The organism is Vibrio sp. JZG120 (assembly GCF_053890955.1).
Window position 1 is genome coordinate 346029 of the sequence record NZ_JBSRRK010000002.1, and the last position, 56413, is coordinate 402441.

Here is a 56413-nt window from a genome sequence, read left to right on the forward strand (position 1 = left end):
CGGCTCCTTTCACATTTAAGGGCTGGCTAACAGCGGAAAACTCACACATCGCTAAAGGAGCGTCCCTTAAACTAGCCTAAGGCGCATCTACACCAACTTTTGAGTATTTTCGAAACAGTAAAGCGAGAACATTTGCTATTGAATGAAGGTTAAATTAACACTCGATCATTACGGAGGATGAAGAGAACAATAATAAGAGGCGATATGAATCATTTAATATCTGTAGGTGCACTGGAGTCCTTCTTGGTCGCAATCAGTGTGCTTTTCCTGGGGCATTTTATTAATGCTAAGCTACCGATTTTAAAGAAGTTCAACATACCTGAGCCGATTGTAGGTGGCCTTATTGTGGCCTGCATGATTACTGCTCTTCATTTCAACGGCATCGACTTGGAGTTCGATTTGCCGTTACAAAATACGTTTATGTTAATGTTTTTTGCGACGGTTGGTTTGGCCGCAAATTACACTCAGTTGATGAAAGGAGGTGCGAAGGTTTTTATCTTCTTAGCTGTCGCATCGTTTTACATCATCATACAAAACGGCGTTGGCGTTTCACTCGCGGCGGCGCTCGGTTTAGATCCTTTGATGGGGTTAATTGCTGGCTCGATTACTCTGTCTGGTGGCCATGGTACAGGTGCTGCGTGGTCACAAACCTTCCAAGACGTGTATGGATTGGATAACGTTTTGGAAATAGCGATGGCATCAGCCACTTTTGGTTTGATCATCGGCGGTATCATTGGTAGCCCAGTGGCACAGCGCCTCGTAGAAAAAAACAGCATTGAATCGGAGTATGGTCGTGGTGGTCGGGATGCCAAAACTCACGAAAAATTCCCTGAGTTGGTGACCTACAACGAATACGAAGAAGATAAAGTAACGGCGAAAAAAGTGGTGGAGAAACTCTTCTTCCTACTGATCTGTGTTACTGGGGCGAAGTATGTTGAGCAATGGGTCAGCACGTATGAAATCTCATGGTTGATGATTCCAGACTTTGTATATGCGCTGTTCATTGGTGTGATCATCACGAACTTCTTAGAGGTGACCAAGCTTCGTAAGTTAGATGCAGAAACCGTCGATATGCTCGGTACCGTTTCTTTGTCATTGTTCTTGGCGATGGCATTAATGAGCTTGAAGTTATGGAATATCTTTGACTTAGCGATTCCATTCTTGGTCATTTTGGCTGTGCAGTCTGTGGTCTTAGCTATCTTCACTTACTACGTTACGTTCAAAGTGATGGGACGCAATTACGACGCTGCGGTTATTGCGGGTGGTCACTGTGGTTTTGGCTTGGGGGCAACCCCAACAGCCGTGATGAACATGGGCTCTATCGTTAACCGATTTGGCCCGTCGCCGCAGGCATTTATGGTGGTGCCAATTGTGGGGGCTTTCTTTATCGACATCGTTAACTTAATCATTTTACAAGGTTACATTTCATTCCTTGGTTAAATTTAAGTTCATGATCTCCTAAGGTCGAAATAAAAACGGTCACAACACAGGTTGTGACCGTTTTTTTATGGCTCGATTTTGGCCGTTTATCGAACGACGGATTATTGAATGGTTCGGCTGAACTTGAGACTAGCTGTCCAACCAAGAACGCCGATGAAAGCGTAAATGCCAACGTTTAACCAGCCCGCCTGAGGAATTGCATTAAATGGGCTTGGTGCAACAATGGCGTGCAGTGGAAGGTAAAGCACTTCGGAGAAGAACTGATCTAGGCCGTAATAGCCAAATAGTGCGATTGGCATCCAGCGCAGCGCATAAATGGCGATAAACAAAATGACCAGTGGTGAGTTCACTTTCTGAGAAATAGCCATTGCGGTTAATGCCAGCGGTAACAGTAGAATACCGGCGAATAACATTCTGATTAAAAACTCTCCCCAATGCAGCAGCACGTAACCTAACGAGGCTTGGCGGTACAATAAAGCCAATTGGTGATCGGTAGAGATGTTCAGCAACCACAGCATCAAATCTGCTGCGAGCACAAGCGCCGAGCAAACGAGCGGAATCACCAATAAGCCAAACCCTAGCTTCACTAAGTGAGTTTTTATATCGCTGACCGGCATACTACGCCAAAACATAATACTGCCCTCCGCACGCTCTTTGCGTAGCGTTCTTGGGAAGTATTGAACGGCTAACAAGATAGACAGCAGTCCTGCTCCTCCGGTAATCAACATATTGACGTCATCACCAAGCTCTTTATGAATGTCACTGACATCGCCACCAAAGCTCATTTGGAAAAACATATTGTGTTGTAGAGTGTCGTTACTCATTAAACTGACAAAGAGAATAACTCCACACGCCAACACAAACAGTGGAATACGTAAAACAAGAGGGTTTTCTAACCACTCTTTTTGCAACATCGCGACAACTGAACGCATTACGCTGCCTCCTTCTGCAATGCTAAAAATAGATCCGCTAACTTCACCCCATGGATGGCCCCCATTGTTTCTGCTTGTTGGGCATACTGGGCAGTGAGTAACCATTTCGTTGAACCGAGCCCTTTTTGTGACGACAGTGGGTTCATCGCTTCAATTTGTGTGCGGTATTCGTCGCTGGCCTCAAGGATAAAGTAGTCTTCACTGATACTGTCCATCGAGGTTTGTAGTACAGGGCGGCCATGCTTGAGAATCAGCACATCAGTCAGTAAGTGCTCAATCTCTGATACTTCATGACTGGCGATGATCAACACGCGCTCGCCGTCGTGAAACCATTCCAATAAGTGACGATAAAACGTATCACGATACACGAGATCTAACCCGAGTGTCGGTTCATCCAATATGAGGATTTGGGTGTTAGTCGCGATTACAATCGCGAGGTGCAATTGCACCTTCATCCCTTTGGATAAAGATTTGATGCGTGCACGAGGTTTGATGTCCGTTTGACGAAGCAGCGTATCTGCTTGAGCGCGATTGAACCCTGGATGCACGCCTTCGGTATAGTTAAGCAGTTGAGCGACAGTCATCCAATCTGGCAGAACGTTCACATCCGAGATGTAGGACAAGCTCTGCATTATTTTGTCGCGTTGCATAATGGGTTCAAATCCGTTGATACGAACAGTGCCTTGATATTCATGTGCGCCGAGTAGGGCATTAATAAGCGTTGATTTACCTGCGCCATTATGGCCGAGTAAGCCTAGTACTTGTCCTGCATGTAGGTCGAAACTCACTTCATGCAGTGCTTCTCCTTGTTGCTGATATTGCTTGGAGACGTTTTTTACACTGACTAATGCGCTCATTGGTCACCTTTCAAGTGTGGTTTTAGTTGTTGAATGAATTCGTCGAGTGACATATCCAGACGCTGTATTGTGCCGGCTATCTGCGGAATTTGTTGTTGAAGAAAACGTGCCTTCTCGTCTGCAAGCAATTTGAGTTTTGCCCCTGAAGCGACAAACATACCTTGACCGCGTTTTTTCTCCACTAATCCCTCATCAACAAGCAATTGATAGCCTTTCATGACGGTGAGGTGGTTAATTTTCATATCCGCAGAGATGCTACGAACAGAGGGTAGAGCATCGCCTTCTTGCCAGATACCTTGCAGTATTTGTTGAGTGATCTGGTCAGCCAACTGTCGAAAAATCGGTTGGCGATCATGCCAATTGGTCATGAGTGAATCTCTTGGCTGAAATGGTGTTATATATAGGTATAACACCTAGTGTGCCGGAGAGAAAGTAATAATTTAAAATAAAGCGTATGTACTAGCCTTCGCTTTCCCTAACTATCTACCTATGTGATAGCTATTTTGAAGACTTTCTTATGAACATAAATTAAACACTTCTCATAAGTTGAGAAGTGTTATTTTTCTAATCCAATCAAGGCATTTACCACCAGCTTGGTATTGGTATTCTCATATAATGATAATCAGTGGGATTTTGGGTAAATCAATTTCTTACTTGATGAGAATTTGTGGCAAATACACCCTAGAAAACAAAAGGTTCGAGAGGCAATCTGATTGACTTAGGCACCTATCTCACGTTGAGCGCTTGCTCAATGAATGAGAAAGAGGAGAGTAAAGAGGTCTCATGAATCAGGTAATATCTATCGGCCCACAAGAGTCGTTTCTCGTCGCAATTTGCGTGTTATTTTTAGGGCAGTTCATTAACACCAAATTACCAACCTTAAAGAAATTCAATATCCCAGAGCCAATTGTTGGTGGTCTAGTGGTGGCTTGCGTGATCACGACCATGCACTTAAATGGTGTGGATGTATCATTTGATTTGCCACTGCAAAACACCTTTATGCTGATGTTTTTTGCGACGGTTGGCTTAGCCGCGAATTACACCCAACTGATTAAAGGCGGTGCGAAGGTTTTCATCTTCCTTGTTGTGGCATCGGTCTACATTCTTATCCAAAATGCGGTCGGCGTATCCTTAGCAACCGCATTGGGGTTAGATCCACTCATGGGGTTGATCGCCGGCTCTATTACGCTTTCTGGCGGACATGGAACTGGTGCGGCGTGGTCGCAAACTTTTCAAGAAATGTATGGTTTGCACAATGTCCTAGAAGTGGCGATGGCTTCTGCTACGTTTGGCTTGGTCATGGGCGGGATTATTGGCAGCCCTGTCGCGCAAAAGTTACTCAACAAGCACAACTTAGAATCGGAATACGGACGCACCAACCAAAGCCATCAGAGTTTCCCTGAATTGGTGACCTATAACGAACATGAAGAAGATCGTGTCACGGCGAAAAGAGTTGTAGAAAGCTTATCCATTATTTTGCTTTGCGTGACAGGCGCGAGCTATCTGGAGAGTTGGGTGAGCAGTTTTGGCATCAAGTGGTTGATGATCCCAGATTTTGTTTATGCGCTGTTTATTGGTGTTGTCATCACCAACATCATGGAAGTGACCAAGGTGCGCAAGGTTGATTTAGAAACCGTTGATATTCTTGGTACGGTTTCGCTATCGCTGTTCCTTGCCATGGCTCTGATGAGCTTGAAATTGTGGAATATCTTTGATCTTGCGATCCCATTCCTTATTATTCTTGCTATTCAGTCTGCCGTACTCGCGGTGTTCACTTATTACGTAACATTTCGCATGATGGGCGGTAATTACGATGCCGCGGTGATCGCCAGTGGACATTGTGGTTTCGGTTTAGGTGCCACACCGACTGCGGTCATGAATATGGGCTCTATCGTGAGTCGTTATGGTCCATCACCACAAGCATTTATGGTGGTACCAATTGTCGGTGCATTCTTCATCGACATTGTGAACTTAGTGATTTTGCAAGGCTGTATTGCTTTTATTAAATAGCCCCCGCTTCTTTCAACTTAACATAACAAAGCCAGTCCCTTGAGATTGGCTTTGTTATTTGTAACACGAAATCTTGTTTCTCTGACTTCAAGCCGTGAAATCAATACGTTACTATGATGACATAGTGTTCAGTTTTACAGCAGCATGAGGTACCCACATGTCTGAAAAAATATCGACGTCGGCATTAGCGAAAATGCGTAAGGTTGAAGCCAAGCTGTTGTTTGCCGATCTCAAACGTGCTGGCTACATTGTTCGCCAAGACGAAAAATGGATTCTGACGGAAGAAGGCGCCAAGTTTGGCGGCGAGTATGTGGATCACCCTAAATTTGGCCAGTTCATCGTCTGGCCGACCAATTTACATATTGAGCTGACTTCCAGCTCAGGGAAAACATTAAGCGCCACGCAGCTGGGTGAAAAGCTGAAACTGAATGCGAAGCGCATGAACCAACTGTTGAGTGAGTTGGGGTGGATCGCCAAATCTGAAGAAGGTTGGAGTGTCACTGAAGCTGGTATACGCGCTGGTGGCCAGCAAAGAACCGATAAAGAGACAAAAAATACCTTTGTCGTATGGCACGATGTGGTGCTGCGTAATAAGCGTCTTAAGCAGTCTGTCATTGAATTTTTAGGGCAAGATGCGGAGTCACACTCCACGGATAAATCGTACTCAAGCTTTCGCCAAAAGTTTGAAGCCAAACACCGAACATTAGATGGGCATTACGTGCGCTCTAAGGGAGAGTTGCTCATCGACAACTGGCTGTACTTGGCTGGTGTGGTGCACGCTTATGAACGTCAGCTGCCGATTGACCAAGATGTCACCAGTGATTTTTATTTGCCAGGCGGTAAAGTCTATTTACAGTTTTGGGGAAGTGATACTGGGGAGATGGCTGAGGCTGACCGTGAGACCATTCGTACTGTTTATGAGCAGCATCATTTTAACCTTATCGAAGTCGAACCGAGTGAACTAGACAAGTTAGATGAAGTGCTGCCTAAGCGTCTTCGTCAGTTTGGTATTAAAGCTTATTAACGACTTAAGCCCGCTGTTCAGATAAGAAAAAACCCGTGATTGATCACGGGTTTCGTATTTTAGTGTGCATCTAGGCTGTCATCCTATGGATTAAAAACCTTTGATGTTTTCCGCTTCTAGCTCCGAGAAGTACTTCACTGTCTTCACTTTCAGTTCTTGTTGAGCTGGCTCGTCACATACAATCACTGCTTTAGGGTGAAGTTGAAGTGCAGAAACCGTCCATAGGTGGTTTACACAACCCTCTACTGCTGCTTCAAGTGCTTGAGCTTTGTTATGACCTGTTACCAGAATCATCACTTCTTCTGCGTCTAGCAGTGTACCCACACCGATAGTCAGTGCGTATTTAGGCACTTGGTTGATATCGCCGTCAAAGAAGCGAGAGTTCGCAATGCGAGTGTCTTCAGTCAGTGTCTTGATGCGAGTACGAGAAGAAAGAGATGACGCTGGCTCGTTGAACGCGATGTGACCGTCGTTACCCACGCCGCCCATGAACAGGTTGATCTTGCCGTAAGACTTAATTTTGTCTTCGTAACGCTTACATTCTGCGTCGTGATCGTCAGTGTTACCGTTCAGTAGGTTGATGTTTTCTTCTTGGATATCAATGTGATTAAAGAAGTTGTTGTACATGAACGAGCGGTAAGACTCTGGGTGATCTGCAGGGATGCCAATGTACTCATCCATGTTGAAAGTCACGACGTTTTTGAAGCTCACTTCGCCGGCTTGGTAAAGCTCGATTAGGGCTTTGTAGGTTGCTAGAGGAGTGCCACCAGTTGGTAGACCCAGAACGAATGGACGCTCAGCAGTAGGTTTAAAGTCGTTGATACGCTTAGCGATATGCGCAGCTGCCCACTTACCTACTTGTGCTGCTCGAGTTAACGGGATAAGTCTCATTTTGTGCCCCTAGTTATTGGAATTTACGATGTACCGAAACATTAATTCGCATTATAAAATAAGTAATGACGAACTGCTATTGTTTTAGGTCAAAATTTTGCTTTTTCTTTAACCAGTGTTGATTTTATCGACTGTTTTTATATCTAAATGCTTTTATAAGCCGATTTTTTACAAAGAAATTGCATTATGAAACTGACGAATTGATAGATAAAATTTATGATCTAAATTAAGTTCTGTCTTCGCACTTAACCTTGTTTTTTAACAACCTACAGAGTGTGAAACCGCACACGAACTTCAAATATTATGGGATGGACATGGCACGACGCTCATTCCTTAACCATAATTGAAATGTGTAAACCAGTGAGGAATTCGGTATGAAAAATGAGTTAGATCCGAGCAAAGTACTACAGGCTTACGAATGTGTGATGAACAACGGTACACCAACCGAATTTGGCAAAATGTATGAAGGTGTAGAAGCGTTTTCCGATTACGACGGGTACAACGTTTTCTTACGAGGGAATGGTGTTGAGCTAAAGGTTGGCTTCCACAATACCTATCAATTGGAGTACGACCAAGAGCACTTGAAAGAGAGCTTTTTGAAAAAGATCGCGATGCTTGCAAAGTAGACTAGCACTAAATACTAAAAAAGCCCTTGGGAGAACGCGCCCTTGGGCTTTAGGAGAAGAAATGAGCTTGTTTTGCTCGCTCAGTCAAACCAAACGAGCTTTCGCCTACTGCCTACTGCTAGAAAAAGGCGAGAATTAGTTTATTTGGTTATTAATCGTCTTCGACCAAACTCTCTTCAATGTAATCTTCTGTCGCGTCAGGCTTATTACGACCATTTAGCGTGTGGAAGCGCTTGCGACCACGAGCAAGTTGGGTGTACTTTAGCCACGTACGCTCAAGTTTTGTTTTTGCTTTGCCTGGGTTTTCTAGCACCTTGATGAAGTGTTTCTCTTCGCTATTTTCAGGTGTTAATTCGCCTGACTCTAAGCCAAGCATAGTATCCCCATAAATTGTTAGGATTTCCTCTTCCGAGAGAGTAAAATCGCCAGACTTTGCAAAGCCGCGTGGGAATTTTACGTTGTCGTAAAAACGTTTTTTGCCATGACGGAATTCAGTGTCAGACATGTCAACAGCCTCTGTAACCGTTATTGATGAATGTAGTGAACTACGGCGAAAATTAGGCGTAAAGCTAACAAAAGAAAAACAAAACTTTTTTGTCGTCATGATTTTAATTAGTTGTTAATCTGGTTTTATATTAACCAGGAGATGGTTTATGGATGTAAAAGTCTTTCGAACATTTTTAGAGCTGGCAAGGGTTCGTCACTTCGGACGCGCCGCTGAGAATCTTTATATTACCCAAGCTGCAGTGAGCGCACGTATCAAACAATTGGAAAGTTACTTCGATACGCAATTGTTTATTCGTGATCGAAATAACATAAAGTTGACCTCTGCAGGTGAGCGCTTAATCAGTTATGCAGAGGTGATGGTCACCACATTGCAACAAGCGAAGCTAGAGTTATCGCTTGAAGATGGCAAAGCGCTGCAATTAACGTTAGGCGGTACGCCAAATATTTGGGACGCCTACTTGCAGAACTGTTTAAGTGTCGTCACAGATTCATTTGGTGGTTATGGTTTTATGGCAGAAGTGATGGGGCGGGAAATGCTCAGTCGCAGCTTGCTAGAGCGCACGTTAGATATGGCATTTGCGTTCGACCAAATCAAAGCTGATGAGCTTAACTGCAAAAAAGTGGCTGATGTTGTTCTCGTTCTGGTATCGACTGAGAAAGACTCTTTAGACACCGTTTTTGAAAACAAATACGTGTATGTGGATTGGGGAACGCGCTTCTCATCAGAACATTCTGAACGTCACCCTAAGATCCCGGCTCCGTATCTGCGCACGTCAACAGCGCGTATAGCATTGGACTTTATTTTAGAGAAGGGCGGTGCCGCTTACTTACCCATCTCTCTGGTAGAGCCCTTTATCGCCAATGGGCAGCTTCACAAGGTGTCTGGCGTAGAAGATTGGTGTCGCCCTATCTATTTGAGCTATCGTAAAGCTAGCTCGTCGGTAGACGCGATTAAGCAAGTGGAAGAAATTGTCAAAGAGATTGATCCACTGACGGCTTACAGTTTTCAGCAAATTGGTTCCGGAACTTCCGACGAATAGCGTTGAGTGAAAAGTCAGAGAAATTAAAAAGCCGCCTTGGAAAATCCAGGCGGCTTTCTTTTTATCTCGATGAATCGATAGTTATGGCAAGTCAAATAGCAGGGCGGTTGTGCTCTCGTTCGATGTATTGCGCAAAACAACCTTACTTTGCTGTTCGATCTTCGCGCCGTCGCCTGCCGTCAAGGTAGTATTGTCGATGCTAAGGCTCCCCGTTACTTGGTGAACGAATAGGCTTCTACCCGATTCTATCTCAAAGTTAAGTTCGCTATTTGGTTCAAGAATTAACTGATGTAATGTGGCATCTTGCTTAATAAGTAGCGTACCGTTTTCTCCTGTTGGAGTCGCGATAGTTGTTAATCCAGGCGTGCGACCAAAGTTTTTTTGCTGATAACCTGGTTTGGTTCCAAATGTATTTGGCTGAATCCAAATTTGTAGAAAGCGCAGCGTGTCGCGGTTCGACGCATTGTACTCACTGTGGTAAATCCCTTTCCCTGCCGACATGAGTTGGAATTCCCCAGCAGGTAATGTTTTCACGTTACCTTCGCTGTCTTTGTGCGCGATAACACCTTCCAGCACATAGCTGATGATCTCCATATCACGATGGCCATGTGTATCAAAACCTGCGCCAGGTTGGACTACATCGTCATTGATGACTCTCAGCTCAGAAAAGCCCATATGTTGTGGATCGTAATAGCTACCGAAAGAAAACGTATGTTTGCTATCAAGCCAGCCAAAGTTTGCTCGACCTCGGTCTGCTGCATGTCTTACCGTAATCATAAGGCCTCCCTAAGAGAGTTTTTTGTGCAAGAAGTTATCTAGCGCGGCCTTACCTGCGCCAGAAAACGCCAGTGAAACACTTGCTGCCAGTAAAGCTAAGCCAAACTCGTAACCGTTGTTTGCCATGAACAAACCGTTTTCAAAGTGGACGGAGAATATCGCTACCACCATCGTGAACGCTAAAGCAACGGCGGCTGGGCGAGTTAGCAGACCAAGTAAAATGAACAAGCCGCCAAAGAACTCTGCGCTGCCCGCAAGTAACGCCATGAGCACGCCAGGACCTAAACCGATAGATGCCATCCACTGACCAGTGCCTTCTAGCCCGTAGCCACCAAACCAGCCAAACAGCTTTTGTGCGCCGTGCGCCATAAAGATAATGCCGATTGGAACGCGAAGTGATAGTGCGCTGTAACCTGCGTTTGATGTGGTAATTTTCTGTAATAGTGCTTTCATGATTCTGTCCTCTGACTCTTTTCAATGAGTGGGAAGCGTGTGCTCCCGTGCTGTTGAGAACAGTTTAGGTGGCGGTGAGAATAAAAATAACGGGAGTATTTTGATAAACTCGTTCTAAAAAATTGAATAATGGATTTTTGTTATTTTTAATCAGTTGCTTGAGTGTTTTTTATGAGTTTTTTTATGCCAGTTTTGTCGTGTTTTAAATCAGGTTCCATCATTATTTTCGATAAACATTTTTGCTGTTAAACAAAAAAAAGAGCACAGGTTGCTGTGCTCTATTGCTTTCGCTATTAACAAGGGAGAAAGGTGTGTTAAAGAAAACCGTCAGAGGTTCATTAAGCTCTCTAGTGACTCCTCTACATTGTTGTAGTGATAGGTTCGAATATTACGCCCATCCGTGGCATTAATTTGAATTTCTGAGATCTCGTTATCTGAGTCTCGTTCGATAATTCCAATTGAATGATCTACGGATTTACTGGTAATAACCTTTTGGTTTCTTAGTACAATTACGCAAGTGTGTAAGTCCATGCCAATTCCCTTTAGCCGACGTTGTTGTGATGTTCTGAATCTAACTTTAGTGTACAAAAGCGCTAATGCCAATAAATCTCAATATTGAGTTCCGAAAATGGCTAATTGTAGACGCTTAAGCAAGCTACAATAACATTATATTGAACGATGCCTATGAACAATAAATGACAAAAGGCATGAGCAAGGAAAGCACTATGTTTATTCACCCCCATACCTCACTGACTTTCGAGCAGTGTCATAAGGCGCGAGTCGCGCGAGACAGCCGCTTTGATGGGCGATTTTATGTGGCTGTGAAAACAACGGGGATCTTTTGTCGCCCAATTTGTCCGGCTAATTTACCTAAAGAAGAAAATGTAGAGTACTTCACCGATAAAGCGCAAGCTCTCCAAGCGGGGTACCGTCCTTGTTTGCGTTGTCGACCTGATAGCGCGCCGGGTTCTTGGGCATGGAAAGGCGTAGAAACGACCTTTCAACGAGCGATTTCGTTAATTGATCGAGGGGAACTGCATCATCACTCGGTGTCTGAGCTAGCAGAGCGTGTTGGGATTTCGGATCGCTACTTACGTATGTTGTTTGAGCAGTATCTAGGCATGTCACCCAAGCAGTATGCGCAATATCAACAATTAATGTTCGCCAAACAGTTACTTCATTCCAGTTCTATGTCGGTCACGGAAGTAGGCTTCGCCGCCGGTTTTAATAGTACACGCCGCTTTAACGATGCTTTCCAAAAGTTTCTCAAACTGACGCCTTCTCAAGTCCGTCGCAAAGAGTTTGACGGTATGGGTAGCAATCGAATTGCCTTGCCTTATCGAGGTGAATTGAATTGGCAGCACATGTTGGACTTCTACCGTTTACGAGCGATTGAGGGGGTTGAGCTGGTGAGTGATGAGAGTTATCAGCGCAACGTTTGTCTGGATACCAGTAAAGCGTGGTTTAAAGCAACCAAAGGTGAAGGGTACCTAGAGCTAGCGTTTGAAATTGAAGACGTAACGAAGCTGCAAAACTTGGTGTCTGACATTCGTCGTATGTTCGATCTTGACGCCGATATTTGTACTGTTGAGCAGCATTTGGATTATGTTGCACCGGGGCTTGTGTCGAGTAAAGGTATTCGGATTCCTGGTGTATGGAATGCATGGGAGGCAGGGGTTAGAGCGATTTTAGGCCAGCAAGTGTCGGTTAAAGCGGCGATTGGTCAACTTAACTTATTGGTGACCACACTTAGTGGAGAGTCAGAAAAACGCTTTTTCCCGACACCAGATGCGATAGCGAATACTGACGTGAGCTTTTTGCGCATGCCGCAAAGCCGTAAAGAGACGCTAGTGCGCTTCGCCCAGTTCATGCAGGACAACTCAGAAGCCGCCCCCCAGCAGTGGCTAGCCTTGAAAGGCATTGGACCTTGGACAGTTAGTTATGCTCAACTGCGAGGGCAATCTCAACCCGATTGCTTTTTAGATAAAGACTTAGTGGTGAAAAAGGCGATGCAGCGTTACCCATCACTGAATACGCACACTGCGGCCCCTTGGGGAAGCTACGCGACGTTTCACTTATGGAATCAATCATGAAAACATTTTATACCGAAATGCCGAGCCTATTAGGAACGGTGACCATCCAATCTAACACTGAGGGCTTGCTTGGCATTTGGTTTGAAACATGCACCACTAAGCCGAGTGAACTGGGAGCGCGAGACGATCAACACCCAGTTTTGCGCCAAGCTGTTACCCAGTTGAATGAATACTTTTCTGGCCTACGTAATGAATTTGAGCTGCCTTTGGCGGCTACAGGCACGGATTTTCAAAATCAAGTTTGGCAGGCACTAACGACCATTCCATACGGCGAAACGTGGAGCTATCAAGATCTCGCCAACGCGATTGGCAACCCTAAAGCTGTGCGCGCTGTTGGGTTGGCAAACGGAAAAAATCCTATTTCTATCGTGGTGCCTTGTCATCGCGTTATTGGCAAAAGCGGTAAATTGACAGGGTATGCTGGTGGAGTAGAGCGCAAGCAACGTTTACTTGCGTTGGAGCAAGGTACACCGCTTTAAGTGAGGCGATTCTCATATTGTGACTAAGCGTGCTGCACAGGGGAAACGATAGTGTAGAGTTTCATATTCGTTATACGAATAGAAAAAGGATAATAAGGACATGCCTTTCAAAACGGATTTTGATGCATTCATGAGTGAGTGTTGGCAGCATCACGAAACACAGCCCGAACAAACTTATGCTCAATTGGAAACGGCTCTGAGTGAGGTGGAAAACGTTAGCCACATCGAGCGAATATTCGCATTGATGCTGCACACCGCGATTGGTCACCTCCAGTGCCCAGAACAGTTTCTTACCTGCTTAGAGCACTTTGATGAACGCAAGGTTGCCGAGAGTTCGGCATTGCAACGCAGTATTGCCGTTGCGCGCTTTTTCGTTGATGGCACTGACTGTGTGGGGTTGTTAGCAGAGCAAGACCAACGACGAGTTTACGCTTTGATTTCGAATGAACTTTCTGCGCTTGCTCAGCTTGAACTGGCGAGCCAATGGCTGGCGAAAGCCGCGCTAGGTATGACACCACAAGATGCTGAAGGGCCGCTAGCACGCTCTATTGCAATCACAGCAAACAACTTGGCGTGTCAGTATGAAGCGCTGGCTGAGCGCACGGATGTGGAAAAATCGAGGATGCTAGAAGCGGCCAAGCTCGCGTTGGATTACTGGAAAGTGGCGGGTGGTTGGATGCAAGAAGAACGTGCAGAGTATCGCTTAGCGATGAGTTTACTCAAAGCGGGTGAAGCCGGACAAGCCAAGCAGCATGCCGAGCGCTGCGAAGCCATTTGTCAGCAAAATGGTGGCGACGCGTTTGAGCTGTTCCATGCGCATGATTTGCTGATGCAAGTACACTTCCATCTTAGCCAGAAATATAAAGCTCAAGTGGATGTGGGGATGCAGCAATACTGCGCAACGAGTTCGTTGACATGATCTCAACGTTGAATAAAAAAGCCCCGAGCGAATGGCTCGGGGCTCATATTTTGTAAGTTCACTCATTACACGATGTTGATTAGGCTATTTGCGCTTTTGCCTGGTATCGTCCTGGTTTATGGTTCATCGCCAAAATCAAGTTTGTCGCCACGGCACCTAGGACGGATAGAGCGATAAGGTGCACATCCACAATGAACAGCGACATCACTACGATGGCACAATCGAGCGCCATCTGAACTTTACCAGCTCGAATCCCAAAACGTTCCTGAAGGTACAACGCTAAAATGTTAAAACCGCCTAAACTCATCTTGTGACGGAAAATCACCAACATACCTATTCCAATTAACCCACCACCTAGAAGTGCTGCATAGAAAGGTTCGATTCGTGAAATTTCAATCACATGGTGCAGATGATCGACCGCAAAAGAAACAATCGAGACCGCAATGAAAGTATTAATGGTGAAGCGCCATCCCATGCGCATTACAGACAAAATATAAAAAGGGAGGTTGAGAGCGAAAAATATCTGACCAAAGCTGAAGTCACTCACTTTGGTAAGGAAGATCGCCAAACCAGCCGTACCTCCGGTGAGCAATCCTACTTTGCTGAAAAATATTACCCCAAGCGACACTAACGCACTGCCGAGCGTCAGAGCCAAGAGGTTCTCTCTTAGGCTATGATCTTTATCCATAAAATTTTTTCCTTGGTTTAAAAACCGCGCCGGAGACAACACGTCCATCCAACGAGATAAACAGTTGCCAAAATAGCAACTAACAAATCGGCCAATAAAATGTCGCGAAAAGTGATGAATGTCGAGTTTTTGGACAAGATTGTGCTGATGCTAGCCTGTTTAACATAATGTACACAGGTAGAAAAACAACAAGGAAAAGTTATGATTAAGAAAGTCGGCACTACCCAAATCAACGCATTACATCGACTGAGTTGTCACTGCGGAAAAGTTGAGCTGGAACTTGCATTACCTAATGGTATTGAGAAGCCGAGACGATGTGATTGCTCCATGTGTCGACGTCGCGGCGCGATTGTGGCATCTGTGCCTCTGAATGGTATTCGTATCGTGCAAGGCGAAGACGTTTTGAAGCTGTATCAATTTAACACTCGCACAGCGAAGCACTTTTTCTGTGGCGAATGTGGTATTTATACGCACCATCAGCGTCGCTCTGACCCGAGTGAGTACGGCTATAATGTCGGCTGTTTAGAGGGCGTCAACCCATATGAATTGGGAACTATCGAAGTGATGGATGGCGTTAACCATCCATCCGACAGTTAGGTTATATCGCAAGTTAAGCGCCTGACTCACGGTGCTTTTAGGTAAATAAACCGCTATTCATCCACAAGTGTACCGCAATACTGGCGGCATAACCCAAGGCGATGACGGGAGCCCATTTTAGGTGGCCAAAGAAGGTATATTGACCACGCGCGGCTCCCATTAATGCGACACCTGCCGCAGAGCCAATTGAAAGCAAGCTGCCCCCCACACCCGCAGTCAATGTGACAAGTAACCAGTTCCCCATCGACATGCTTGGTTCCATAGTCAGTACAGCAAACATAACCGGAATGTTATCGACGATGGCAGATAGAACACCAACCATCACGTTGGCCCAGACAGGGTTCCATTGGTTGTACATGACGTTTGAAACCAGTTCGAGATAGCCAAGTAAGCTCAAACCGCCGACACACATCACTACGCCGTAGAAGAACAGCAAGGTGTCCCATTCTGCGCGAGATACACGGTGGAACACGTCAAACGGAACGACTGAACCTAAGCGTTTTAATGCGTGATCGTCGCCATTGGCAATTGCCATGGCCGCTTTTTTTGCCAAGGAATGTTTGAGTGTTTGGCGTAAGAAGTAGCCGAAAAATTGTAAGTAGGCCAAGCCCATCATCATGCCCATAACTGGTGGGAAGTGCAGCAAAGCGTGGAAAGAGACTGCGGTGGCAATCGTCAGAATGAATAGTGCGACAATACGTCTCGCGCCGCGTTTCAGTTCTACGTGTTGGTGAATCGTATTCGGTTTGGTGTTTGGAACAAAGAGTGACATCAAAAACGCAGGAACCAAATAGTTCACCAGTGACGGGACGAATAACGGGATGAATTCAGCAAAGCTGACATGCCCAGCTTGCCACACCATCAGGGTCGTAATGTCACCAAATGGGCTGAATGCACCGCCAGCGTTGGCAGCGATAACAATGTTGATACAGGCAAGATTCACGAATCTAGGATTATCACCGGAGACTTTCATCACCACAGCGCACATCAAGAGGGCTGTGGTTAAGTTATCGGCAATCGGTGAAATAATAAAGGCGAGAAACCCTGTCAGCCAAAACAGCTTTTTGAAGCCAAAGCCTTTGCCGACCATCCACGCCTGTAAGGCATCGAAGAGTTTGCGCTCTTCCATAGCATTGATGTAAGTCATCGCTACTAATAAAAACAGCAGCAGTTCCGCGTATTCCAACAAGTTGTGTTCTAGTGCGGATTTGGCGATTTCTGGCTGGTTGTGTTGAGCAAAGGTGTAGCCAATCAGAATCCAAATTAACCCTGCAGCGAGCAGCACAGGCTTGGATTTTCTCATTTTCAGATACTCTTCCAACATAACCAGTATGTAAGCAATCGAAAAGATAATGAGAGCCGCGTAACCAACACCAGAATTAACAAGGTTCAGTTCATTGGTGGGGGCAGCAAAGGTGGCGCTAGAGAACAACAAACAGCAGAAAGCTACAATTGGATAGATTGGCATAGACATTTCTCCTTTGTCTGGTTGGAGAAATATTAGCCACAAATTAATGAGTTAGTTGTGAGAGAGCTCGAATTAACAGTAGGAGTTAGGAAATGATAGTGTGCGCCACTATTTTCTGAGTGACGCAATGCTTGCTGCGCCAAATAAAACCACAGCGGCATACAAACCGTAAGTTAACCAATGGCTAATCTCTAAAAAAGGAACGAGTCCTTGACCTGCCCACATACAGCCTCCGTTTAATGAGCAATGTTGTAATAGTCGAGCCAATTTAAAGGAAATGAACAATGTTTTTTGTGAGTGACGGCAAATTCTGAAGGATTAGAAAGTCAAAAATTGGTCAGTGAGAGAGAAATCTCATTTTTAACTGGCTAGCTCTAACCCTTTTGAGCTAGAGCTAGCTATATCGAGCGCTGAATGGATTTAGCGCAGCAGCCATTTTCTCAACGGCGAAGCCTCAATTGCTTTCATAAGTATTATGGTTGCGACAATCGTTGCAGGATAAATAAATGCGTCTTTCGCGAGGTGTTGCAACCCGATAAATCCAGCGACATTCATCATTATAATTATCACAAGCAGATGGCTAACATAAATGCCTAACACGCTAGGAGATAGTTTGAATACCCAAGGCATATCGCCAAAATGTGGGTGGACTAAGAGCCACATAAAGACACCCAGGGCCCAGATAACAGTACCAAACAGGAAGTCGTGAGAATTAAAAGCGACCTCGTGTTGCATTAGCCAATAAGCTTCACCAAAGTGCAGCGCCATACCAAGAAGAATGCATCGAATCGTATTGTTTCGCGACCATCGCCACTGTTCTTCTCGTGCTAGATAACCCAGTGTTACCAGCAACGTACTGAAAAACGGCCCATTACGAGTAAAGAAAGGCGCTGGCAGGTCGGTAATGGTCGAATAACTGCCAGCAAACACGCCGTATATGTATAGCAATACGGCGGTTGGCAGTACCAATTGAGCCATATTGATATGCACGAGGAAGGCAATTAAGGCAACGGCAATAACCAGAGCTGGAATAAACCACAGGTGAACGAGCCCGCCTTCGACGAGTGAATTGAGCGGGGTCGACATTAAGTAGCCCCAGTAGCCCTGCCTTTCGGCGAGATACCCCGCCTCAGCGACAGTTTGCCACTGGAATGGCATCAATAAACTGATCACGCTCCAAATGAGCCAAACCTTCATCAGTGGTTTGGCGTAGTTTTTTAGTGTTTCGATAGGTGCGCGGCTTAGCTTGGGCTGGATAAGATAACCAGAAATGAGAAAAAACAGTGGCACAGCAAAACGAGCCAATTGGTTGAGTATATAGCCAACCCACGGTATTCCATCCCATTGCCAGTATGTCAGGGCCATCTGGCAGTGCAATCCTATAATTGCAAACATCGCAATAATACGCGCAAACTCTAAGCTGGCTATTTTTTGTTTCTTTGCCATTACATTACTTACCTAAATAAAAAAAACTTAGGTGAAAGTAGCAGGTTGTGGCTGAATTAATGCGTGAAAAAGTCAACAGACTCGCGCTTACACTGAAGCTGTGTTTAAATTTAAGACTTACTTCAAACTTCTTAATTATTAACCCATTAACCAACTCAATACGTGATTAGCGAGTCGAAAATGACACTAATGTATGGTTAGACCAGTTAACTCTAGATTGCAAAAAAGAACGATCGTGCTAAAAATAAGATTATGCAAAAAGGAAAAGTGACAAAAGAGTTTATTCTGCAACGGGCTTTTGAGATCGCCAGCGAAGACGGATTAGAAAGTCTTACGATTGGTGAGTTAGCCAAGCAATGCGGTATGTCGAAAAGTGGTCTGTTTGCCCACTTCAATTCGAAGTTGAATTTACAACTATCGGTATTGGAGCACGCCAATAAAGTGTTCGCCGCCCGAGTTATTGAGCCTGTTCGTGAAGCAGGGGATGGCAATATCGAACGTAAAATTCGAGGGTTGCTCGACTCTTGGATGACTTGGAACCACGCATTTCAAGGAAGTTGTATGTTTCTAGACGCTTGGAATGACACGGCAGATAAAGATTGCCCACTTCAGGCCGGACTGCGTAAATCCATAGACACTTGGCTGAGCTATTTGGAGATCCAAATAACGAAAGGCAAAGAGAAGCAAGAATTTGCAGCAGACTTAGATACACGCCAAGCAACGTTTGATTTATACGGTCTTTATTTGAGTGCGCATGTTTTTTACTCAATTAAAGGTGAGGAAGAAAGCTTGCGCCTGTTTTGGCAAGGGATCGACAACTTATTTTCTCGCTGGAAAGGCTGATACCAGTTATTCGCTTTCCAGATTTGTAGACATAAAATCATAAAGAGCGGCTGAGTTCGCTCTTTCTTATCAGCATAAAAAGCACGACCGTTCTATTTTTGTGCGTAGCTGATAGTTAAGGACATAATCATGAGTGAAAAAATTTACTTTAATACATCGCAACGTTTCAGTATTAAGCGCAGTTTGGTGAACATCAGTACGCGTTTACACCATACGCTGGCCCCTTCCCATGCAAAGAATACCGCGCGTAAGTTGCTCCTGACACCTGCTCGCACAGCACCTAAAAACACCGAACCTCAAGGACTTGCCAAAGGTGAAATTAAAGGGCATGCAGGCATTATCAAAACCTACACTTTGGGCTCTGGACCTATTTGGGTGTTAACTCATGGTTGGTCTGGCACCGCAAGTCAGTTTTATCCGTTGATGGAACATATTGCGTCGAAAGGTTTCACCGCTTTGGCATACGATCATCCAGCACATGGTGAGAGTGAAGGGCAGTATGGGCACATTCCGGGTTTTGTCAAAGGGTTAGAAGATGTGTTAGATACGGTAGACGATATTGTTGGTCTAGTTGGGCACAGCATGGGCACCGCTTCTGCTCTTGAGTGCCGACATAGCAAATTAGAAAACAAGCCTTTACTGCTTATTGCACCGGTATTGAATTACGTAGAGAACCTATTCGGTAGCATTGCGCGTTCAGGTTATTCGATGAAGCTTTTTAATGCCGTAGTTTCTGAAGTTGAAGATCAATTTGGTTACCCATTACAGTCAATTGATCCGCTGAAGCGTTTGGCTGAGCGCTCGTCTCCAGCCATCATTGTTCATGATGAGCAGGATAAGTTCACTAAGTACAGTATCTCTGCACAAGCCGCTGAAGAGATTGAAAATGTTGAGTTAGTGACAACGCAAGGTCAAGGCCATGGCCGAGTGATGAAGTGTGCACAAGTCTTCAGTAGTTTTGACCGTTTACTCGATCGTGCTTGGTAATCTTCATGCTTGCTAATTGGCTCGGTCCGTTTTGGGCTAATTCGATTTGAAAGCAATACCTCGGATTGTTTTTCGTCTATGGTATCGCCTTTCTCGTTATGAGATAAAAACAAAAAAGGACAGCCGAAGCTGTCCTTTGATCGTTAACTTTACAGAAAGTCTGCAAGGTTGGGCTTAGTTACAGTTAGCTACGCCAACTTCTTTCCAAACGCCCCATTCGCCAGATTGGCTAGGATCGTCACCCTGAGTCCACCATTTCGCTTCCCAAGTTTTACCTGCATGAGTGACTTGGTTGCCGCCTGTGTACACTGCGCTTGCATCCCATGCGTTGTCACAGGTGCCTGGGTTTGGATCGGTGGTATGCTGTGCAACAACAACAGTTGCGCTTGCCGTTGAAGACGCTTTGCCGTCGCTCACACTTACGGTAAAGCTTAGGCTAGTGTCTTGCGGGTATTCAGCAGCAGTGAAAGTTACTTTAGAACCTTCAACCGTTGCGTTCAAACCTTGAGGCAGCGTCCAGTTGAAAGTAAGAGTATCGTTGTCTGCATCGCTAGAGGCTGACGCATCTACAACCACAACGTCACCAGCGTTTGCTGTTGCTGGAGCAACAACTTGCGCTACTGGCGCATTGTTCGCTGGGTCAACCACACCTGCTGGCTTCACAGTTACTACAACAAGGTCAGATGCCGTTGCACCTTCGTTGTCAGTCACTGTCAGCTTGAAAGTTAATTGCTCCTCAACAGTAACCTCTGCTGCATCAAAGCTTGCTTTCGCTGTGTCTGCGCCTGCTAGTACCACTGCTGTACCAGATACTTGTTCCCACGCGTAACTCGCGATAGTACCGTCAGAGTCTTTCGATAGGCTACCATCTAGAACCACACTTGCTGGGCCAGTTACAGATTGATCTGCGCCAGCAGCTGCGGTTGGTTTACGGTTTGGTTGAGGAACTACACCGCCAGCCATACCTTCGTGCATTGCGTTGAGAATGTCGCCGTTATCCGCGTCGATTTCCCAAGAGAATAGACCCGCTAGACCTAGAGACTTAGCGTAGCTACCTTTTGCTAGCACTGAGCGATGGTCATCAAATGTGATCAACTCACCCGTTGTGCGGTTCCACACCCATGGTGCTTCTGCTTGTGCATCATAGCCGTACTCGAAGCCGTTAATGCCAGTGTTGTTTGCACCTAGCATGAATGACTTAATGCCTTTGTAGTCGATTACGCCATCTTCCCAAACACCTTGCGCTGTGCTGCCCTTCAGTTTACCTGTAGCAGTACCTGTCATTGGGTCGTTTGGATCAGTGAGCGTATCTGGAGTTACGCCTTCCCAGCCACGACCGTACATTGCTGTACCAAGTACTAGCTTGTTCGCAGGAACGCCTTGAGCAAGAAGAAGCTGGATGCCGTTATCTGCTGTGTAAGCAGGACCTTTGTACGGTTCGCCGTTCTCATCAACGCCACTACCGTCACACTGACCAGGGCGCATGAATGAACCACAGTAAAGCGCAGTTTGGTGACCAGGAACGTTGTTCCAACCGCCATAGAAGTCGTAAGTCATCGCGAAGATGTAGTCCATGTATTGAACCGCATCTGCATAGTCTACGTCTTCAATCTTGTCGTAACCGACACCGATAGCTGACGTTAGCTCGTAAGTACGGCCTGTCTCAGCTTCTAATTCATCAAGCATTACGCGCAATTCACGCATCAGTGCGATGTAAGCAGGGCCATCGTTTACAGGGTCGCCCTTATCCGCGGCTGCACCGCCGCCACCAGGGAATTCCCAGTCGATATCAACACCGTCGTAGAATTTCCAAGTTTTCAGGAACTTCTTAACCGATGCGACGAATGTGTCTCGGTTTTTCTTGTCTACGAAATCGAAGAATGGGTCAGACAGCGTCCAGCCACCGATAGATGGGATGATTTTTAGATCAGGGTTACGTTGTTTCAATGCCATTAGCATTGCGTAGTTACCCTTGATAGGTGTGCTGTATTCATGACCAGCTTGTGGGAAGCTCTTTTGATAAGCGGCCCAAGGGTCGTGGATCACGACTTCGTAGTCAGGCACGCCTGTACAAGCGGTTTGTAGTGCATTGAAGCTGTTGCCGCCAACAGACTTCACAGACTCATTTGGGCCACAAATTGGGATAAAACCGTAAAGGATGTGAGTCAAGTTGTCGACTGGCATGTTATCGACCGTGTAGTCACGACCATAGATGCCCCACTCAACAAAATACGTACCCATCACGACGCTTGGATCGGTATTGTACGTTTTGTTGTTTGGATCAACGTTCATCGTCAGTGGCTTCAAGTGAGAACCATCGGTATCTGCAATCGTGATTTCAGCTGGTGCGCTTTTCGCACAACCTGTCGCATCACACGCCTCGATTTCCATTTGGTATAGGCCGCCCTGACCATATTCAAATGTCGCTGTTGTTTGGCTACCAGTGATTGGGCCGGTTGCTACTTTTGCACCATCAAAATAGACGTTGTAAGTATCACCTGGCGTGCCACTCCACTGGTTAAACTTAACAGTGATCTTCGCTTGCTCATGGTATTTCACCATGTCGTAGTAGCCTGACGTGGTTTCCATCGCGAGTTCAATTTTAGAAAACTGAAGGTTGTTGGAACCGTACATATCGATACTTGGCGCGGTTGGAGCCGCAACTGCAGCACCTGATAGTGCTAAAGCAACGCCAGCTGCACATAGGTTAAATCGAATCATAACTTCTCTCTCAATCCTTGGATTCATGTTCTACCTAGAACATAGGCTGCTCTTGCACCAGATAAGATGATTGGATTTACTCCATGTGCAAAAGCATCACACTCAGCATTTCAGAGAGTTTTTTTTCGTCAAAAAAAATTAAGACGGTTTTCGAGGCACTTGAGAGAACTTAACTAAAACTCGCACTCTGTTACACAGAAAGTGTCAGACTGAGTCAATAATTTATAAAATCTCAGCAGAAACTAAAATTATTGTTTACTCAGTAGCGAGTGTGATAAATGCGATGAACACCTTATTTCATTGTTTATTAAGGTTTTGTTTCATCGAAGTAGAAAGAGAATTGAAAGGAGAAATAGCCGTGAAGACGTGCTAGTCACGGCTGAAATGTTCACTTAATGCAGCGCGACGTTTTGAAGCCGCTCCGGTTTCTGAGCCTTGAACGGTATGCTCAAATCCCTTACGGATGAATCGTTGATCTGGAATAAGAGGCTCAATACGGCGAATCTGAGGTGAAAGGTGAGAGCCCGAGATCTGGTACGCGGTTTTTCCTAATCCAGTGTTCAACGTGATGACCTTTCCATCGAATTCAAATTCTGTCGTGATGAGTCGATGGTTTCGATATACCCCATCCTCTGTGAAAGTCAGACGTTCTGTTTGGTAGGGTGGCGCGCCGATCTCAATCCACTCGCCGTAGACTTTTTCCGGGTCAATATGGTCTTGATAGGATAGGTGGATTTGATAGCTGAAAAACGTCAAAAGACCCACCCCAAAAACGGCAAATGTGCTTTTGAGGACTTTGGATTGGTGGCGAGCCCAAAATGAAAGTTTTGGTTCCTGTCTTGTTTTCCGCCTTCGGCGAGCTGAGTCCGTCATTGGTCTACTTTTCTTCCCTTTTTTAATATGGTGGAAACCTTCCTTCTCAAAAACAAACAATCCCGCCATTAAGACTAAGAAATTATGATCTAATGTCCACTTTTACATTCGGATACACTCTTATTGATGGTTTTATTGTTTGCTAGCGTTAACTAATTCACCGACTTTATCTCACTAATTACGTCGTCTGGTTAAGCCTAGAAAAAGGTGGCCTCGCTCAGTAGCAAAGGATGTGCTTTATAACGTTGAGCTTAATGGCTTTCAGAGCTTGAGTAACAGGAAGAAACAAGGTAAAAAAGAGCGGACTTTTGATAAGGAAACCAATAATGAGTATTAAGGAAAATAGCTATTTTGCAGGTAGTGTAAAATCACTAGGCTTTAACCAGAATGATCAGGACGTTAGCGTTGGTGTAATGCTTCCTGGTGAATACACGTTCGGCACTCAAGCGCCTGAGCGTATGACGGTTGTAAAAGGTGCACTTGTGGTCAAGCGTGTCGGCGAGAGTGATTGGACGACTTACCAAAGTGGTGAGTTTTTTGAAGTGGAAGGGAACTCCTCATTTGAACTTCAAGTGAAAGACGCGACTGCGTATTTATGTGAGTACTTCTAAAGCGTCCTTTTTGCCTGTAACAAAGCCACCTTCGGGTGGTTTTTTCGTCTATGTCCTTCACTTATAACGCATCTTTTGGTTATTTGGGTATATACTTAATAAAAATGTACCCATCGACCAGGGAGGAAGTGATGGCAGTACAACGCAAGCATTCTGATCTCCCTCCTCGTTACGAGGACAAAGATCTCACCAATGAGCAAAGACATCGTTTTACCGAGGTCGCCAATGCAGCCCATAAGAGACGTGAATTCTATCGACGTGCTCTAGGAAAAGGCTTAATGGGCAAAGTGAAGGACCGTGCGTTTAAAGGCCAATTCGGTCGCCAGCAAGATAAGCCGAGCAGAGTGCTGCAAGCTGTGTGGCTAATCGTATTTCTGGTGCTGGGGCTATGGGTGATGCATGTATTCGCTTAACCGTTAGCAAGCTTCTGACACAGCCGGCGTTTCAGAGGCTGACTTCTCTTCGGTATTGCAGTGTTCGTAATACGCGTATTGGTTTTTCCCTGTGTGTTTAGCCGCATACATTGCTTTATCTGCGCACCGAGTCAATTCAGATAAATCCTTCGCATCTTGTTTGTAGATAGCAGCGCCCACACTCATTGTTAACTCGTTAATCATATCGTAGCTTCGGTAGCCTTTTGGGAATAGATTCACAATACGCTTCAAAATGCTGTCGAGGTCATCTTTACTGTTTATGTCGTACAGCATGAGCACAAACTCGTCGCCCGCAAATCGAGCGATGGAGTAGTCGTGTTTGTCGGTTTTTCTGTCTTTATGGCGAACATTGTTTTTTAATCGAGTTGCAAAGGCTTGAAGCACTTGGTCACCAATATCGTGTCCGTAGGTGTCGTTAATATGTTTGAAGTTATCAATATCTAGGAAGACCAGAGCAGTGATGCTGTCATCAGATGAATGGTTGATCTCATCGAGCTTTGCTCGCGCCCAAGTTTCAAAGCTCCAGCGGTTGGCAAGCCCTGTGAGTTGGTCAAAATACGCCAACTCTTCAATCCCTTCACGATAAAGTGTTTGAATGTAGTTGAGGACTTTTGTGTAGTAATACGAGAATGTGTGACACACAAATGCAGTTGCTATCAGGGTCAGCATAAATCGTCGTTCTATGATGTCACTGGCTGTTGGTAGCCGATCTAAAAAAACGACGCCAAAAAAGATCAGTAAGATATAGGTGCCACTAAACAGCAGACCGACTTTAAACTCATTGATCAGCACCAGAGTGGCGACAATAGGGTATAGCCATAGTAGTTTGCCTGAGGGGGCATCGTTATACAGAAGTAGCAATAACCCTTCGAACATCAAAACTGCACTCAGCCATAGGTCGGCATATTGATGATGTCGTTGAACCTTTATCACATAACTGATACCTAAACAGGCTAAGGCACACAGAGCATGGAAAAAGCTTAATCCCCAATTATCCTCAAACAATTGAGCAATGGAGCCATAAGTTAAACATGCCGCGGCGATACTGGAGCATAAAAAGACAATTTTCTTTTTTCTTGTTGAGCGGATATCCGCCATTTCCTCTAAGCGTGCTCCAGCCAATGTCGACATTACGTATCCTTACTTAATTAACGTGTACGCTTATTCTAGGCGGTATTTTAGCGATAAATAGAACAACAAAGTTTCCAAATGTGATGTCAGTCATTTTTAGTATGGGCCTAGAAATGTGGTTTGGTGAGAGTGCTCAAAGCACAACACAAGCTTATAAATTTTTCCATGGCGGATCTTTATGGCTTCAGATAGTTCTATTTATAATTCAAAGTAATGCATTTCCACCGCCGTATTTGCAGGATCTATCCTGACTCAACTCTGTTGGGAGTAGCATGAACTGCGCCTTCTACCTATTGAGCTCATTGTTCGTCAATCGACGATCTCTAAGTTCCGGCAATGAGTTTTTCGTTGTGAAAAAGCATTAGAAATATTTTTCCGAAACAGAGCGAAATATTGTTGTCGTTGTGACCAATATGCGACTAGAATCCGCGCTAAATCACGACCTCATATCGAGCTTCGTTCGAGTCACTCTTTTTCCAAACTGCTTCACACATTTTGTGAGGCAGTTTTTAGTTGTAGGAAAGGTTACAAACATGCCTAAAAGCCAGAACATCAACCAGCGAATGTCTATTGTGGCGTTAGCTTGGCCGATTCTTGTCGAAATTTTGCTACGGACGGCTTTAGGAACCAGTGACGTGTTCATGCTGAGTGGCTACTCGGACAAAGCCGTATCCGCTGTTGGTGTGATCACGCAGATTACCTTTTTCTTAATCATCGTTTCGACGTTTGTCAGCAGCGGAACGGGGATTTTGATTGCCCAATACAATGGCGCAGGGCGCGAGCAAGAGTCTGTGAGCGTTGGTGTTGCGAGTATTGCGTTGTCTGTGCTCGTCGGTGTGCTATTGAGTGTGATTGCCGTGCTTGGTGCGATATTCCTGCTCCCGTATTACGGTTTGGAGGCGCAAGTCGAGCAATACGCACGTGAATATTTGCTGATCAGCGGAGCGATGACGTTCAACGTCACCATAGGCATAGTCTTTACGACCATTCTGCGTAGCCATGGCTATTCGCGCTCTCCAATGGTGGTGAACTTGATCTCGGGTGTGTTCAACATCATTGGTAACTATATTGCGCTTTACCAGCCATTCGGTTTACCTGTGTATGGTGTGCAAGGTGTAGCAATAGCAACCGTCGTCAGCCAAGTCATCGGTACGTTAATGTTATGGTTTATTCTCGCTCGCAGTAGCATTGAACTACCAATGTCGACTATGAAACAAGTACCGGCAGAGATTTACAAAAAAATCTTAAAAATCGGCGGTATGAACGCGGGTGAAGTGCTGTCTTACAATGTGGCGCAAATCTGCATTGTGTACTTTGTGGTGCAAATGGGGACGGCATCGTTAGCGGCTTTCACTTATGCGCAAAACATTGCCCGTTTCTCGTTTGCTTTCGCGCTGGCAATTGGTCAGGCTGCGCAAATTAAGACCGGTTACTACATCGGTAAAGGTTGGGTGAGTAGCATTTTAAAACGCGTACAAATCTACTTCTTAGTGGGATTTGTGGCATCAACGGCTGCAACCACACTGGTTTACCTGTTTAGAGAAGAGATTCTGCGCGTATTTACCGATCAACCGGAAATACTCGCATTGGCAAGCTCGTTAGTCATGGGCTCAATTTTGCTCGAAGCTGGACGTGTGTTTAACCTGATTTTTATCGCGGGGCTCAAAGGCGCGGGTGACATCAAGTTCCCAGTGCAAATGGGGATTTTGAGTATGTGGGGATTAGGCGTGCTTTTCTCTTACATCTTTGGCATCCACTTGGGTTATGGCGTTTTAGGGGCTTGGATGGCAATCGCACTCGATGAATGGGTACGTGGTATCATCATGGCAAGACGTTGGCGCTCTCAGGTGTGGACCAAGTTTAAGGTGAGCTAACGGTTTTCGGTATTGCGCATCACGCTTATTCTGTTGTTAGAAAACAAAAAAGGCACTGTTAGTCAGTGCCTTTTTGTTATTTAAAATCGGGAAGACGTTAGAATTCGCACTCAGCTTGGAACACCATACGCTCTTTGCTGTATGGATGATCCAGCTCTAGCATCTCAGCATGCAGGTGCAAGCGATTCGCTTTTTCGCCGTATAAACCATCACCAACCATTGGCATGTTTAATCCCATGTGATGAGCACTGTGTACACGTAGTTGGTGAGTTCGCCCGGTTTTCGGATACATGTATACCTTGCTGCGTCCATCTTTGACGTCAATCAGTTGCCAGTAGGTTTCTGCATGTTTCCCGTGTTCAAAACACACCAGTTGACGTGGGCGGTCGTCGGGGTCACCACGCATTGGCAGTGAGATTTCCCCTTCAGGCTCGTTTAATACGCCTTCGAGCAGTGCCATATAACGTTTTTGTACGTCGCGAGCCATAAACTGTTTTTGCAGACTTTTGTTCGCGCGCTTGGTTAAGGCAAACACCAAAATGCCAGAGGTCGCCATGTCGAGGCGATGAATCACAAACGGCCCTTCCACATCAGGGTACATCGCTTGTAGGCGCGTATAAGCAGAGTCCTTGATAGTTTTACCAGGCACTGAAAGTAAGCCCGAGGGCTTGTTGACGACGACCATAGCGTCGTCTTGGTAGATTATCTCCAGCTCTTTGTCTTCTGCCCAATTCTCCGCTAATGGGTTGGGTTCGACGTCCAGCCCTTGCATCATATGGCCTAAAATCGGCTGACATTTGCTGTTGCATGATGGGTAGAATTTTTTGTGTTGGCGAACTTCAGACTTTGGCGACACACCCCACCAAAATTCTGCCAACGCCAGCGGTTTGAATCCGTGTTTAAACGCGTATTGAAGCAGTTTTGGCGCAGCACATTCCCCCGCACCTGCTGGTGGGATTGGGTTTGTGGTGTCCGCAAAAATGTCCACCAAGTCGCGTGCTTCGCCATGGTTGTTTAGGAAGCGGTATTGTTTATGCAATTTGTGCTGCAAAGCGTTGGAGAGCGTTTTGCGCTGCTCTTTCAGATGAGCAAGTTGCTGCTCTAACTCGGCCAAGCGAGCTTCTTTGATTGCAAGCTTTTCATCCCACGCTTGCTTTAAGTATTTGAGAACGTTTTTCTCGGCGACACTTTGCTTACCCAACTCATCCAACAAGATTTTGAGGTCATCGGCATTGAGCGTTTGCTCGCCCTGTTGGCGCTGTTGTTTGCGTGCGGCGCGGCCGTCAATCATCACTTGGCGCTGTGTTTGCTCCTCTTGCTGATAAGCGGCTCGGTCGGCTTGGATTTGCGCTTTAAGCTCCGCCAATTCCGGATTCGCGGCACAGGTTTTGTACTCCGCATTGGCGGCGTTGATGGCATCCGTTTCTGCACGGAAGAAGCCTTCATCGGTCAGCATGTCGTACACAGGAGGGACAAATCCTGGAATCAAGTTTTGGTCAGCTATTTTGCCAGAAAACGCACTTAAAAAGCCGAGCTCGCCTTGAGAGCTTTCTACTAGTAATACGCCAAACATTTTGCCTCGTCCCGTTTCTTCATTAACCAAACCAAAATCGTGTTCGAAGTCGGTTTGCGCTAATAAGTGCTGTTGCAATTGCTTTGCAGCCATAACGCAAAGAGGATGCGGCGTGTAGTAGAACGGAAACGTAAACTGCGTTGGTAATTCATAGTCAGAAGTATCAGCAGTAAAACGAGTAAAACAATGTTCAGGCGAGTGCATGGTGGGTATCCGCGCGAGTAAAAAATCGAGCGAGGATTGTACCTGTTTGAGTCAGGATTGCCATGTCGGTGTTGGCACTCGCTCTTGGATTAAGAACAAGAGCGAGTGGGGAAGAGCTTATTGCAGTTTTTGTAATGCCAGCTTCCACTGTGCCGGTTTGTCGTAGTAGGCCGAGTGCGGCAAGGTCAGGTACTCGCCATTTACTTCTGCAATCAGGGTTGGATAACCACCAACGTGTAACTGGCGCATCAACTGTCGGCTAGAGCGAATTTTCTCATCTAGATCGGCTTCGCTTAACGTCATGTTTTGCTCCCACACATCGTTTGCTAAACCTAGCGATTCTGCAATGGCTTTGAGCGTCGATGCTTCATTCACTTTTAACCCGAGCTGATAATGCGCGGATTGGATGGCCTTTAGCATGTGCCATGGATTCCGCCCCATTTTCTCCGCACTCAAGATCGCTTGTGTTGGTAGATAAGAATCAAGAACAAACGCATCTTCGCTTTTCACGCGTTGTAAATAAGCCTCACCAAACGTTGCTCCCGTTTCGGTTGCGATACGAGTGTCACTGTTGATGATGTGCTGACGAAATTCAGGCTCAATCGCGCGTTTCTCGATCATGCCGCCGGGATGAAGCACTACCTTAAATTGAGAGTTGTCCATCAAGGCTTCGATGAGTGGTGATGCCCCGTAGCACCAACCACACATGGGATCGAAGAAGTAATGCACGGTTACCATGACATTTCACCAGTATGCACTTTTGCACCGATTTCTAGCGCGATTGGCAATTGAGCTTCTGGGTATTTCGCTGACATGGTGTCAATGAGTAGAGCGCTGTTATTGCTGTGTTTTTTCGCTTGCTGAAAATCCTGCAAGTATTGTTGCGAGTAGCGAATGGTGTCTGCGTTCAGCTTTGTGCCTGCTTTCATGTGACCAGGAATGACCACTTGAGGTTTAAGCGCAAGCATCTCGCTAAGCTGCTGCTCCCAAGCATTGATGGCGGTTTGGTCAGCGGCATCGGCCATCCATAAATGCACGTTTGAGTACACGGCTACGTTACCCAGAATCGCTTTGTTATCTGGAATCCATAGGTAAGGGCGGTGTGCTGATGTGCCATGGTTACCACGGATTTCAATCTTATGGCCTTCTAGCTCTAATGATGCTTTGTCGTACGCGACAGGGATCACTGGTTTTACCGGTGCGTTTGCGCCAAGTTTTGGTCCCCAGTACGCCAGCTTTCCAGCCAACTTCTCTTTAATAATTTTTTGAACCGCTGGCGTTGTGATGATCTGCGCATCAGGGAACTGTTGGTGTAAGGCCTCTGCGCCAAAGTAGTAATCTGGGTCGGCTTGGCTGATGAAAATGGTTTTAAGCGTTTTGCCTGAGTCCAACACTTTGGCGGCAATGCGCATCGCGTCAGCTTTGGTGAAGCCAGTGTCGATGACCATGGCATCAGTCTTACCGTATACCAAGGTTGAGTTAACGTGGAAGCTGTTACCGTCGGCGTTGTAAACCTCAAGAGTAAGGGGAGAGTGGTTTGCCGCTAGGACAGGGCTTGCCATTAAAATGGATGTAGCAATAAAAGTGAATTTTTTCATAATAAGCTCCTAAAGAATTTGGGGCCAAGCGACGATGGCTTGGGAACGGGAGCTATATTAGGAAATTGATACGCTCGGAAAAATACACAATAATGTGCATCACTATTTCTTATTTCGAGCAAATATATGGACAGAGTAACGGCAGCAAAAGTATTTGTGGATGTGGTGTATTCTGGCAGTTTTACCGCGACCGCCGAGCGGTTAGACATGTCTCGGCCAATGGTGACTCGTTATGTAGAGGCGATGGAGAACTGGCTACAAACTCGTTTGTTGCACCGCACCACGCGCAAGGTGTCCCTCACCACCGCAGGGGAACGCAGCTTGCCTCAGATTGAGCGCTGGTTAAAACAGGCCGATACGTTGACGTCAAACATTGCCGTTGATGGTGAGCTGTCCGGAAAAATCCGTCTCGCGTCTAGCACTTCATTTGGGTTCTCACAGTTGATCCCAGCAGTAAACAGTTTTATGCAAAAGCACCCCAAAGTGCATATCGACATTGATCTGCAAGATTCAGTGAGTGATCTAACCGAGCAACGCATCGATCTAGCGATCCGAATTGCGTCAGATCCCGATCCTTCTTTGATTGGTAAGCCGATTGCGGTGTGTGAATCGGTGTTGGTGGCATCACCGCAATACTTGCAAACTCATCGCGCGATCGCGCATCCGCGAGATTTATCTTCACACGACTGTTTGGGTTACAAAAACTTTGAGCGTCACGTGTGGCATTTGTCTCAGGGCGACCAGTTCGAATCGGTGGGAATTGAGTGTAGCCTAACCAGCAATGAGGCCACGGCGTTATTGCATGGCGCTTTGCAAGGCATGGGTATTTCGATGCTGCCAACCTATTTGAGCAATATCTATCTGCAATCGGGTCAGCTTGAGTCGGTGTTGCCGGATTGGAAGCCAAATGATCTCAACATTTACGCGCTGTATTCATCGCGTAAACACTTGTCTCCTGCGGTGAGAGCGTTCATCGATCACAGTGAAGATTACTTTAAACAGCACCCTTGGTAATCGCGAAAGGCCTCGTCATCCCGGCTTGAGATTCATACAAGATCCTGTACCTTACATGGATATATTTTTCGCAGCGTCATTTAGAGTTTTAGTTAATGTCACAAGTTCGCATAAAATTTATTGCTTCCGATATGGACGGCACTTTGCTTGACCAATACGGTCGTTTGGATCCAGAGTTTTTCGATCTGTTTTTGCAATTGGAAGAGCAAGGTATTTTGTTCTCCGCTGCGTCTGGTCGTCAGTATTACAGCCTGCGAGACACGTTCGCGCCAATCAAAGATCGAGTGTTGTATGTGGCCGAAAACGGCACCTTGGTGATGTACCAAGACAAAGAGCTCTACAGTTGCACCATTCCTAAAGCGGAAGTGGCGGAGATTGTGAAAGCGGCTCGTGAAATTGACGGGGCGAACATCGTATTATGTGGCAAGCGCTCGGCGTACATCGAAACGCATGATCAGCAATCACTGGAAGAGTTTCAAAAGTACTACCATCGCTGTGAAACGGTGACGGATTTGCTTGAGGTCGAAGACGAGTTCATCAAGGTAGCGATTTGTCACTTTGACGGTTCGGAAGAGCTCCTGTTCCCGACCATGAACGCGAAGTTTGGCGCAACGCATAAAGTTGTAGTGAGCGCAAAAATTTGGCTGGATGTTATGAATGCCGAGGCCTCTAAAGGCGCCGCCATTAAGCATCTTCAAGAGACGATGAATTTTACTCCGGCAGAAACCATGACGTTTGGTGATTACCTCAACGACCTCGAAATGCTGCAAGTCAGTGAGCATTCGTATGCGGTTGCTAACGCGCATGAAGAGATTAAGAAAATCGCTCGTTATTCTGCGCCAAGCAACCAAGAGGCTGGGGTACTCAAAGTGATTAAAGAGAAAGTGTTAGCGAAGTAACGCCCTCCTTTCGATGTTACTTTCTTCTTAACGTAAAAAGCCCCGCAGTACATGCGGGGCTTTGTTTTTTTTTGTGTGTGGTGGGATGGGGTAGTAATGTTCCCGTTTTTTAGCGTACGTACTTAGCGGTTGCGCTGACTAAAAAGTGCTGCAACTTTCCATCCGATTTTGGTACCCACAAATCGTTGTGGTATTGGTAGATACGGCCATTGACGGTCACAGACAAGGTATTATCACCCGTTTGTTCCATGCGAATAAACTGATCCGAAGTGACCAAAAACGGCTCTTGTTCTTCAATGCTCTGTCCCGTTGCCAATACGAAGTAGCCGAATCGGTTGCCAGCATCCGGATCGGTTGAGTAGATTCGATGCCCAACGAGGCTGTAGTCGTCGTTGAGTGCCTGCTCAAGCGTTTTTTGCCCGATGGTTTCGTGCGATGGGATAAATACCCAAGCCAACACACCTGCCGCAATGACTGCTAGTAGAAGCAGTACTTGCATGAACTTTCTCATCATAAATACCGTTTAACGTTGAAATTTCATTTTGTACATGCGCTTATCCGCTATGCTGATAAGAAAGTCAACATTGTTACTGTCTTTTGGGTATTGGGCTAAGCCCATGCTGGTTGATAGTGTTGCGACGTTGTCGGAATTTAGTATTGGCGCATCAAATACCGCATTGATATGCTCACGAACGCCTTCTTCATCAACATGCTCCCCTTCGAGGATGACGGCGAACTCATCGCCTCCCATGCGATAGACGGTAAAATCATTCAACGCCATAGATTTAAGCCGTCTAGCAATTTCACGTAGTACGGTGTCTCCCACTTGGTGACCGTGTGTATCGTTGACACTTTTAAAACCATTTAAATCTAAAATCCACAGAGAAAAAGGCCTTTTCTCTTGAGTGAGCTCATTCAGGTTGATAAATAGTGCATTGCGATTTCCAAGATGAGTCAGTGGGTCGCTGAGCGCCAGTTTTCTATGGAAATGGGATTCACGATAAAAGAAATAAGTCAGAGACAGGATCGACAAAACGAATGTAGCAAACAGCATATACTGCGCTTGCATTAACCGTTGCGTTTCTCCTTTCTGTGCCTCATAGACTTTGCTGCTTAGGCGAAAGTTCTGATTAACGAAATCGACCAAGCTTAAGTACAGTGTTTGAGTGGATCGATAAAATTGAGCCGCAGCTTGGCTATCGCCAGTTCTTGCTTCAACTAATTGCGCTTCCAGCCCCTGAAATTCCTCAAAAAGATCAATGAAATACTGATGCATATTATTTCGAGAGAAAAAAGTGTAGGCTTCATTACTACTAATTAATAAATCGAATCTACTCCAGGCCAATTCATATTGCAGCTCTGCACCTTCGATATTTAATACATTTTCATCGACTCGTCTCGCTTCTCCGACAAGTTCCGAAAGCTCTTTAGAGAGTTGGAATAAAAACCAGGTTGCTTGTTTTTGCTCATTATTAAAGTTTTGTGACAGTGCGCGTGTCTGCTGCAGAAGCAATACATTTGCGAGAAGCAAAGAAGTGGCAAACACCACAAGTAACATTTTACTAGTTGTAGAGTATTGTGGTGCTCTCTGCTTTTGATGGGTGGGTTCTGATAACTTCATTCTTATTATTTTGCTTTCATCTCATTTACTTGCCAGACCATTTGCGCGTGATATTTATTGTAGTTGAGCTCAGGATAGAGACTAAGAGAGTATATTACCCAAAATGGCCCCTTATTCCTGACTTTTATATAGTGTTGATCTTGTTGGTAAGCCAGTATTGGTTGGTATCTAAGAATGTCTTGTCGAGACAGTGTCGAGTGATAGTCATTCAAGCTACTGACATCAACTTGTTCTGGCACTTTGCCATAGACGTGGGTGAGGAGCGTGCTAAGTTTGACCCCAAGAAATTCAGAAGAAGCAGGGATCCAAGGCAGCGTGGTTGTGTAGCTGGTGGTTGGTAAAGATTGAATCTCTTCCAGTTTTAATGTGACACTAGGTTGTTGGCTACTGCTAAATACGATCGTACTTGCAGATAAGAATGGCGCAACAAAAAACAGACCTAGCGCGACTATCTTTTTCATCATATGCCCTTTGAGTTTTATTCTTTTTGCTGAGCTAGGACAAAGGTGCTAGCGGTACTTTATTTGTAATTGTAATAATAGAGCCAACCGGATGAGATTTTATAATATGTTATGTTTGAAAAGTAACTGTCGGTTTACTGTACGTCAAGGTTATTAAGTGACTTCTTAATTAAAAGGTCAGAAATATGCGTTATTATTTCGCTCTATAACGAATTCGTGTCAGTTCGCAGATTTTTAATGGAAATTAATCCTATTTTCAACCGATGAATTGTATTGTGAATGAGAATTAGAAGGGTTAATGATTGAGGTACAAGCAAATCCGATTTCATCCTTACATTGTTCTCTATCTTTATTCCAATGTTATTTAAGATTGGTATGTTAATACGCACCAAAAATAAAGCCACCTAGGTAGGTGACTTTATTTTTTAATTCATCAAGTTACTTCTATGAATTAGGCAAACAAATACTTCGCATGGAAGTTGAGATGATCGTCAATAAAGCTTGAAATGAAATAATAGCTATGGTCATAACCAGGTTGCATTCTTAAGTTCAGGTTTGAATCATGCACTTTTGCTGCAGCAACCAGCGCTTCTGGCCTAAGTTGCTCGTTGAGGAAGCCATCAGCATCACCTTGATCAACCAAAATAGGAAGTGGTGATGGTTTTTGCTTGAGAAGCTCACTTGCATCGTATTGCTTCCAGCTCTCAATATCTTTGCCCAAGTAAGCAGTAAAGGCTTTTTGTCCCCAAGGGCATTGGACTGGGTTACAGATAGGGCTAAACGCCGATATTGAGCGATATTGTTCTGCGTTTTTCAGACCAATGGTTAATGCTCCGTGACCTCCCATGCTGTGCCCAGAAATCGATTTTACTTCTGAGACAGGGAAATTGCTTTCAATGATCTCTGGTAACTCTTTAGTCACGTAATCGTACATGAAGTAATGCAGTGACCAAGGTGCTTGAGTCGCATTAAGGTAAAAGCCAGCTCCTTTACCCAGGTCATAGTTTTCATCGTCAGCGATACCTTCGCCTCTTGGACTCGTGTCCGGAGCAATGATCGCAATGCCAAGCTCGGCCGCCATACGAAATGCGCCCGCTTTCTGCATAAAGTTTTCATCGGTGCAGGTTAAACCAGATAGCCAATACAAAGCGGGTACGGGGTTCGATTTAGTGGCATTCGGTGGTAAGAAAATTGCGAAGCGCATCGTGCAGTTTAGGGCTTTGGATTCGTGTGTATATTGTTTGTGCCAACCGCCAAACACTTTGGCCTGGCTTACATTTTCAATGGTCATGAATAAACTCTCTAACAACAGAATGAATTCAGGCTCCCCTTACGGAGAGCCTGAGTCAGCATTACTTATCCATATGGATAACGGTACGGATGCTCTTACCTTCGTGCATCAGATCAAATGCTTTGTTTACGTCTTCCAAGCCCATCGTGTGAGTAATGAACTCTTGTAAGCCAAACTCACCCGCCATGTAGCGGTTTACGATTTCTGGAAGCTCAGAGCGACCTTTCACGCCACCGAACGCACTGCCGCGCCATACACGACCCGTAACCAGCTGGAATGGACGAGTTGAGATCTCTTGACCCGCACCCGCAACACCGATGATCACCGACTCACCCCAACCTTTGTGACAGCACTCAAGCGCTTGACGCATTACGTTGACGTTACCGATACATTCGAATGAGTAGTCCACACCGCCATCCGTCATTTCAACAATCACTTCTTGAATTGGCTTGTCGAATTTTTGTGGGTTGATGACGTCTGTAGCACCCAGTTGTTTCGCTAGGTCGAATTTGCTTTCGTTGATGTCGATACCGATGATGCGGCTTGCTCCTGCCATGCGCGCACCGATGATCGCTGAAAGACCGATGCCGCCCAGACCAAAGATCGCAACCGTGTCGCCTTTTTCAACTTTTGCAGTGTTCAGAACCGCGCCCATACCAGTCGTTACGCCACAACCTAGTAGACACACTTCTTCAAGAGGCGCTTGCTTGTTCACTTTGGCTAATGAAATTTCAGGCAGCACTGTGTACTCAGAGAACGTAGAACAACCCATGTAGTGGAAGATGGTTTCACCGTTGATAGAAAAACGGCTTGTACCATCTGGCATCAGACCTTTACCTTGTGTTTCACGAACGGCCTGACAAAGGTTGGTTTTGCCCGATTTACAGAACTTACACTCGCCACATTCTGCGGTGTAAAGAGGAATCACGTGGTCGCCAACCTCAACGCTGGTAACACCTTCGCCAACCATTTCAACAATACCGCCACCTTCGTGACCAAGAATCGAAGGGAAGATGCCTTCTGGATCGTCGCCTGACAGAGTGAACGCATCAGTATGACAAACACCTGTCGCGACGATGCGCACTAGCACTTCACCCGCTTTAGGAAGCTGTACATCCACTTCTTCCATTTTCAGTGGCTCGCCAGCCGCCCACGCAACCATTGCCTTGGATTTGATGTGAGTTTGACCAGGTTTGATTTCAAGAGTCATTGGATTTTCCTTTATATTCTCAGTATATGGAGTGACGTAATAAGCGTAGTTAAGGTTTGCTTCCTGCGCTGCGTCGTTTTGTTGGTGTCCATTCTAGGTGTTTCAATAAAAATGATAATCCGTCCATTTTGAAAATGATTTTTACATATACGTAATAATGTTAAGGTGAGTGGACAACAAGAGTGTGATGCCTCCTCAAAACAGAAGGGAAAACGGAAAAGGCGATTGACCTGAGGTTAGGTAGAGGGACTAGAGTAGAAAACAATCAACCCATCAGATAAGTAAGAGTGATTATGAATAAGACGGATCTGAACGCCTATTTAACCAAGCTCGGTTTGCCGAGTGAGTTACCCGCCGATTTGGAGTCATTGCACAAGATTCACGTAGCGCAGCACCGTTGCCTGCCGTTTGAGAACTTTGATATTTCGTTGCAGCGTGGCATCTCTGTTGAGATTGAAGACATCATTCAAAAAACCGTGTATCACTCCCGTGGTGGCTACTGCTTTGAACTGAATGGCTTAATGCTCGATGTGCTCAAGACCCTCGGGTTTGAAGCGCGCAGCTTACTTGGGCGTGTTCACGTGATGGGGACGCCGACAGGTCGCAGCCATCAAATCACGTTGGTGACGCTGGATGAACAAGCATGGATTGTCGATGTAGGCTTTGGCTCCAATACGCCGCGCGCGCCATTGCCGTTTATCCTCAACCAAGTGATTCAGACGGATTTACAAACCTTCCGCTTTGTTGAAGATGCCCAGTTTGGTTACTTCCTTCAAGTTTTGTCAACGGACGGAACGGACACATGGAACAACCTTTATAGCTTCGATTTAGAGTTTGTGTTTGCAGGTGACATCGCGTGTGGCAACTTTTTTACCTCCACTTCTCCCAACTCGCGTTTTACCAGCGCAAGAGTCGCGGCGAAAGCAACAGAAAGTGGGTTGGTGACATTGCTTAACTACACACTCAAATACACCAGCCAAGGTGAGCAGACAGAATTGGAGTTAGAGCCGGGCCAAGCCTATCTGGATGCATTGAAAGAATACTTCGGCATTGAGCTTGATGCACAGTACGGCGATCTTCGTCCGTTGCCTGACGCGTAAAATTCTCCCGTTTTCAAAGCGTAGCGCGACGAGAACATTTTCATCACTATTTGTCTAAAAGAGGTCGACAGGAATACAGCATGGCGAATTGGGAAGGGGTCAGCGAATTTGTTGCTGTGGCGGAAACCAACAGTTTTACCGGAGCAGCAGCTAAGCTGAAAACATCGGTGGCACAAATCAGTCGTCGGGTATCGGCACTTGAAGAACGACTTGCGGTGAAATTGCTGCATCGCACGACGCGAAAAGTCTCCCTGTCTGAAGCCGGACAACTCTATTACCAGCAGTGTAAACATTTGGTGGAAGGGTTAGAACTGGCCGAGCTTGCTGTCACGCAAATGCAGACCGAACCGCGCGGTTTGCTGCGCGTGACGGCTCCTGTGACGTATGGGGAAATGAATCTCGCGCCGCTTTTGCATCAGTTTTTGGAAAAGTACCCGCGTGTGGATCTTGATTTAGTGCTGACCAACCAAAAGCTGGATTTGATTGAGCAAGGTGTGGACGTGGCGATTCGTCTTGGCCGCTTGCAAGATTCCAGCATGATCGCCAAGCGTCTTTCCTCACGTCAAACCTACGTGTGTGCTAGTCCGATGTACTTGGAGCGTTTTGGTGAGCCACATACGTTGTCGGAATTGGGACGGCATCAGTGCTTGGTTGGCTCGGTCGACTATTGGCACTTTAAGGAAAATAAACGCGATAAATCTTTACGCGTGTCGGGACGGATTAAATGCAACAGCGGTTTTGCTTTGGTGGACGCAGCGAAACGCGGTCTTGGTTTAGTGCAGCTGCCGGATTACTACGTTCAAGAAGCGTTAGACAGTGGTGAGTTAGTCGAAGTGCTGACCGATTACCGCGACGATCGCGAAGGCATTTGGGCGCTGTATCCGCAAAGTCGCAATTTGTCGCCAAAAGTGCGGTTATTGATCGACTTTTTGGCGCAAGAGTTGGCGTGATCAGCGCATCAACTGACGCAACGTGACATCCGGAAGCGCGGTCAGTTTTTTACTTTGCACCAAGAACAATTCCGCGCACGCCAAGGCATCACTGGCGGCAGAGTGCGATAAGTACCCCGGCAGGTGATAATAGCGGCGCAAATCGTCCAACTGATAACTGCTGTGCGCGCCGCTTTTCCCTGCATAGCTAAACTGCTTTTCGATTTGCAGAGTGTCGATAAAATACGCGGGGAAATCCTCTACTTGGTAGCGAGAGGAAAAATAAGCGTGAATGAAGGCTTTTTCAATGCAGCATCCGTGGGCGAGCACCACTTTTCCTGTGATGCGTTCCAACAACCGATTCATGCCTTCATCCAATGGCAGTCCTTTGGCGAGATCTTGCGGAGTTAAGCCATTAATTTGCGCTGTTTCTGGTTTGATGAATTGTCCATGACAAATGTACCACTCTTTGGAGCTGGCGATATCAATACCGTCCAGCGTTAGGTCAACCACGCCAATCGATAAGATTTTATCACCTTGCGCGTCCACGCCTGTGGTTTCAAAGTCCAACGCAACAAAACTCAAATCCTTCAAGGTCGTTGAGTCATCCACCAAAGGCCGTTGAAGATAGTCTTTCAGCACCATTGGCCAATCGTCAACAACGTGAATGGCTTGGCGTTTTTGCTCAGGAGAGAGCGGCGTTTCCCACCGTTTAAACCAACGTTTAAGCATGGTTACGCCCCTTTCACAAACTTCAGTTTCGCGACATCTTGCAGCTCACTGATGATCTTAAATGCATCTTTTAAGTGCTTGCGCTCAAAGCTACTGAAATCATCGGGTGCGATGTGGTTGTCAGGTGTGGTGCCTGCCAGAATCGCATTGAGTTGATGACGGAAACGTACCTGAGTAATAAAGCGATACGCGCCAATGATGTTTTCAACACTGTCTTTCGACAATGTGCCGTGCTGGGCTGCGTAGCGAAAACGCTCTTCTGTGCCAGTTAACGAGCCGCCAGCGGCAAGACTGAAAATACGCGCCAGATCGATGATCAGATTCAATGCGTACTTTTTGATGTTTAACGTGTTGCTGTTTTCCCCACCTTTTTCCAACACCAAATTGTTGAAAATGCCAAGTGGCGGCTGAGTGTCAATCGCATCGCGCACCAAAGCCGGAATAAAGCTCGGGCTCTTTTGAATACAATCATGCAAGTGTTGCTGGATTTGATCGACAAACTCGCGGTTGCCGTGAATGGCACGCACTTCAAGGAATACGCTAATGCTCAATAGTTTGTTGTATTCTGGGCTGGCCACCCATTTCTGATAGTACTCTTTCCAACGACGAATTGGCTGACACCACTTTGGTGACGCTGCCATGTACTTGCCATCGCAAAGTGGATAGCCGCACGCCGCTAAACCATTACACACCCGCATGGCAAGGTGAGTGAAGTACAGTTTATGTTCTTCGGTGGCGTCATCGGAAAGCACAATCGCACTGTCTTGGTCCGACAGCATGTGCACTTCGTTCCGGGCGTGAGAGCCTGCAACCAACCACGCGTAATCACATGGCGGTGGGCCCAACAGTTCTTCATTGAGCTGGATGATGCGGCGCGTGAAAGCGTCCATGATCATCGACATCACTCGACCCTGAATTTCCGCACTTACACCGCTTTCCACCAACGCTTGGAAAATGGTTTGACGTTCTTCTTTCAACGCCGCCAGCGCGTTGAGTGAACTCGCGTATTTGATTTTCTCAATTAAGAACAAAGACTGCGTGCGGTGGTTATGCACTAAATGTGTTGTCGTTAGAAGTCCTTTCACTTGCTTGCCATGTACCACGGGCAAACAGCGAATGTTGTATTGCAGCATCAAGGAAATGGCTTGAATCACTTTAGCATCGTCTTCGATCAACACGGGGTTTGGCGTCATCACGTCGGCAATGGGCTGATTGGTATCCATGTCTTGCGCGACGACCGATTTCGTCATATCTCGGTCGGTGACTAAGCCAATAATTTCGCCTTCTTTCATCACAACGGCACAGGAGCTGCGTTGTTTGCCGCACATGGTTTGCGCCACACTGCGGATAGAGTCGTTCACATCGACAATCGCAATGTTTTCGCTGGCGATCTCGCCAACAGTACGAAAGAACAGCCCTTTTTCTTCTTTCCGACAAACGTACTTCACCGCAGAACTCAAGCGCACATTGGCTTGGGCGGCAAAATAGTCGGCAAATTCTGGGTGTTCTTCGCTGACCAGTTTTAGCTCAGAATGGGGGATCAAATAGAGCAATGAATCTTCAATCGCTTCCGCTTGGTAACCATCTTCGGCATTTTCGAGTGGGTCGAGGAAAGTAAAACCAAATTGATCATCTTGTCCAAGGCGTGCACGCAGTTCGCCGTTAGGCGTGCGCTGTTCAATGGCGCCGGTTCGGATGATGTAGAGGTAACGTTGATCGCACAAGGCGCTAAAACCAATGGTTTCGCCCCTCACAAGGTACTTGACCTTGACGGAGTTCGCGATGCTTTCAACCACAGGTTCTGGCAGTTTATCAAAGGGGTCAATTTTGATTAAAAAGTCGAAGATGTTTGGAGTGACGGATGTGCCCATGGTTTACCTCTAAAATGAACCGGTGTTTCAACATTGTTCTAAGTGGCAAAAAAAGCAGCCTCGCGGCTGCCTCTTGTTTCTGATTATGCCGGGTAATCGTGGTAACCCAATTGCTCAGAAATGTTTTTACCTGCTTGATGCAGTAAGCCGACGTAATATTCCATTCTCTCTTCATCGAAACGGATGGTTGGGAATGAGATAGACAAGCCAGCAATGATTTGACCAAAGCGGTCATAAATCGGCGCAGCGATACAACGAAGACCTGGTTCTTGCTCTTCGTTATCTTCTGCATAGTGGAAATCGCGCACTTTCGCCAATTCTTCTAGCACTTGATCGGTGTTTTCCAATGTTTTTTCTGTGTGCTTAATGAACTCGACATCGCTCAATACGTCACGAACGAAGCTTTCATCGCGCTCAGAAAGCAGCACTTTACCAATCGCAGTACTGTAGAGCGGATTGCGACGACCGATGCGCGATTGCATGCGTAGGTTGTAGCCAGAGTCGATTTTGTGGATGTAAATGATGGCATTTTCATCCAGCGCACCAAGGTGCAAGGCTTCGTTGGTTTGTTCTGAAATGTGGCGCATTTCTTTGTCGGCCAGTTCGATCAGATCGACGTACTCAAGCGATTTTGCGCCCAACTCGAACAGCTTAAGTGTTAGAGAGTACTTATCCGCTTCGCCTTCTTGAGACACGTAACCGAGCGATTTCATGGTTTGCAGAAAACGGTAAGTAGTCGCTTTCGACATCATTAGACGTTGTGAAAGCTCTGAAACGCCGATGGCTTTCTGTTCACCAAGTGCTTGAAGAATATGAAAAACCTTAAGTACTGACGAAACCGCTTCAGGCTGAGTCGACTTTTCCATTGTTGCCCCTTTCATTCTTAGTTTTCTGCATTATATCGCTGAAAAATTTAAGAACCAGTATTTTTAAAATGCCTTTTCAAAAATTTGAAACCGCGCAATTAAAGAATCCGGAAAAACAAGATCGCAATCAATATTTTTAAAACGCCTTTTCAAAAAAAATTGCAAACAGTTTCTTTTTGGGTCAGGATGAATGCATACAAAGTGACATGGCCAAGACGCCAAATCACGACATTACCTACTATTGAGGAAAACGACATGATTCTTGATTCATTTAACCTTGAGGGAAAAGTGGCCATTGTTACTGGTTGTGACACTGGTCTTGGTCAAGGTATGGCGCTTGGTCTAGCAAAAGCGGGCTGTGACATTGTTGGCGTAAATATCAGCGAACCAACAGAAACGATTGAGAAAGTAGAGGCTGAAGGCCGTAAGTTCGTCGATATCCGCGCTAACTTAATGAAACTAGACGACATCCCAACTATCGTTGACCGCGCAGTAACCGAACTTGGTCGCATTGATATCCTAGTGAACAACGCGGGCATCATTCGTCGTAACGACGCCATCGAGTTTTCTGAACAAGATTGGGATGACGTAATGAACATCAACGTGAAGTCTGTGTTCTTTATGTCTCAAGCGGTTGCAAAACAGTTCATCGCGCAAGGTGAAGGCGGCAAGATCATCAACATCGCATCCATGCTTTCTTTCCAAGGCGGTATTCGCGTGCCTTCTTACACTGCGTCTAAAAGTGGCGTAATGGGTGTGACTCGCCTAATGGCGAACGAATGGGCAAGCCACGGCATCAACGTAAACGCGATTGCTCCGGGTTACATGGCAACCAACAACACGGCGGCATTGCGTGCCGATGAACAGCGCAACAAAGAAATCGTAGACCGTATTCCTGCTGCTCGTTGGGGTACGCCAGAAGATCTAGCTGGCCCTTGTGTATTCCTAGCGTCTAAAGCTGCGGATTACATCAACGGTTACACCATCGCAGTAGATGGTGGTTGGCTAGCGCGCTAATCGAGTTGCGAGAAGGTGATGGTGGATACCACGATATTAGCGCAAGCTTTAGGGTTTATTAGTTTTGGTTTGGGATTCTCCGTCTTCTACCAGAAGAATGACAGGCACCTAAAAATCTTGATGCTGATTTTTAACCTCAATCATCTTCTCCACTTTTTATTGCTGGGTTCGATGGTCTCTGCGCTGAGCGCATTGCTGTCGGCGCTCAGAACGACCACGGCGATTTTTGTCTCGTCGAAACGAGTCGCTGCTGTCTTTATTGTGATCAGTTTAGTCAGTGGCTTTTGGGTAGCAGAGCAATGGCGTGATTTATGGCCGATTATCGGGACGGTGATTGGTACATACTCGGTGTTCTGCTTGTCAGGGATCAGGATGCGCATTGGCTTTTTGCTCGGCGCGTCTTGCTGGCTAACCAATAATATTCTGGTGGGTTCCATTGGTGGAACGCTGTTAGAAATGACCGTGATCGTGATGAATTTATTGACGATTTATCGCTTACATCGTCAGCAATCAGAATCCATGATTAATCAATCAAGTTATTAGGTGAACCATGTTCGTATTTAACCAAGACATTCCGATGGAAGATCTCGGCGAAGGGATTTCACGCAAAGTACTGGCACACAGCGACAACATGATGTCGGTAGAGGTGCACTTTGAAGAAGGTGCAATTGGTGCGATGCACTCACACCCGCACGAGCAGCTGACTTACGTGCTTTCTGGTGAGTTTGAATTCACCATCGGTGATGAGAAAAAAATCGTCAAAACGGGCGATACTATGTACAAAGAACCAAACATTGAGCATGGCTGCGTTTGTCTGAAAGCGGGTGTACTTATCGATACTTTCACCCCAATGCGCAAAGATTTTGTTTAAGAATTGAAATTTGAATGCGGAGTTTCCGCAGGAGTAACACATGAAAATTGCACTAATGATGGAAAACAGCCAAGCAGCGAAAAACGCAATGGTGGCTGGCGAGCTTAACTCTGTAGCAGGTGGCCTTGGTCACGATGTTTTCAACGTTGGTATGACGGATGAAAACGACCATCACTTAACTTACATTCACCTAGGTATCATGGCGAGCATTCTGCTGAACTCAAAAGCTGTGGACTTCGTGGTAACTGGTTGTGGTACTGGCCAAGGTGCATTGATGTCTTGCAACCTACACCCTGGCGTTGTTTGTGGCTACTGCCTAGAGCCATCAGACGCGTTCCTGTTCAACCAAATCAATAACGGCAATGCGATTTCTCTAGCATTTGCGAAAGGTTTTGGTTGGGCGGGTGAATTGAACGTTCGTTACATCTTCGAAAAAGCGTTCACAGGCAAACGCGGCGAAGGTTACCCAATTGAGCGAGCAGCACCTCAGCAAGCGAACGCGGCTATCCTAAACAACGTGAAATCAGCGGTAGCAAAAGACGTGGTTGAAGGTCTACGTGCTATCGACCAAGAGCTAGTGAAAACTGCAGTAGGCAGCACGCAATTCCAAGAGTGTTTCTTTGCGCACTGCCAAGTACCTGAAATTGCAGAATATGTGAAGTCGCTACTAGACTAAGCACTCATTTTATCGGGAAATAGGTTAAGGCCAGCCATTGTGCTGGCTTTTTTTGTTTTTAAGCCGGAGAGAATGCCATGCACGTTGCGCCGATTACTTCACTACAGACTTGGTTTCCTGAGCATCTCGTTTTGCCTTTGTGGTCTGAGCCTCAAATCCCCTCCCATCTGGTGCAAAGTTATCAAGAAAGAAATCCGAACGAGTTGTTACCAGATCGCGCAGTGTTTGAGATCACGCATCCCGAAATTGTCGTGTTTGAACCAGAGCAATCCAACGGGATTGGTATTTTATTGATGCCCGGTGGTGGTTATCAGCGAGTCTCGGTGGATAAAGAAGGGACGGACAGCGCACGCGTGTTGAACCAAGCAGGTTTTACAGTGTTTGTGATGACCTATCGCATGCCAAACGAAGGGCACGAATTTGGATCTTGGACGCCACTGGCGGACGCGCAGCGAGCAATGCGTTTGGTGCGTCGGTTGCCTTTGGCGTCTCACTTATCATCGATTGGTGTTTTAGGTTTCTCGGCTGGCGGACACGTTGCAGCGAGCTTAGCGACGAATCACGCATTGGATATTTATCCTCTTCAAGATGAGGCGGAGCGTGTATCTGCCAAGCCCGATTTTTGCGCTTTGATGTACCCGGTGATCAGTATGAACATCGATATTGCGCACATGGGCTCGCGTGCCGAGTTACTGGCTAATTTGGAACGTGAATCTGACCTTCTCCGATTTTCGCTAGAAAAACAGGTGACGTCAGACATGCCGCCTTGTTTTCTTTTACATGCCAGTGACGATACCGCCGTGAGTGCGGAAAACAGCCTCGTGTTTTGGCAAGCACTTCGCCAGCACGAAATCGCGACCGAAATGCACTTGTTTGAGCAAGGTAAACACGGTTTTGGTATTCGCGATGCGCAAGGTTTGCCTGTCGCGGCGTGGCCGCAATTGCTCTCTGCATGGCTACAAAATCTGACCGAGAAAGCACGCAGATAGATCAAGCTCACGAAATAAATGAACCGTTGTTTTATTTTTATTGTTAACTGGTTTTGTAATTGCAATAATGGCGACATCAAATACTGAGGAGACTTCCCATGAACCCAATCAGTCGTGTCGCCATCATCGGCGAATGTATGGTGGAGCTTAAAAAACATGACGGCGTGCTACAGCAAGGTTTTGGCGGTGATACGCTCAATACCGCGGTGTATCTTTCTCGTCTAACCAAACAACACGGGGTCGAAACTTCGTATGTGACGGGATTAGGACATGATCCGTTTAGTCGTGAAATGCTAACGGCATGGCGTGAAGAGGGGATCAATACGGACATGGTCTACCTTTCTGAAGATAAATTGCCAGGCATCTACGCGATTGAAACCGCCGAAGATGGTGAGCGTAGCTTCTTTTACTGGCGTAATGATGCGGCGGCAAAATACTGGTTGCGTGAGCGAGCATTGCTGTCGTTGGTGAAAGATCTTTGTCAGCATCAAATGATCTACCTGAGTGGCATTAGCTTGGCGATCATCTCGGACGATTGTCGTCAGATGTTGATTGAGCTGCTAACAATGTGCCGTAAAGAAGGTGTGAAAATCGCATTCGATAACAACTTCCGCCCTAAGCTCTGGCCTAACATCGAGCAAGCTCGTGATTTTTACTCAAAGATCCTCAGCGTCACCGACATGGCATTTTTGACCTTCGATGACGAGGTCATGCTGTGGGGAGATAAGCACGAAGATGAAGCGATCAGCCGTACGAAAAACTTTGGCGTGAAAGAGATCATCGTGAAACGTGGCGCGGACGACTGCTTTGTTGTAACACAAGATCAACAACACACCGTTGCGGCCTTGAAGGTTGATGCTGTGGTGGATACCACGGCGGCGGGTGATTCTTTTAGTGCGGGTTATCTTGCAAAACGAATTTTAGGCGGAGACGTTGCTGAGTCTGCGCTTGCTGGGCACAAAGTGGCTGGCACGGTTATTCAACATCGCGGCGCGATCATTCCAAGCCAAGCGATGCCAACTATTTAAGGAACGATGAAATGAAAGATCTGAACCAACAACTTTCAGAAATTAAAGTAGTCCCTGTTATCGCGATCAAAGACGCAGGCAAGGCAGTGAAACTGGCACAGGTGCTGATTGAAAATGGCCTGCCATGTGCTGAAGTGACGTTCCGTACTGAAGATGCCGCTTTAGCGATCAAAAACATGCGCGAAGCGTACCCAGAGATGTTGATTGGCGCGGGAACTGTGCTGACAAGCGCGCAAGTGGATGAAGCGATTGATGCGGGCGTGGACTTTATTGTGAGCCCAGGTTTCAACCCAACTACGGTGAAATACTGCCAACAGCGCAACGTGACCATCGTCCCTGGTGTCAACAATCCAAGCTTGGTTGAACAAGCAATGGAAATGGGTCTGCGTACGCTGAAGTTTTTCCCAGCAGAACCGTCAGGCGGCGTCGCGATGCTAAAAGCATTGTCTGCGGTTTACCCTGTAAAATTCATGCCAACCGGTGGCGTGAGCCCAAGCAATGTTAAAGATTACTTGTCTATTTCTTCAGTCTTAGCGTGTGGTGGTACTTGGATGGTACCCGGCGATTTGATTGACAACGAGCAATGGGATGAACTGGCGAAGCTGGTTCGTGAAGTTGCGGGAATTATCGAATAATTCCTCACCCCGGTTAGCACCGAGAACTATCGTAGATAGTCGAACGATCTTTTGAGCAATTTGCCAACGCCTGCGGCTCCACCGTAGGCGTTTTTTTATGTGCAGTTTTGGCGAGTTAAAAATCCAACTTTCCATTAGGCGCGACACAAAACAACGCGCCCAACACGGTTTACTTACTTAGTTTTTTGTTTCTGCCAAGCACGTTTAGAGTGCAGGGTAGGTTGTAGTAGGAACAAGCTAAACAGCAACACAATGCAGCCAATTGCGACAAAGATGGATTGAGAAGAGCCCGCTAACACGACGCCGGCAAGAATCAGTAACATGCCCGCCAACGCTGTGATGGAGCCGACATAAAGCCCTTGCTTATGATTGATAGGGGACTGCTCCTCGTCGCTGATCGGTGTGGCTAGTTGAATCGCAAGTGCAGTGCGACTTTGCTGGATTGATGGTGACTCTTTGGCATAAAAGACCCGAGCAGACAGGAAGAAGCCTCCCGTCACCAGTAAATGAACGGCAAGCGTTGCGACCACGGACAGGTCTTTGCTTTCTCTTGGCGTTAACGGTGAGGAAGAGAGCCACTGTACATCAAAGATAAAAATCATAAAGAGCGATACTGCGCATCCGACCATAACGGTGGCCCATCCCGACCAGTTTGGTGTTTTCAAGCTGACAAGCGCAAGCAGAGATGGGATGTTGATTGGCATCTGAATGAACGCCGCGAACACAATCATCATGTCGAACAAGCTGTACGACTCAACAGACGCCAGCAGCAAAGCTGTGACCGTGGCTAATACGCCAGATACTATCGTCGCAATTTTTCCAACCATCAACTGCTGACGACTGGTAGCATTTGGGTTGAACCACACTTGGTAGAGGCTTTTGACCACAATGCCAGCGTTGCGGTTGTGTGCTGATGAAAGCGGTGCAATGGTCGCGGCCACCAATGCCACCATCACCAATCCGAGTAAACCTTGAGGCATGTAATGTTGGATGTAGTAAAGATAAGCGGCGTTGTTCGCACTCTGCTCTAGTGCAGGATAAATCGCCAGTAAATCGATGTTTTGCGCTGCCACGAACCACGCTGGCATAAACCACAGTACAGGGGCAAAAACAAACAGCACACCAGCAACGAATGCGGCCTTGGTGGCGTCTTTATCGTTGGCGGTGGTCAGAAAGCGATAGCAGCTCAAGGTGTGGTTATTACTCATGGTTTGTTGCAGCAGCATGGCGATTGCCCACATCACAAACAGAGACGGCATCCTGATCTGTTCACCATAAATTGGCGTGGTGTACGCAAACACTTCGCTTGGTGAGTCAAAGTGTTGCAGTGCGGTATAGCCGATCACTAGAGTAATGGCGATCAGCAAAACTAATTGAATCACATTCGTCACAGACACCGTCCACGCGCCGCCACTCACGGCGATCAAAGTGACGATCACCCCCATAGCGAGAATGGTGGTCGACATCTCAATGGCAAAAACGGCAGAGAAAAAAGACGCCAATCCGTTCATCCAAATAGCACAGGCGATCAAAGTCAGCGGAAAGCTTAACCATGTGAATAGCTGTTCTGATGTGTGGCCAAACCGTACTCGAATCACTTCCATGGCGGTTTCTACGCGTAACCTTCGATAGCGACGCGCAAAAAACGCCGCCGCGACGAAAAATCCCAACGCATTTCCCCAAAAGATGAACATCACGCTGATGCCATCTTCATACGCTTTGGCAGCGGCACCCGTAAACGTCCACGCTGAAAATTGCGTCATGAATGCTGTCGCGCCAGCCATCCACCACATCATGGTTCCTCCACCTTGAAGGAAGCCGTTCGACGAGGTGGAAAAGCGGCGAAATAGCCACGCAGCGATCCCAATAAAGAGCAGATAGATCATTACGATCATCGAATCCAATAAAGTCATGTGTCATAGCTCACGAAAAAATTAAAACACCGTTTTAAAGATCACAAAAATACCGATAAGAACTTTATCAGTACGTAATAATGAATATATTAAAACAAGATTTATTATAAAATAAAATGGTGTTTCAAAATGAAAGTTAGATACCTTACTTCTGCACTCTTACTTGCAATGACTTCTGGTTTAGCGGCTGCCGCATCGGTGGATATTCGTCATGAATATGTGCCTGATCGTGATGGTGACGAACATCGAGATCGTATTTACGTTTCTCACCGTTTCGACAACCAAATCGGTTTTAGCGTGGAAGCAAAATGGAACTACAAAGATGGTCACATGGGCAATGCAGGCCATGAAACTGGCGTGAGCTACCGTTGGAAAGCGACCGACAATTTCTCTCTAACGCCGGGCATTAACATTGATGCCAGCCCATCGGGTGCGTCAGTGTTCAAGTACAACTTGACTGGCGCGTACAAAATCAATGACGAGTGGGATGTCGCTGCGCGTATTCGTCATGGGTACAAAAACACGGACGACTCGCGCTACAACCAGCTCAACCTTTACGCAAACCGTAAGTTTGAATGGGGCAAGCTTGGCGTAGAAGCGGAGTACAAAGATATTCATGGCGGTGAAGGTGGCTGGAAAGACAAAGGTCATGATCAGCTGATCGACTTTAAAGGCGAATACACCAAGTTAGAAAGTGGCGTGATTCCATTCTTCGCTATCGCGGCTATCACGCACAAGGGTGACGGCTCAGAGTTTAAAGATGAATATGTTCCTCGTTTCCGTGTCGGTTTGAAATACAACTTCTAACAAGGAAAAGTGACCATGAAAAAACACACTTTAGCCTTGTGTCTGGCGGCCATATTGGCCCCAGTCGCACACGCTGCTGAGATTAAGGTCGAAGACCTGACTTGGAAAGCGATCACTTTTGGTCAATCGACCGACATGAACTTTGGCTCAACCATTTTGCCGGAAAAAGTCGGCGTGAACCAAGTGACGGTCAATGGTGAGGCTGTCGCTGCTGGCAAGTTAGCGTCCACATTTACCATTGAAAGCCGCGGCGGCAAGTTAGCTAACTCGCATGAAGGACTCACCTTTTACTACACCGAGCTACCAACCGATGTGAACTTTACCCTCAGTGCCGATGTGGTGCTTGAACAGCTTGGCCCAGAAACGGGCGCGACACCCAACCGCCAAGAAGGCGCAGGTTTGATGGTGCGCGACATTCTAGGTGCCGAGCGTTTAGTGCCGCAACCTGAGGGCCATGAAGAGTTTCCGTCTGCATCGAACATGGTGATGAACCTAATGCGTTCTCACACCCGCACGAACGATGGCATGACCAACATCAACGCATCGTTTCGTGAAGGCGTTTATCAACCTTGGGGAACACCGGGTAACCGTTTAAGCCGTGTCGATTATGTGGAAGGGGTGCCTTACGGCACGGCTGAAACCTACCGCATGACGCTGACACGCACCAATGATGGTTTCAAAGTCAGCTACCGTAATGGCGAAAAATTCGTTGAGCAAGCGGTAAAAGGCGCGAATGCCAATATCGTTGAAATGCAAAACTCAGACTCGCAATACGTCGGCTTCTTTGCGTCACGCAATGCAAAAATGACGGTGAGCAATGTCGATTTGCAGCTTGCTGCGGCGGATACCGTGGACGCTCCAAAATACGCGGCCAAGCAGGGAGAATTGGTATTCCAAATCGCTTCTTCACCTCGATCTGCAACCAAGGAGTATCCGGTTCAAGCTCGTGCCAACTACTCGGGCGAATTTGAAGTTCTGCACAATGACAAAGTGGTTGCGAAGCAAACCGTGACGGCGGGCGAGTTGTTCAGCCAGTGGCTGACACTCGATAGCGGCGCGAATCAAATGGAAGTGAGATTCACCGCCATTGACGGCCCAAACAAAGAGACACAAGCGCATCGTTACAGCGTTGACGTTGTTTCTCTGCCAGACCCAATGACGCTGTATGTTGCACCAAACGGCAGCGACAAAGGCAACGGATCTCAAGCACAACCGCTTGATTTAGCTACCGCAGTAGAACTGCTTCCTGCTGGTGGCACCATCATTTTGAAAGATGGTGACTACCAAGGGATGGAAATCCCGCTGACGGCGAGTGGCAGTGTCGACAAGCTCAAGCACCTACGTGCGGAAAGAGACAATGTTCGCTTTGTTTCGGAACTTCGTCACGAGGCAAATTACTGGCATTACCAAGGTATTGAAGTTGCGGGTGCGCAGTTCATTGTTCATGGTAGCCACAACACCTTCGAAAAAATGGTGACACACGGCGCTCCAGATACTGGTTTCGTGATCACCTCTCCTGAAAACATTGGCCGCGCACTGTGGGCAAGTTACAACCAAGTGATTGAAAGCGAAAGCTACAACAACATGGATCCTTCGCAGATCAACGCAGACGGTTTTGCGGCCAAGATGCGTATCGGCGATGGCAACACCTTCATCCGTTGTTTGTCTCACCACAACATTGATGACGGTTGGGACTTGTTCAACAAAGTGGAAGATGGCGCAAACGGTGCGGTGACCATTTTGGATTCCATCTCTTTCAGCAACGGGCGCACACTCGATGTTGCCAACAAGGGTGGCACGATTGGTAACGGCTTCAAGCTAGGCGGCGAGGGGATTCCGGTTCCACATGTGGTGAAAAACAGCCTGTCTTTCAATAACAATATGGACGGATTTACGGACAACTTTAACCCTGGTGCACTGGTATTGAGCGACAACGTGTCGATTGATAACAAGCGCTTCAACTACTTGTTCCGTAAGAGCCCATATTCCGGCGAGATTGAGCAAGGCACGTTCACCAATAACCGTTCTTACCGATTCCACGTCAGCAGCAAATATGACGACGTGATCAACAGTGCGAAATCGACTGGCAATGCGTTGGTCGAAAATGGCACGACTTACACCAGTGATGGCAAAGCGGTCGACAGCAAAACGCTCGCGCCATTAAAGCAAGCGTCGGTGATTGATACCCAGCAAGCCATTCCGGGTAAGCAAGAGGCGATGCAGCTTAAGCAACTTATTCACTAACGAGTAACTACGGGCTCTCAGGAGCCCTTTTTTTCGTCAAAACTCACCTTACAACGGTCGCATTTTTACGCTTTTCGACTTGTCAGTGACAATCTCTTTTTGGTTCTAAGATTAACTAAGGGAATGCAGCAACGACGAGTATGGATCCGCAATTATTTACAAGACGCTCACTATTGATCTTCATCACGTTTGAACGCAAAAAATAAAAAATGAACCGTTGTTTTGATTTTTGTCTCAGTTAGTTTTGTTTTTTGAAAATATAATTTATCTAAATTAAAACAGCGTTTCGAGGTTTCTATTATGGAATACGATTACTTAGTAATAGCAGGCTACTTTGCCCTGATGGTGGCAATCAGCTTGCTGTTCAAAAAAATGGCAAGCAATAGTACCAGCGACTATTTCCGCGGGGGCGGTAAGATGCTTTGGTGGATGGTTGGTGCCACAGCATTTATGACTCAGTTCTCTGCATGGACGTTTACCGGTGCAGCGGGTAAAGCGTTTAACGATGGCTTCGCGGTATTGGCCGTGTTTGTTGGCAACATGGTGGCGTACGTTTTCGCTTACTTCTACTTTGCTCGCCGCTTCCGCCAAATGCGAGTCGATACACCAACTGAAGGGGTAAAACGCCGCTTTGGTAACACTAACGAGCAGTTTTTCACTTGGGTAATCATTCCGTTAAGTGTGATTAACGCGGGTGTTTGGCTAAACGGTTTGGGTGTGTTTGCTTCTGCGGTATTTAATGCCGACATCGTGACTACTATTTGGGTGACTGGCCTTGCGGTATTGGCTATCTCATTGCTGAGTGGTGCGTGGGGCGTAGTGGCGTCGGACTTTATTCAAACGCTGGTTGTTGCGGTTATCTCCATTGCTTGTGCGGCAGTTGCATTGTACGTCGTTGGTGGCCCTGGCGAGATCGTTGAGAACTTCCCTGGTGGCTTCATCATGGGCCCAGATATGAACTACCCACTACTGTTAGTTTGTACGTTCATCTTCTTCGTAGTGAAACAGCTGCAAAGTATCAACAACATGCAGGAGTCTTACCGTTTCCTTAACGCGAAAGATTCGAAAAACGCAAGCAAAGCTGCGCTGATGGCGCTTGTGATGATGCTATTTGGCGCGGTAATTTGGTTCATCCCACCTTGGGCTTCAGCAATCCTGTACCCAGATGCAGCAACGCAATACTCATCATTGGGTGCGAAAGCAAGCGATGCGGTTTACCTTGTCTTCGCTCGTGAAACAATGCCTCTAGGCACCGTTGGTCTGCTCATGGCAGGTCTGTTTGCGGCGACCATGTCTTCGATGGACTCAGCACTAAACCGTAACTCAGGTATTTTCGTTCGCAGCTTCTACTCAAACATCGTGCGTAAAGGCCAAGCTTCGGATAAAGAGCTACTGCGTGCTGGTCAAATCGCATGTTTGGTGAACGGCATCCTCGTTATCATGATGGCTCAGTTCTTCAACTCACTGAAACACCTAAGCTTGTTTGACCTAATGATGCAAGTGGCGACGCTACTTCAATCACCAATCCTAGTTCCATTGTTCCTTGGCATCATCATTCGCAGAACGCCGAAATGGGCACCATGGGCAACAGTTGTGGTTGGTATGTTTGTCTCTTGGTCAGTGGTGAAAATCTTCACTCCAGAATTTGTTGGTAGCTGGTTCGGTATGGATGAGCTAACACGCCGCGAAGCAGGTGAAATGCGCACAATGATCACCATTGCTGCTCACCTTGTCTTTACTGCTGGTTTCTTCTGCCTATCGACTCTGTTCTACAAAGAAGAAACAGACACGCACAAAGAGACAACGGCGGAATTCTTTAAAGATGTGGACACCGAGTGTGTTGCAGAAGAAGGCCAAGACATTGTTGACCGCATGCAACGCGCGAAATTGGGTACGCTGGTTATCTACATGGCCGCAGGTTTAACACTGATGGTGTTGATTCCAAACCCACTATGGGGCCGCTTATTGTTCCTTGCCTGTGCAGCGTCAGTCTTTGCTGTGGGCTACGGCTTGAAGAAGAGTGCCAAGCTAGACACGCAGCCCTCTAAAGTAGCCGCGACAACGACCCAATAATCTGAATTTTTGTTTTGGCTGCCCTCGCTTGGGCAGCCCTTTTGTGGAGATATATTATGGCTAAAGGTGATGTGATTACTCTCAACTTCGAAACGTTTGTTGATAGTGATACCCAAGTGAAAGTGACGCGATTAACGCCAACGGACGTGATTTGTCACCGTAACTACTTTTACCAGAAGTGCTTTACTCAGGATGGAAAAAAGCTGCTGTTTGCAGGTGATTTCGACGGAAATCGCAACTATTACCTGCTTAACCTTGAAACGCAACAAGCAGTCCAACTGACGGAAGGTAAAGGTGACAACACCTTTGGCGGTTTCATTTCGACGGATGAGCGTGCCTTTTTCTACGTGAAAAACGAACTGAATTTGATGAAAGTCGATTTAGAAACGCTGGAAGAACAAGTCATTTATACGGTCGATGAAGAGTGGAAAGGCTACGGTACTTGGGTGGCAAATTCTGACTGTACCAAGTTAGTCGGCATCGAGATTTTAAAACGTGATTGGCAACCGCTGACATCGTGGGAAAAGTTTGCCGAGTTCTACCACACCAATCCAACTTGCCGCCTAATTAAAGTGGATATCGAAACCGGTGAGCTGGAGGTGATCCATCAAGACACTGCGTGGCTAGGTCACCCGATTTACCGTCCGTTTGATGACTCAACGGTTGGTTTCTGTCATGAAGGTCCGCATGATTTGGTGGATGCGCGCATGTGGCTGGTCAATGAAGATGGCAGCAACGTTCGTAAGATCAAAGAGCACGCAGAAGGTGAATCGTGCACGCACGAGTTCTGGATTCCAGATGGCAGCGCAATGGCGTACGTTTCTTACTTCAAAGGTCAAACTGATCGCGTGATTTACAAAGCTAACCCAGAGACATTAGAGAATGAAGAAGTGATGGTGATGCCACCTTGTTCTCACCTCATGAGTAACTTCGATGGTTCTTTGATGGTCGGTGATGGTTGCGATGCGCCAGTTGATGTTGCAGATGCAGACAGCTACAACATCGAAAATGACCCGTTCTTGTATATATTGAACACAAAAGCGAAATCGGCGCAAAAACTGTGTAAGCAC

Annotated in this window: 55 protein-coding genes (1 of these 55 running past the window's edge); 29 read left to right on the plus strand and 26 right to left on the minus strand. The window is 46.4% G+C overall.

Going from position 1 to position 56413, the window contains the following annotated elements:
• The first annotated feature begins 204 nt into the window (after positions 1-204).
• Positions 205-1440: a sodium/glutamate symporter gene (gene gltS, locus ACWPOD_RS07360; RefSeq protein ID WP_006740921.1), complete on the plus strand. Its 1236-nt coding sequence runs from the start codon at positions 205-207 to the stop codon at positions 1438-1440.
• 101 nt (positions 1441-1541) lie between these two features.
• On the opposite strand, the gene ACWPOD_RS07365 is transcribed toward gltS (ACWPOD_RS07360), so the two are convergent.
• The 3 genes from ACWPOD_RS07365 to ACWPOD_RS07375 are packed head-to-tail and all read right to left on the minus strand — an operon-like array spanning position 1542 to position 3597.
• Positions 1542-2372, minus strand: a complete 831-nt coding sequence (locus tag ACWPOD_RS07365) for a hypothetical protein (protein ID WP_085344468.1) — start codon at positions 2370-2372, stop codon at positions 1542-1544.
• On the minus strand, positions 2372-3229 hold the full coding sequence (locus ACWPOD_RS07370) for an ABC transporter ATP-binding protein (protein ID WP_150917316.1): 858 nt from the start codon (positions 3227-3229) through the stop codon (positions 2372-2374). The genes ACWPOD_RS07365 and ACWPOD_RS07370 overlap by 1 nt, the downstream gene beginning before the upstream one ends.
• Complete coding sequence (locus ACWPOD_RS07375) at positions 3226-3597, minus strand: GntR family transcriptional regulator (protein ID WP_085344466.1); 372 nt, start codon at positions 3595-3597, stop codon at positions 3226-3228. The genes ACWPOD_RS07370 and ACWPOD_RS07375 overlap by 4 nt, the downstream gene beginning before the upstream one ends.
• A 415-nt stretch (positions 3598-4012) precedes the next feature.
• Here ACWPOD_RS07375 and gltS (ACWPOD_RS07380) point away from each other — a divergent pair, with 415 nt between their 5' ends.
• Positions 4013-5239, plus strand: coding sequence for a sodium/glutamate symporter (gltS, locus tag ACWPOD_RS07380; protein WP_167427134.1), 1227 nt, complete (start codon positions 4013-4015; stop codon positions 5237-5239).
• A gap of 157 nt (positions 5240-5396) precedes the next feature.
• Positions 5397-6263, plus strand: coding sequence for a glycerol kinase (locus tag ACWPOD_RS07385; protein ID WP_182019705.1), 867 nt, complete (start codon positions 5397-5399; stop codon positions 6261-6263).
• Between the two features lie 90 nt (positions 6264-6353).
• On the opposite strand, the gene nagB is transcribed toward ACWPOD_RS07385, so the two are convergent.
• Positions 6354-7154: a glucosamine-6-phosphate deaminase gene (gene nagB / locus ACWPOD_RS07390; RefSeq protein ID WP_006740926.1), complete on the minus strand. Its 801-nt coding sequence runs from the start codon at positions 7152-7154 to the stop codon at positions 6354-6356.
• A 374-nt stretch (positions 7155-7528) separates the two neighbouring features.
• Here nagB and ACWPOD_RS07395 point away from each other — a divergent pair, with 374 nt between their 5' ends.
• Positions 7529-7780 (plus strand): DUF3081 domain-containing protein, encoded by a 252-nt coding sequence (locus ACWPOD_RS07395; RefSeq protein ID WP_005392042.1) that lies wholly within the window; start codon positions 7529-7531, stop codon positions 7778-7780.
• A gap of 151 nt (positions 7781-7931) precedes the next feature.
• Here ACWPOD_RS07395 and ACWPOD_RS07400 read toward each other — a convergent pair whose 3' ends face one another.
• The gene (locus ACWPOD_RS07400; protein WP_005392041.1) at positions 7932-8285 is read right to left on the minus strand and encodes a DUF413 domain-containing protein; all 354 of its coding nucleotides are present in this window, start codon (positions 8283-8285) and stop codon (positions 7932-7934) included.
• 148 nt (positions 8286-8433) lie between these two features.
• Between ACWPOD_RS07400 and ACWPOD_RS07405 the strand changes: the two genes are divergently transcribed.
• Positions 8434-9327: a LysR family transcriptional regulator gene (locus tag ACWPOD_RS07405; RefSeq protein ID WP_005374436.1), complete on the plus strand. Its 894-nt coding sequence runs from the start codon at positions 8434-8436 to the stop codon at positions 9325-9327.
• An 81-nt stretch (positions 9328-9408) separates the two neighbouring features.
• Here the strand turns inward: ACWPOD_RS07405 and ACWPOD_RS07410 are convergent, their stop codons facing one another.
• The 3 genes from ACWPOD_RS07410 to ACWPOD_RS07420 form a co-directional block, all read right to left on the minus strand.
• Complete coding sequence (locus ACWPOD_RS07410) at positions 9409-10104, minus strand: pirin family protein (protein WP_456231735.1); 696 nt, start codon at positions 10102-10104, stop codon at positions 9409-9411.
• Between the two features lie 9 nt (positions 10105-10113).
• The gene (locus tag ACWPOD_RS07415) at positions 10114-10557 is read right to left on the minus strand and encodes a DoxX family protein (protein ID WP_456231736.1); all 444 of its coding nucleotides are present in this window, start codon (positions 10555-10557) and stop codon (positions 10114-10116) included.
• Positions 10558-10884: 327 nt separating this feature from the next.
• A complete protein-coding gene (locus tag ACWPOD_RS07420) occupies positions 10885-11088 on the minus strand; it encodes a hypothetical protein (RefSeq protein ID WP_017633816.1) in 204 nt (67 codons plus the stop codon).
• A 194-nt stretch (positions 11089-11282) separates the two neighbouring features.
• On the opposite strand from ACWPOD_RS07420, the gene ACWPOD_RS07425 reads away from it, so the two are divergent.
• The 3 genes from ACWPOD_RS07425 (at position 11283) to ACWPOD_RS07435 (ending at position 14048) form a co-directional block, all read left to right on the plus strand.
• Entirely contained in the window at positions 11283-12650 is a 1368-nt protein-coding gene (locus tag ACWPOD_RS07425; protein ID WP_182035897.1) for an AlkA N-terminal domain-containing protein, read from the plus strand.
• Positions 12647-13129, plus strand: a complete 483-nt coding sequence (locus ACWPOD_RS07430; protein WP_193447596.1) for a methylated-DNA--[protein]-cysteine S-methyltransferase — start codon at positions 12647-12649, stop codon at positions 13127-13129. The genes ACWPOD_RS07425 and ACWPOD_RS07430 overlap by 4 nt, the downstream gene beginning before the upstream one ends.
• Before the next feature lie 100 nt (positions 13130-13229).
• Positions 13230-14048 (plus strand): hypothetical protein, encoded by an 819-nt coding sequence (locus ACWPOD_RS07435; RefSeq protein ID WP_317342064.1) that lies wholly within the window; start codon positions 13230-13232, stop codon positions 14046-14048.
• Positions 14049-14127: 79 nt separating this feature from the next.
• Here the strand turns inward: ACWPOD_RS07435 and ACWPOD_RS07440 are convergent, their stop codons facing one another.
• Complete coding sequence (locus ACWPOD_RS07440; protein ID WP_006740933.1) at positions 14128-14736, minus strand: YitT family protein; 609 nt, start codon at positions 14734-14736, stop codon at positions 14128-14130.
• A gap of 201 nt (positions 14737-14937) precedes the next feature.
• Here ACWPOD_RS07440 and ACWPOD_RS07445 point away from each other — a divergent pair, with 201 nt between their 5' ends.
• Positions 14938-15333, plus strand: coding sequence for a GFA family protein (locus ACWPOD_RS07445; protein WP_053809316.1), 396 nt, complete (start codon positions 14938-14940; stop codon positions 15331-15333).
• Positions 15334-15370: 37 nt separating this feature from the next.
• Here ACWPOD_RS07445 and nhaD read toward each other — a convergent pair whose 3' ends face one another.
• Complete coding sequence (gene nhaD, locus ACWPOD_RS07450; protein ID WP_005392020.1) at positions 15371-16801, minus strand: sodium:proton antiporter NhaD; 1431 nt, start codon at positions 16799-16801, stop codon at positions 15371-15373.
• Between the two features lie 420 nt (positions 16802-17221).
• Complete coding sequence (locus ACWPOD_RS07455; protein WP_167427141.1) at positions 17222-18247, minus strand: acyltransferase; 1026 nt, start codon at positions 18245-18247, stop codon at positions 17222-17224.
• Between the two features lie 252 nt (positions 18248-18499).
• Between ACWPOD_RS07455 and ACWPOD_RS07460 the strand changes: the two genes are divergently transcribed.
• Complete coding sequence (locus tag ACWPOD_RS07460; RefSeq protein WP_005392013.1) at positions 18500-19090, plus strand: TetR/AcrR family transcriptional regulator; 591 nt, start codon at positions 18500-18502, stop codon at positions 19088-19090.
• Between the two features lie 129 nt (positions 19091-19219).
• Complete coding sequence (locus tag ACWPOD_RS07465; RefSeq protein WP_074190254.1) at positions 19220-20077, plus strand: alpha/beta fold hydrolase; 858 nt, start codon at positions 19220-19222, stop codon at positions 20075-20077.
• 174 nt (positions 20078-20251) lie between these two features.
• On the opposite strand, the gene ACWPOD_RS07470 is transcribed toward ACWPOD_RS07465, so the two are convergent.
• Positions 20252-22798 carry a glycosyl hydrolase family 18 protein gene (locus ACWPOD_RS07470; RefSeq protein ID WP_167427142.1) on the minus strand — a complete coding sequence of 849 codons (2547 nt, stop codon included), beginning with the start codon at positions 22796-22798 and terminating at the stop codon, positions 20252-20254.
• Between the two features lie 369 nt (positions 22799-23167).
• On the minus strand, positions 23168-23671 hold the full coding sequence (locus ACWPOD_RS07475; protein WP_104972159.1) for a DUF2850 domain-containing protein: 504 nt from the start codon (positions 23669-23671) through the stop codon (positions 23168-23170).
• Between the two features lie 326 nt (positions 23672-23997).
• On the opposite strand from ACWPOD_RS07475, the gene ppnP reads away from it, so the two are divergent.
• Together ppnP and ACWPOD_RS07485 are read left to right on the plus strand one after the other, a co-directional pair.
• Complete coding sequence (ppnP, locus tag ACWPOD_RS07480) at positions 23998-24282, plus strand: pyrimidine/purine nucleoside phosphorylase (protein WP_005392006.1); 285 nt, start codon at positions 23998-24000, stop codon at positions 24280-24282.
• A 131-nt stretch (positions 24283-24413) separates the two neighbouring features.
• Entirely contained in the window at positions 24414-24695 is a 282-nt protein-coding gene (locus tag ACWPOD_RS07485) for a hypothetical protein (protein ID WP_041853103.1), read from the plus strand.
• A 3-nt stretch (positions 24696-24698) separates the two neighbouring features.
• Here ACWPOD_RS07485 and ACWPOD_RS07490 read toward each other — a convergent pair whose 3' ends face one another.
• Entirely contained in the window at positions 24699-25847 is a 1149-nt protein-coding gene (locus tag ACWPOD_RS07490; RefSeq protein WP_048625526.1) for a GGDEF domain-containing protein, read from the minus strand.
• 533 nt (positions 25848-26380) lie between these two features.
• Here ACWPOD_RS07490 and ACWPOD_RS07495 point away from each other — a divergent pair.
• On the plus strand, positions 26381-27721 hold the full coding sequence (locus tag ACWPOD_RS07495) for an MATE family efflux transporter (RefSeq protein WP_456231737.1): 1341 nt from the start codon (positions 26381-26383) through the stop codon (positions 27719-27721).
• Positions 27722-27818: 97 nt separating this feature from the next.
• Here the strand turns inward: ACWPOD_RS07495 and ACWPOD_RS07500 are convergent, their stop codons facing one another.
• From ACWPOD_RS07500 to ACWPOD_RS07510, 3 genes are all read right to left on the minus strand, one after another.
• Positions 27819-29498 carry a pseudouridine synthase gene (locus ACWPOD_RS07500; RefSeq protein ID WP_456231738.1) on the minus strand — a complete coding sequence of 560 codons (1680 nt, stop codon included), beginning with the start codon at positions 29496-29498 and terminating at the stop codon, positions 27819-27821.
• Between the two features lie 117 nt (positions 29499-29615).
• The gene (locus tag ACWPOD_RS07505) at positions 29616-30236 is read right to left on the minus strand and encodes a DsbA family protein (protein WP_167427145.1); all 621 of its coding nucleotides are present in this window, start codon (positions 30234-30236) and stop codon (positions 29616-29618) included.
• A complete protein-coding gene (locus ACWPOD_RS07510) occupies positions 30230-31096 on the minus strand; it encodes an MBL fold metallo-hydrolase (RefSeq protein WP_167427146.1) in 867 nt (288 codons plus the stop codon). The genes ACWPOD_RS07505 and ACWPOD_RS07510 overlap by 7 nt, the downstream gene beginning before the upstream one ends.
• Before the next feature lie 126 nt (positions 31097-31222).
• On the opposite strand from ACWPOD_RS07510, the gene ACWPOD_RS07515 reads away from it, so the two are divergent.
• Both ACWPOD_RS07515 and ACWPOD_RS07520 read left to right on the plus strand, forming a co-directional pair.
• Positions 31223-32110, plus strand: coding sequence for a LysR family transcriptional regulator (locus ACWPOD_RS07515; protein ID WP_167427147.1), 888 nt, complete (start codon positions 31223-31225; stop codon positions 32108-32110).
• Positions 32111-32205: 95 nt separating this feature from the next.
• Positions 32206-33009: a Cof-type HAD-IIB family hydrolase gene (locus ACWPOD_RS07520; protein WP_005464970.1), complete on the plus strand. Its 804-nt coding sequence runs from the start codon at positions 32206-32208 to the stop codon at positions 33007-33009.
• 109 nt (positions 33010-33118) lie between these two features.
• Here ACWPOD_RS07520 and ACWPOD_RS07525 read toward each other — a convergent pair whose 3' ends face one another.
• From ACWPOD_RS07525 to ACWPOD_RS07545, 5 genes are all read right to left on the minus strand, one after another.
• Complete coding sequence (locus ACWPOD_RS07525; RefSeq protein WP_031831553.1) at positions 33119-33523, minus strand: hypothetical protein; 405 nt, start codon at positions 33521-33523, stop codon at positions 33119-33121.
• 9 nt (positions 33524-33532) lie between these two features.
• Positions 33533-34630 carry a GGDEF domain-containing protein gene (locus ACWPOD_RS07530; protein ID WP_109169350.1) on the minus strand — a complete coding sequence of 366 codons (1098 nt, stop codon included), beginning with the start codon at positions 34628-34630 and terminating at the stop codon, positions 33533-33535.
• A 5-nt stretch (positions 34631-34635) separates the two neighbouring features.
• Positions 34636-35091: a hypothetical protein gene (locus tag ACWPOD_RS07535; RefSeq protein WP_005391987.1), complete on the minus strand. Its 456-nt coding sequence runs from the start codon at positions 35089-35091 to the stop codon at positions 34636-34638.
• A 451-nt stretch (positions 35092-35542) separates the two neighbouring features.
• Positions 35543-36382: an S-formylglutathione hydrolase gene (gene fghA / locus ACWPOD_RS07540; protein ID WP_167427148.1), complete on the minus strand. Its 840-nt coding sequence runs from the start codon at positions 36380-36382 to the stop codon at positions 35543-35545.
• Between the two features lie 61 nt (positions 36383-36443).
• Positions 36444-37592: an S-(hydroxymethyl)glutathione dehydrogenase/class III alcohol dehydrogenase gene (locus ACWPOD_RS07545; protein WP_005464962.1), complete on the minus strand. Its 1149-nt coding sequence runs from the start codon at positions 37590-37592 to the stop codon at positions 36444-36446.
• 293 nt (positions 37593-37885) lie between these two features.
• On the opposite strand from ACWPOD_RS07545, the gene ACWPOD_RS07550 reads away from it, so the two are divergent.
• Both ACWPOD_RS07550 and ACWPOD_RS07555 read left to right on the plus strand, forming a co-directional pair.
• Entirely contained in the window at positions 37886-38692 is an 807-nt protein-coding gene (locus tag ACWPOD_RS07550) for an arylamine N-acetyltransferase family protein (protein WP_005464979.1), read from the plus strand.
• A gap of 80 nt (positions 38693-38772) precedes the next feature.
• Entirely contained in the window at positions 38773-39642 is an 870-nt protein-coding gene (locus ACWPOD_RS07555; protein ID WP_005464972.1) for a LysR family transcriptional regulator, read from the plus strand.
• Here the strand turns inward: ACWPOD_RS07555 and ACWPOD_RS07560 are convergent, their stop codons facing one another.
• From ACWPOD_RS07560 to kdgR, 3 genes are all read right to left on the minus strand, one after another.
• Positions 39643-40353, minus strand: a complete 711-nt coding sequence (locus tag ACWPOD_RS07560; RefSeq protein WP_140390302.1) for a 3'-5' exonuclease — start codon at positions 40351-40353, stop codon at positions 39643-39645. It lies immediately after the preceding gene.
• Between the two features lie 2 nt (positions 40354-40355).
• Positions 40356-42224 (minus strand): DUF294 nucleotidyltransferase-like domain-containing protein, encoded by a 1869-nt coding sequence (locus ACWPOD_RS07565; protein WP_005482867.1) that lies wholly within the window; start codon positions 42222-42224, stop codon positions 40356-40358.
• 83 nt (positions 42225-42307) lie between these two features.
• Positions 42308-43090 carry a DNA-binding transcriptional regulator KdgR gene (gene kdgR, locus ACWPOD_RS07570; RefSeq protein WP_005460804.1) on the minus strand — a complete coding sequence of 261 codons (783 nt, stop codon included), beginning with the start codon at positions 43088-43090 and terminating at the stop codon, positions 42308-42310.
• Positions 43091-43345: 255 nt separating this feature from the next.
• On the opposite strand from kdgR, the gene kduD reads away from it, so the two are divergent.
• The 7 genes from kduD to ACWPOD_RS07605 all read left to right on the plus strand — a co-directional run bounded on the left by kduD (position 43346) and on the right by ACWPOD_RS07605 (position 48306).
• Positions 43346-44107, plus strand: coding sequence for a 2-dehydro-3-deoxy-D-gluconate 5-dehydrogenase KduD (gene kduD, locus ACWPOD_RS07575; protein ID WP_005482916.1), 762 nt, complete (start codon positions 43346-43348; stop codon positions 44105-44107).
• An 18-nt stretch (positions 44108-44125) separates the two neighbouring features.
• Positions 44126-44650, plus strand: coding sequence for a YgjV family protein (locus ACWPOD_RS07580; protein WP_005497706.1), 525 nt, complete (start codon positions 44126-44128; stop codon positions 44648-44650).
• 7 nt (positions 44651-44657) lie between these two features.
• On the plus strand, positions 44658-44978 hold the full coding sequence (locus ACWPOD_RS07585) for a cupin domain-containing protein (protein ID WP_005467181.1): 321 nt from the start codon (positions 44658-44660) through the stop codon (positions 44976-44978).
• A gap of 40 nt (positions 44979-45018) precedes the next feature.
• Complete coding sequence (locus tag ACWPOD_RS07590) at positions 45019-45654, plus strand: RpiB/LacA/LacB family sugar-phosphate isomerase (RefSeq protein ID WP_005460779.1); 636 nt, start codon at positions 45019-45021, stop codon at positions 45652-45654.
• Positions 45655-45731: 77 nt separating this feature from the next.
• On the plus strand, positions 45732-46643 hold the full coding sequence (locus ACWPOD_RS07595) for an alpha/beta hydrolase (protein WP_140315862.1): 912 nt from the start codon (positions 45732-45734) through the stop codon (positions 46641-46643).
• 98 nt (positions 46644-46741) lie between these two features.
• A complete protein-coding gene (kdgK, locus tag ACWPOD_RS07600; protein ID WP_005482884.1) occupies positions 46742-47671 on the plus strand; it encodes a 2-dehydro-3-deoxygluconokinase in 930 nt (309 codons plus the stop codon).
• 11 nt (positions 47672-47682) lie between these two features.
• Complete coding sequence (locus ACWPOD_RS07605; protein WP_005460834.1) at positions 47683-48306, plus strand: bifunctional 4-hydroxy-2-oxoglutarate aldolase/2-dehydro-3-deoxy-phosphogluconate aldolase; 624 nt, start codon at positions 47683-47685, stop codon at positions 48304-48306.
• A 173-nt stretch (positions 48307-48479) separates the two neighbouring features.
• On the opposite strand, the gene ACWPOD_RS07610 is transcribed toward ACWPOD_RS07605, so the two are convergent.
• Positions 48480-50219 (minus strand): sodium:solute symporter family transporter, encoded by a 1740-nt coding sequence (locus ACWPOD_RS07610; protein ID WP_456231739.1) that lies wholly within the window; start codon positions 50217-50219, stop codon positions 48480-48482.
• Between the two features lie 129 nt (positions 50220-50348).
• On the opposite strand from ACWPOD_RS07610, the gene ACWPOD_RS07615 reads away from it, so the two are divergent.
• From ACWPOD_RS07615 to ACWPOD_RS07630, 4 genes are all read left to right on the plus strand, one after another.
• Entirely contained in the window at positions 50349-51026 is a 678-nt protein-coding gene (locus ACWPOD_RS07615) for an oligogalacturonate-specific porin KdgM family protein (protein WP_005482845.1), read from the plus strand.
• 15 nt (positions 51027-51041) lie between these two features.
• Positions 51042-53270: a right-handed parallel beta-helix repeat-containing protein gene (locus tag ACWPOD_RS07620; RefSeq protein ID WP_456231740.1), complete on the plus strand. Its 2229-nt coding sequence runs from the start codon at positions 51042-51044 to the stop codon at positions 53268-53270.
• 300 nt (positions 53271-53570) lie between these two features.
• Positions 53571-55343, plus strand: a complete 1773-nt coding sequence (locus ACWPOD_RS07625; RefSeq protein WP_005487072.1) for a sodium:solute symporter family protein — start codon at positions 53571-53573, stop codon at positions 55341-55343.
• 56 nt (positions 55344-55399) lie between these two features.
• Positions 55400-56413 carry the 5' portion of an oligogalacturonate lyase family protein gene (locus ACWPOD_RS07630; protein ID WP_167427158.1) on the plus strand. 153 nt of this gene lie beyond the right edge of the window, so only the first 1014 of its 1167 coding nucleotides appear in the window; it begins with the start codon at positions 55400-55402; its stop codon lies beyond the right edge, outside the window.

Excerpts from the sequence above, each read along its gene's own strand:
- gltS (WP_006740921.1), top strand. The coding sequence starts at position 205 with ATGAATCATTTAATATCTGTAGGTGCACTGGAGTCCTTCTTGGTCGCA.
- ACWPOD_RS07365 (WP_085344468.1), bottom strand. The coding sequence starts at position 2,372 with ATGCGTTCAGTTGTCGCGATGTTGCAAAAAGAGTGGTTAGAAAACCCT.
- ACWPOD_RS07370 (WP_150917316.1), bottom strand. The coding sequence starts at position 3,229 with ATGAGCGCATTAGTCAGTGTAAAAAACGTCTCCAAGCAATATCAGCAA.
- ACWPOD_RS07375 (WP_085344466.1), bottom strand. The coding sequence starts at position 3,597 with ATGACCAATTGGCATGATCGCCAACCGATTTTTCGACAGTTGGCTGAC.
- gltS (WP_167427134.1), top strand. The coding sequence starts at position 4,013 with ATGAATCAGGTAATATCTATCGGCCCACAAGAGTCGTTTCTCGTCGCA.
- ACWPOD_RS07385 (WP_182019705.1), top strand. The coding sequence starts at position 5,397 with ATGTCTGAAAAAATATCGACGTCGGCATTAGCGAAAATGCGTAAGGTT.
- nagB (WP_006740926.1), bottom strand. The coding sequence starts at position 7,154 with ATGAGACTTATCCCGTTAACTCGAGCAGCACAAGTAGGTAAGTGGGCA.
- ACWPOD_RS07395 (WP_005392042.1), top strand. The coding sequence starts at position 7,529 with ATGAAAAATGAGTTAGATCCGAGCAAAGTACTACAGGCTTACGAATGT.
- ACWPOD_RS07400 (WP_005392041.1), bottom strand. The coding sequence starts at position 8,285 with ATGTCTGACACTGAATTCCGTCATGGCAAAAAACGTTTTTACGACAAC.
- ACWPOD_RS07405 (WP_005374436.1), top strand. The coding sequence starts at position 8,434 with ATGGATGTAAAAGTCTTTCGAACATTTTTAGAGCTGGCAAGGGTTCGT.
- ACWPOD_RS07410 (WP_456231735.1), bottom strand. The coding sequence starts at position 10,104 with ATGATTACGGTAAGACATGCAGCAGACCGAGGTCGAGCAAACTTTGGC.
- ACWPOD_RS07415 (WP_456231736.1), bottom strand. The coding sequence starts at position 10,557 with ATGAAAGCACTATTACAGAAAATTACCACATCAAACGCAGGTTACAGC.
- ACWPOD_RS07420 (WP_017633816.1), bottom strand. The coding sequence starts at position 11,088 with ATGGACTTACACACTTGCGTAATTGTACTAAGAAACCAAAAGGTTATT.
- ACWPOD_RS07425 (WP_182035897.1), top strand. The coding sequence starts at position 11,283 with ATGTTTATTCACCCCCATACCTCACTGACTTTCGAGCAGTGTCATAAG.
- ACWPOD_RS07430 (WP_193447596.1), top strand. The coding sequence starts at position 12,647 with ATGAAAACATTTTATACCGAAATGCCGAGCCTATTAGGAACGGTGACC.
- ACWPOD_RS07435 (WP_317342064.1), top strand. The coding sequence starts at position 13,230 with ATGCCTTTCAAAACGGATTTTGATGCATTCATGAGTGAGTGTTGGCAG.
- ACWPOD_RS07440 (WP_006740933.1), bottom strand. The coding sequence starts at position 14,736 with ATGGATAAAGATCATAGCCTAAGAGAGAACCTCTTGGCTCTGACGCTC.
- ACWPOD_RS07445 (WP_053809316.1), top strand. The coding sequence starts at position 14,938 with ATGATTAAGAAAGTCGGCACTACCCAAATCAACGCATTACATCGACTG.
- nhaD (WP_005392020.1), bottom strand. The coding sequence starts at position 16,801 with ATGCCAATCTATCCAATTGTAGCTTTCTGCTGTTTGTTGTTCTCTAGC.
- ACWPOD_RS07455 (WP_167427141.1), bottom strand. The coding sequence starts at position 18,247 with ATGGCAAAGAAACAAAAAATAGCCAGCTTAGAGTTTGCGCGTATTATT.
- ACWPOD_RS07460 (WP_005392013.1), top strand. The coding sequence starts at position 18,500 with ATGCAAAAAGGAAAAGTGACAAAAGAGTTTATTCTGCAACGGGCTTTT.
- ACWPOD_RS07465 (WP_074190254.1), top strand. The coding sequence starts at position 19,220 with ATGAGTGAAAAAATTTACTTTAATACATCGCAACGTTTCAGTATTAAG.
- ACWPOD_RS07470 (WP_167427142.1), bottom strand. The coding sequence starts at position 22,798 with ATGATTCGATTTAACCTATGTGCAGCTGGCGTTGCTTTAGCACTATCA.
- ACWPOD_RS07475 (WP_104972159.1), bottom strand. The coding sequence starts at position 23,671 with ATGACGGACTCAGCTCGCCGAAGGCGGAAAACAAGACAGGAACCAAAA.
- ppnP (WP_005392006.1), top strand. The coding sequence starts at position 23,998 with ATGAGTATTAAGGAAAATAGCTATTTTGCAGGTAGTGTAAAATCACTA.
- ACWPOD_RS07485 (WP_041853103.1), top strand. The coding sequence starts at position 24,414 with ATGGCAGTACAACGCAAGCATTCTGATCTCCCTCCTCGTTACGAGGAC.
- ACWPOD_RS07490 (WP_048625526.1), bottom strand. The coding sequence starts at position 25,847 with ATGTCGACATTGGCTGGAGCACGCTTAGAGGAAATGGCGGATATCCGC.
- ACWPOD_RS07495 (WP_456231737.1), top strand. The coding sequence starts at position 26,381 with ATGCCTAAAAGCCAGAACATCAACCAGCGAATGTCTATTGTGGCGTTA.
- ACWPOD_RS07500 (WP_456231738.1), bottom strand. The coding sequence starts at position 29,498 with ATGCACTCGCCTGAACATTGTTTTACTCGTTTTACTGCTGATACTTCT.
- ACWPOD_RS07505 (WP_167427145.1), bottom strand. The coding sequence starts at position 30,236 with ATGGTAACCGTGCATTACTTCTTCGATCCCATGTGTGGTTGGTGCTAC.
- ACWPOD_RS07510 (WP_167427146.1), bottom strand. The coding sequence starts at position 31,096 with ATGAAAAAATTCACTTTTATTGCTACATCCATTTTAATGGCAAGCCCT.
- ACWPOD_RS07515 (WP_167427147.1), top strand. The coding sequence starts at position 31,223 with ATGGACAGAGTAACGGCAGCAAAAGTATTTGTGGATGTGGTGTATTCT.
- ACWPOD_RS07520 (WP_005464970.1), top strand. The coding sequence starts at position 32,206 with ATGTCACAAGTTCGCATAAAATTTATTGCTTCCGATATGGACGGCACT.
- ACWPOD_RS07525 (WP_031831553.1), bottom strand. The coding sequence starts at position 33,523 with ATGATGAGAAAGTTCATGCAAGTACTGCTTCTACTAGCAGTCATTGCG.
- ACWPOD_RS07530 (WP_109169350.1), bottom strand. The coding sequence starts at position 34,630 with ATGAAGTTATCAGAACCCACCCATCAAAAGCAGAGAGCACCACAATAC.
- ACWPOD_RS07535 (WP_005391987.1), bottom strand. The coding sequence starts at position 35,091 with ATGAAAAAGATAGTCGCGCTAGGTCTGTTTTTTGTTGCGCCATTCTTA.
- fghA (WP_167427148.1), bottom strand. The coding sequence starts at position 36,382 with ATGACCATTGAAAATGTAAGCCAGGCCAAAGTGTTTGGCGGTTGGCAC.
- ACWPOD_RS07545 (WP_005464962.1), bottom strand. The coding sequence starts at position 37,592 with ATGACTCTTGAAATCAAACCTGGTCAAACTCACATCAAATCCAAGGCA.
- ACWPOD_RS07550 (WP_005464979.1), top strand. The coding sequence starts at position 37,886 with ATGAATAAGACGGATCTGAACGCCTATTTAACCAAGCTCGGTTTGCCG.
- ACWPOD_RS07555 (WP_005464972.1), top strand. The coding sequence starts at position 38,773 with ATGGCGAATTGGGAAGGGGTCAGCGAATTTGTTGCTGTGGCGGAAACC.
- ACWPOD_RS07560 (WP_140390302.1), bottom strand. The coding sequence starts at position 40,353 with ATGCTTAAACGTTGGTTTAAACGGTGGGAAACGCCGCTCTCTCCTGAG.
- ACWPOD_RS07565 (WP_005482867.1), bottom strand. The coding sequence starts at position 42,224 with ATGGGCACATCCGTCACTCCAAACATCTTCGACTTTTTAATCAAAATT.
- kdgR (WP_005460804.1), bottom strand. The coding sequence starts at position 43,090 with ATGGAAAAGTCGACTCAGCCTGAAGCGGTTTCGTCAGTACTTAAGGTT.
- kduD (WP_005482916.1), top strand. The coding sequence starts at position 43,346 with ATGATTCTTGATTCATTTAACCTTGAGGGAAAAGTGGCCATTGTTACT.
- ACWPOD_RS07580 (WP_005497706.1), top strand. The coding sequence starts at position 44,126 with ATGGTGGATACCACGATATTAGCGCAAGCTTTAGGGTTTATTAGTTTT.
- ACWPOD_RS07585 (WP_005467181.1), top strand. The coding sequence starts at position 44,658 with ATGTTCGTATTTAACCAAGACATTCCGATGGAAGATCTCGGCGAAGGG.
- ACWPOD_RS07590 (WP_005460779.1), top strand. The coding sequence starts at position 45,019 with ATGAAAATTGCACTAATGATGGAAAACAGCCAAGCAGCGAAAAACGCA.
- ACWPOD_RS07595 (WP_140315862.1), top strand. The coding sequence starts at position 45,732 with ATGCACGTTGCGCCGATTACTTCACTACAGACTTGGTTTCCTGAGCAT.
- kdgK (WP_005482884.1), top strand. The coding sequence starts at position 46,742 with ATGAACCCAATCAGTCGTGTCGCCATCATCGGCGAATGTATGGTGGAG.
- ACWPOD_RS07605 (WP_005460834.1), top strand. The coding sequence starts at position 47,683 with ATGAAAGATCTGAACCAACAACTTTCAGAAATTAAAGTAGTCCCTGTT.
- ACWPOD_RS07610 (WP_456231739.1), bottom strand. The coding sequence starts at position 50,219 with ATGACTTTATTGGATTCGATGATCGTAATGATCTATCTGCTCTTTATT.
- ACWPOD_RS07615 (WP_005482845.1), top strand. The coding sequence starts at position 50,349 with ATGAAAGTTAGATACCTTACTTCTGCACTCTTACTTGCAATGACTTCT.
- ACWPOD_RS07620 (WP_456231740.1), top strand. The coding sequence starts at position 51,042 with ATGAAAAAACACACTTTAGCCTTGTGTCTGGCGGCCATATTGGCCCCA.
- ACWPOD_RS07625 (WP_005487072.1), top strand. The coding sequence starts at position 53,571 with ATGGAATACGATTACTTAGTAATAGCAGGCTACTTTGCCCTGATGGTG.